Source organism: Curtobacterium sp. PhB146, from assembly GCF_004342995.1.
GTDB lineage: Bacteria > Actinomycetota > Actinomycetes > Actinomycetales > Microbacteriaceae > Curtobacterium.
On sequence record NZ_SMBN01000003.1, the window covers coordinates 1 to 57,671 of the forward strand.

Here is a 57,671-nt window from a genome sequence, read left to right on the forward strand (position 1 = left end):
CGGTCACATTCCGAACCCGGAAGCTAAGCCTCTCAGCGCCGATGGTACTGCAAGGGGGACCTTGTGGGAGAGTAGGACGCCGCCGGACTTAACGTAGTAACACCAGGGAACCCCTGACCAGCACTGGTCAGGGGTTTTCTGCGTTCACGGGTCTGCCGAGCAGGGCGTGACGGTAGCATTGGCGGGTCATGACTGCGCCATTCACCACTGCTTCCGGGTCCGAGATCCGCGTCCGTTTCTGCCCGAGCCCGACGGGGACCCCGCACGTGGGGCTCATCCGCACGGCGCTCTTCAACTGGGCGTACGCACGCCACACCGGCGGCAAGCTGGTGTTCCGCATCGAGGACACCGACGCCGCGCGGGACAGCGAAGAGTCCTACGCGCAGATCCTCGACGGCCTGCGCTGGCTCCGGCTGGACTGGGACGAGGGCGTCGACGCCGGCGGTGAGCACGGACCGTACCGGCAGTCGGAGCGGACCGCGATCTACGACGACGTCATCGCGAAGCTCAAGGCGTCCGGGCACATCTACGAGTCCTTCGTCACGCCCGAGGAGATGGAGGCCCGCAACAAGGCTGCCGGGCGCGATCCGAAGCAGGGCTACGACAACCACGAGCGGGACCTGTCCGACGACGAGCGTCAGGCGTTCCGCGACCAGGGCCGTGAGCCGGCGCTGCGACTCCGGGTCCCGGACCGTGACCTGAGCTTCGACGACCTCGTCCGTGGCGAGATCACCTTCAAGCAGGGGACGTTCCCGGACTTCGTGGTCGTCCGGCCGAACGGCAAGCCGCTGTACACGTTCACGAACCCGGTGGACGACGCCCTGATGGGCATCACGCACGTCCTGCGCGGCGAGGACCTGCTGTCGTCGACCCCGCGGCAGATCGCCCTGTACCAGGCGCTGTACGAGATCGGGCTCGCACCGGCGATCCCGGTGTTCGGTCACCTGCCGTACGTCATGGGCGAGGGCAACAAGAAGCTCTCGAAGCGCGACCCCGAGGCGAACCTGTTCCACCACCGCGACGCCGGCATGATCCCCGAGGGGCTCGTCAACTACCTGGCCCTGCTGGGGTGGTCGATCGGTGCCGACCGCGACGTCTTCTCGATCGACGAGATGGTGGCGGCGTTCGACGTCACCGACGTCAACCCGAACCCGGCGCGCTTCGACCACAAGAAGGCCGAGGCGATCAACGGCGACCACATCCGGTTGCTCGAGCCGTCGGACTTCCGCTCCCGGCTCCTGCCGTACCTGACCGACCTCGTCGCCGACCCGCCGACCGCGGAGCAGACCGAGGTCCTGACGAAGGCAGCGCCGCTCGTCCAGGAGCGCATGCAGCTGCTCGGTGAGGCCCCGGCGATGCTCGGGTTCCTGTTCACCGCCGACGCCGACCTGGTGGTCGAGGACGACGCACTGGCATCGCTCAAGGGCAACACCGGCGCCGTGCTCACGGCCGGCATCGCAGCGCTCGAGCAGCTCGACGACTGGCGCACCGAGGCGATCGAGGGTGCCCTCCGCACGGCGCTCATCGACGACCTCGGGCTGAAGCCCCGGGTCGCCTTCGGTCCGCTGCGCGTGGGGGTGTCCGGACGCCGGATCAGCCCGCCGCTCTTCGAGTCGATGGAGATCCTCGGCAAGGAGTCCACCCTGACGCGGCTCCGCGCCCTCGCGGCCCGCTGAACGGCGAACGATGAGCACCGCGGGAAGCGCTGCAGGACCCACGGACGCGCCGAGTACCCCGGTCGTCCACGACGTCGCGGTCATCGGCGCCGGGCCGGCCGGCTTGAGCGCTGCGCTCAACCTGGTGCGGGCGAAGCGCACGGTGCTCCTCGTCGACGCCAACCGGCCACGCAACGCCGCGACCCTGCGGTCGCACGGCTTCCTGACGCGGGACGGGATATCCCCGCTCGAGCTCCGGAAGCTCGGTCGCGCCGAGGTCGAGGGGTACCCCGAGGCGACGATCGTGCAGGCCGTGGTCGACCTGGTGGCCCCCGACGTCGACGGCTGGCGGCTGCACGGGACCTGGCGCGGTGCCGAGGTGGAAGCGCGGGCGCGGACCGTCGTCGTCGCCACGGGACTGCGCGAGGAGTTCCCGGCACTGCCGATGCTCCGTGCGTTCTACGGCACCGCGGTGCACAGCTGCGTCGAGTGCGATGCGTACGAGAAGGCGGGGGAGCCCCTCGCCTTCATCTGCGAGACCGACGACGTCGTGGACCGGGCACTGCTCATCGCGGCGTGGGCCGACGACCTCATCGTGTACACGAACGGTGTCGCCCCGCTCGACGACGCGGGGCGAGCCCGGCTGGCACGTGCCGGTGTCGTGGTCGACGAACGAGTGATCGAGGACCTCGAGGGCGACCGGACCGGCATGACCGGGGTCCGGTTGGTCGACGGCCACGTGGAGCCGCGGACCGGCGGGTTCGTCCGGCCGACGTGGCACGCCGACCTCGACTGGCTGCGCACCGACACGCCCGGTGCGCCGACGGCCCCGGAGCGCGATGCCCACGGACTCCTCGTCGTCGACCGGGTCGGTCGGACCACCGTTCCCGGGCTGTACGCAGTGGGGGACGTGACCCCTCCCGGGCCGGAGCAGCTCATCGTCGCCGCCGGGCACGGTGCCACGACGGCCGCGGCAGTGCACCGAGACCTCGTGGGTGGTCTCGTGGACCTCCGGGATGCTGTACAGTAGTTGATCGTGCCCCGGACAACGGGGACAGAAGGCCAGCAGGCCTTTTGGGGTATGGTGTAATTGGCAACACAGCGGTTTCTGGTACCGTCGTTCTTGGTTCGAGTCCAGGTACCCCAGCACTCGAAGAACAGCCCCCGGGATCCCCGGGGGCTGTTCTCGTCTCCGGACTCGTGCGCCGCCATCGCCTCCATCGGCGATCCACAGGCTCCGGACTGCGCATTCCGAGGTTGCGCGGAACCGCACGATGCTCCGCGCCCACCCGGGCCACCCGCGGCCCTGGACCGTCCCCGTGCGGGGGCCGAGCACGCTGGCGGAGGTGCGCCGGGCCTCCCGGTCGGGTTGCGTGACCCCGCACCCCGCGCGACACGGCTCGTGGGCCGTACCGCGTCGGACGTACCGTCGCAGGACCGGCGCGGGACCCGCGGCGGCCCGCCGACGAGCATCCGAGGTGTCATCGTGACCTCTGCCGACCCGCTGACGACGACCGAGCACTGGACCCACCGCGCCGCGATCCCGCTGGCCGACGACCACTCCGTCCTGGACCGCTGGGACCGTGTGGTCGCGCTCCACGGCGACGCCGCTGCTCTTGCCGGGGACGGCCGTCCCTACACGTTCAGCGAGGCGGACCGGGCGGCGCGCGACCTCGCGTCGGTGCTCGGGGCCGAGCTCCGACCCGACGACCACAGTGGTGCCGGCGTCGGCGCCGCGGCCGGTGGGGCATCGAAGCCGGTCGGCATCATGGCCGGCCAGACCACCGAGGCCGTCGTCGCGATCCTGGCGCTCGTCCGCGCGGGGCGCACCGTGGTGGTACTCGACGAGCACCTGCCAGCGGTCCGCCTGGGGCACGTCGCGCAGCTCGCCGGGGTCGACGAGATCGTGGCGGACGCCGCGCGCGCCGACCTGGCGGCGACCGTCGTCGCCGACCGTGACGGCCGGGTGCACGCACTCGACGAGCTGATCGAACGACGCGGCGAGACAGCGGGCAGCGAAACGCCGACGGACACAGCGGCCGACGTGCCCAGCACCCGCCCGGGCGGCCACGACGCGTTCGCGATCGTGTTCACCTCCGGCTCGACGGGTATGCCGAAGGGTGTCGTGCTGACGCACCGGCAGCAGCTCGCGAACGCCGAGCAGGACGCCGTCGCCCTCGGCACCGGACCCGGTGACCGCCTCGGCGTGGTCCTGCCGCTGTCGTTCGCCGCCGGTCTGCTGTTCTCGTTCGACACCCTGCTGAGCGGCGGCAGCGTCGTGCTCCTCGAACCCCGCGAGCTCGGGGTCGAACGCCTGCTCGCACGGTTCTCCGCCGACGGCGTGAACGTCCTCGTCTGCACCCCGCACCTGCTGCGGTCGATCGTCGGCTCGCAGACGGCACCCGGGGCGCAGGCGTCCGGGGCGGGCCCCGCGCTCGGCGGCCTCCGCTTCCTGATGACCACCGGCGAGGCGGTGACCGGCGCCGACATCGCCGCCGCCCGACCGCACCTCGACCCGACGACCCTGCTGCTGAACGCCTTCGGGTCGAGCGAGACCGGCTGCGTGGCCTACTGCCCCGTGGAGCCCGGTGCCCCGGTGCCCGAGGGCGTCGTGCCCGCTGGGTGGCCGCTGCCCGGCAAGCAGGTGCTCGTGCTGCGCGAGGACGGCAGCCCCGCCGACCCGGGGGAGACCGGCGAACTCGTCATCGTCTCCCAGGGCCTGACCGCCGGGTACTGGGGTGCCCCGGAGAAGACCGCCGAACGTGCCGGACACACCGACGACGGCACGCCGACGTGGCGGCAGGGCGACCTGGCCCGGATCGAGCCGGACGGCCGGCTCGTGCTGCTCGGACGCTCCGACGACGCCGTCAAGGTCCGCGGGTACCTCGTGGAACCGAGCGAGGTCGAGGCGGCGCTCCGCGCGATCCCCGAGGTGCACGACGCCGTCGTCACCGCGCAGGTCGACCCGCCCGCCGTCACCCGCCTCGTCGCGTACGTCGTCGGCCGTCCGGGCCAGCGCACACCGGCGCCCGCGGCCCTGCGCCTGGCCCTGCGGGACCGCCTGCCGGAGTACATGGTGCCGGCGTCGATCGTGCCGATGACCGAGCTGCCGCGGAACGAGCGCGGCAAGGTCGACCGGGCCGAGCTGCCGGGTGCGCCGAGCATCGAGACCGAGATGGTCGAGGGCGAGTACGACCAGTGGGAGCTCGTGGTCGGGCAGATCTGGGCCGAGGTGCTGGGCCTGCGCGGCGTCCACCTCGACGAGGACTTCTCGGCCCTCGGCGGCGACTCGTTGTCGGCGGAGGAGATGCTCGCGCTCGTGCAGAGCCGTCTCGGCATCGACCTGCGCTCGTCAGACGTCCTGCAGCACCCCACGCTCCGGGCGTTCGCCCGACGGGTGCGGAGCGGCACGACGGCGCTGCCGAGCCACCCCGACGTCGTCAAGGTGTCCGGCGCGCGCGAGTCCGGCCGTCCGCCGGTGTTCTGCTTCGCCGGCGGTGGAGCGCTCGCCCTGACGTTCCTGCCGTTGTCCCGCTACCTGCCCGAGCACGACGTGTACGCGTTCCAGCAGCACGGCCTCGAGCGTCGGGGCATGCCGGACTGGAGCATCCAGGCCAGCGCCCGCCGGTACGTCGCCCTGATGCGCATCGTGCAGCCGCGCGGACCGTACCTGCTGGTCGGCCACTCGCTCGGCGGGCTGATCGCGCTCGAGATCGCCCGGCTGCTCACCGAGAGCGGCGAGCAGGTCGAGCACGTCGCGCTGCTGGACACCTACCTGCCGCGGACCGGGGCCGAGGGGGTCCGGAAGCACTTCGGACGGCTCGAGCCCCGCGAACACCGCAACCCCGCCGTCCGTGTCGTCGGCCAGCGCCTCGCCGGGGCCGTCCGGCGGGTCATGCCGTCCGGCATGTCGTGGGGCGAGCACGTCGCGAAGCGCGCGCGGGCCTACAGCGCTGGTGTGCTGCGGCACGGCGGGCAGAAGGACTTCGACGCCTTCTTCGACCAGGCCGAGCTCGTCACCCGGCGGCACCACCCGACGCCGTTCCACGGACGGGCGACGTACGTGCTCGCCGATGCGAACCCGGACGCGACCGGCTGGTCCGCGCTGCTGCGCGGGCGGACCGAGACCGTGCGGATCGCGGCCGAGCACAGCTCGCTGCTGCGGGAACCGCACGTGGCCGACCTCGCGACGGCGCTGCGTGCGGCGTTCGCGACGGAGGGCGCGGCCCGGAACTGAGCCGGGTGACGGACGGGAGGCGCGGGGCCAGCTGGCACCGCGCCTCCCGTCCGCCTGTCGGTGCGTCCACGGCACGTGGCCGGCACGCGGTGTTGCGGGTTTCCGTATCCGCGGCCGAGTGTCCGCAATGGACCGCACCGCGCATTGACCGCCTGCCAGCCCACGACGATGGTTGGACACGCGGGGGAGAGTACCCACTCACCTGCGAAGCCGGCGGCGTCGTACCCGCGTCCCGCTGCTCGACCGACGACGGTCACCGTCGTCGATGCGTCATCCGAGGACGCGCCGCTCGTCACACGAGCCACAACCCGACAGCAACCCTGACCCGACAGGACCGCGCCCATGCCCGCACGTACCGTTCGCCCTGCAGACCCGAGGGTCTCCGTCGTCATCCCGGCGCGGAACGAGGCCCGAAACCTCGAGATCATCCTGCCGAAGCTCCCGCCGGTGTACGAGGTGATCCTGGTCGACGGCAACTCCGTCGACGACACCATCGCCACCGCGCAGCGCGTGATGCCCGACATCCGCGTCGTGCACCAGACCCGCAAGGGCAAGGGCAACGCCCTCGCCTGCGGGTTCGAGGCCGTCACCGGCGACGTCGTCGTCATGTTCGACGCCGACTGCTCCGCCGACCCGGACGAGATCCCGCGCTTCGTGCAGGCGCTCGTCGAGGGCGCCGACGTCGCGAAGGGCACCCGCTACTCGCTCGGCGGCGGCAGTGACGACATCACGATCGTCCGCAACCTGGGCAACCGTGGCCTGAACATGCTCTGCAACATCATCCTCGGCACCCGCTACAGCGACCTCTGCTACGGCTACAACGCCTTCTGGGCCGACGTCCTGCCGGAGATCGGCCTGCTGTCCTCCGAGCTGCCGAAGCCGTCCGACGGCTCGATGCTCTGGGGCGACGGGTTCGAGATCGAGACCGTGCTCACCTGCCGCTGGTCGGCCGCCGAGCTCGCGATCACCGAGGTCCCCAGCCACGAGAAGCTCCGCGTGCACGGCTCGAGCAACCTGAACGCCGTGACCGACGGCATCCGGGTGCTGAAGTCGATCATGCACGAGCGTCGTCGCGCAGCGATCGGCCGCTCCGAGGTCCGTCGCGCCGCGATGAGCGTCGTGCCGCCGGCCGAGCAGCTGGCCGCCGTACCGCACGCCGCCGCACCGCACGCTTCCGCACCGCACGCTCCGGTCCACGCCGCCGGGCACGCCCCGCTCGGCGCGCACGCCCCGCACGGCGCCCCCGTCGCGGCCGTCGCCAGCCTCGAGGAGGAAGTCGCGTGACGACCGTCGCGGTCGTCATCTGCGCCTACACCCAGCAGCGCTGGGGCGACCTGCAGGACAGTGTCGAGTCCGCCAAGCGCCAGCCCGAGGCCCCCGAGGTCGTCGTCGTGATCGACCACGAACCCGAGCTCCTCGCCCGCGCCGCGGCACGCTGGCCCGAGCTCCGCGTCGTCCCGAACACCGAGGACCGCGGCCTGTCCGGTGCCCGCAACACGGGCGTCGCCCTCACCGACGCCGACGTCGTCGCGTTCCTGGACGACGACGCGACCGCCGACCCGGACTGGCTCGGCCACATGCTCACCGCCCTCGAGGACCCGGACGTCGTCGGCGTCGGCGGCCGGGCCACACCGTCCTGGCCCACCGCCACCGGTGCCGGCCCGTACGCCGACGAACTCCTCTGGATCGTCGGCTGCTCCTACCGCGGCCTGCCCGAGACCCCCGGCGACGTGCGCAACGTCATCGGCTCGAGCATGGCGTTCCGCCGTGACGCGATCATGCTCGCCGGCGGCTTCCGCTCCGGCATCGGCCGCGTCGGCAACCAGCCGCTCGGCTGCGAGGAGACCGAACTCTGCATCCGCATCGCCCAGGCCCGTCCGGGTGCGCGCATCCGCCACGAACCGCGCTCGAACGTCTCGCACCGGGTCTCCCCGGACCGCGTGACGATGCGCTACCTGCGCCGTCGCAGCTACTACGAGGGCATCTCGAAGGCCGTCCTGAGCCGTCGCGTCGGCACGGGTGACTCGCTCGCCAGCGAGTCGACGTACCTGACGAAGGTCATCCCCGGAGCGGTGCTGCGCGAACTGCGCCACATCGGTCGTGGCGGTGCCCTGCGTGCCCTCGCGATCGTGCTCTCCGTCGCGTCGACCGTCACGGGCTACGCCGTCGGGCGTGTCCTCGGCGGCGTCGTCGTCCGCACCCCCGCGGCCGCCCCCGTCCCCCAGCCGGTGGGGACGCGGTGACCCGCGCGACCCTGGCGATGGTCATCTCGCCGATCGTGACCGGGCCGCTGTCCCCGACGTGGGACGGCGCCCTGTGGGTCGGCGAGGTCGACCGGGCCGACGTGCACGCGTCCAGCCACCGTGACGTGGTCGCACTCGAGGGCGCCGCGGGCTACCGGCGCGCTCGACTGCTCGTCCGCGACCACGGCGAGCCGCTCGGCTTCGTCGAGGCGGACATCACCGAGCGTCGCCGCATCGGTGGGACCATCGACGTCCGCACCCTCCAGCGCGCGATCCGGCCGATGCCGGTGCCCGAGCGTCGGCCGGCAGCAGGTCTGGTGCTGCCGTCCGTCACCGTGGTGCTCTGCACGGACGGGGCCGCTGGCACCACCATGCGGTCGGTGCTCGCCAACGAGTACCCCGACTTCGACGTCGTCGTCGTCTCGCACGGCGCCGACGACAGCGGCACCGCGACGGTCGAGATCGGCGGTCGGCGCGTCACCACGATCGCCGCGCCGACCGGTGGCCTCGCCGCCGCCCGCAACGCCGGACTCCTCGCCGCGAGCGGCGAGGTCGTCGCGTTCGTCGCCGAGGGCGCCGTCGTGGACGGTGACTGGGTCGCCGCGTTGGCCACCGCCTTCGCCGCGGACCCCGACGTCGCCTGCGTCACCGGGCTCGTCCCGAGCGCCGAACTGCGCACCCCCGCGCAGCGCTGGCACGACGACCGCACCGCAGCTGGCCGCACCGTCCGCCGTCGGGTGTTCCGCCTCGACGGCACCGACGACGCGCCCCCGCACCACCCCTTCGCCGCCGCTGCCTACGGCACCGGTGACAACCTCGCCGTGCACCGCGCGACCGCGCTCCGGATCGGCGGCTTCGACACCGCCTTCGGACCGGGCACCCGCGTCGGTGCCGGCGACGACCTCGACCTCTTCACACGACTGCTGTTCGCCGGATCCGCGATCGCCGTCGAACCGGCCGCCATCGCGTGGCAGCGATCGGCGGACGACGTCGCGTCGCTCCGCGCCGCTGCAGCCGCGCACGGCCACGGACTCGGAGCCTGGATGACCAAGAACGCCATCGACCGCGAGTCGCTCACCGCATCGGTGGACGCAGCGCCCGAGGCGCTCAGCGCCTTCGCACGACTCGGCCTCGAGCAGGGCGACCGTGCGACGGACATCGCCGGCGACCAGCCCGGGGACGCGGACCGCGTGCCCGACGCGGTCGACGCCGAGTTCGCCGCCACCCAGCGGCGGCTGCGCGGGGTCGAGCAGCGCTCGGTCCTGACGGCGCCGTTCCTGGCGCTCGTCGAACGACTGCGTGGTGGTGGCACGATCGACCGGAACGCCCGCGGTCGCCACGAGCTCCTGCACGGTCTGGCCTCGGCCGGTCCCGCCCGCCCGCTCGCGGTGGACGCGATGAGCCCGATCGCACGACTCACCGCAGCGGCGATCGTCGTCCTGACGCTCCTCGTCGCCGGGGTCGCCGCGATCGCCGGACTCCCGGTACTGCGGGGGAGTGCGATCGGCGTGTACCTGTTCGCGCTGCTCGGCGTCGCACCCCTGCTGCTCGTCCGCCCGATGCCGCTGGCACGCTTCAGCGTCTTCGCGGTCACGGCGTCGCTCGTCGGCACGATCGGCATCGGCTACACGATGGCGACGTTCCAGCTCTGGAACCCCACGGTGCCGTTCGTCGGGGTCGTCGTGCTCACCGCCGTCGCCCTCGCGATCGCCGTGCCGCGTGACGTCGCCGAACTGCAGCGCGCCCGCCTCGAGCCGGCCGCCGTGGGCGCCACGGCCCGTCGCTGGACCACCACCGACACCGTCACCGCCGGCTCGGTCGTCGGCCTGCTCGTCATCGTCGTCGCCGCGCTCACGCACATCGGCGACCCGGTGCCGGACGGGCTGTTCGGGTCGCTCGGCCCGGGCCTGGTCATCGGACTGGCGATCGTCGTCGCCGCTGCCGTCGTCGCCCTGGTGCGCGGTCGCGGACTCGCGATCCCGGTCGTCGTGCTCGGCGGGTCGATCCAGCTCGCACAGGCCATCACCTACGGCATGCCCACCGTGATGGCGGCCGCCCGTCACATCGGCGTGCTCGAGTACATCCGCCGCTGGGGTTCGACGAACCCGGCCGCCGACATCTTCCAGACGTGGTCCGGCCTGTTCGCCGGCGGCGCCTGGGTCGCGGACGTCGGCGGGATCGACAACGCGATGACCATCGCCGCGTGGGTCCCCGTCCTGCTGGCCTTCAGCACGACGATCGCCGTCGGGGTCCTGGCCGCCAACTGGCTGCCGGGCAACCGTCGCCCCTGGATCGCCGCGTTCCTGACCGCGATGACCGGCTCGCTCAACACGACGTACTTCTCGCCGCAGTCGGTGGGCATCCTGATGTCCCTGGTGATCCTCGTGCTGGCCGTCGGCCCGCTGCGACGCACCGCGGTGACCGCCGCCGACGGCGTCCGCTCGACGATCCTGCGGGCCCGCCGCGTCGGCCTGTCCCGGATCATCGCGATCACCCTGATCGGCATCGTGCTGGTCGTCACCCACCAGATCTCGCCGTACCTGACGGTCGCCGCCCTCGTGACACTCATCGTGTTCCGACTGCTCCGCCCCTGGTGGTTGCCCGTCGTGGTGCTCGTGCCGGCCGTCGGCTTCGCCCTGCTGAACGACGACATCCTCGGCAAGTTCCTGTCCCTGGGAGCCGTCGGCAAGGTGCTCGACAACGTGCAGCCGCCGTCGCACGACATGACGGTCCTGCCGAAGCCGCTCGTCACACGGCTCGCGTTCGACATCCCCGCGGCGGCCCTCGTGGTCCTCGGCCTCGTCGCCGTGATCACCGTGCTGATGCGCCGCGACCGCCTGCACTGGGGACTGCTGGCCACGGCAGCGAGCCCGATCTCGCTGCTCGTCGCGACGAACTACGGCCAGGAGGGCATCTTCCGCGTCGTGCTGTTCGCGACACCGTGGATCGCGATCCTGGCGGCGGGGCTCCCGATGCCCAGCGGCCGGCTGGCTCCCGTCGGTCGACTCGTCACCCGTGCGGTGCAGCCCACGGCGGTCAAGGTCGTCGTCGCTGCGGCCGCGGTCGCCGCGATGGTCGGCATCGGCGCGTTCGGTCAGACCGCCCTCGACTGGAACCGCGTCCCGACGCGCAGCCAGTCGGCGGCGACGCAGTTCTACGACGCGACCGCGCCGAAGGGCTCCATGATGCTGCTGACCGGTTCGGCGAACGCCGTCCCGAGCAACACCGGCGCACGCTACTTCGACGTCGGGGCGCTGTCCCGCGAGGTCCTCGGGGCGTACCCGGAGCCGGAGGGCTACGACGCCGAGGCCGACGTGTCCACGATGACCCGCCAGCTCGTCCTGGACTGGCCGGCGACGAAGTACTACGCACTGGTCGCCGAGCCCTTCGGCGCCTACGACGAGCGGTACGGGTACCAGACCGACGCCGACTACCAGGAGCTCGCGGCCGCGATGGCCGACTCGCCCTACTGGAAGCGCGTCTTCGGCTCCGGCACCACCGCCGTCTACGAACTGACCCCGGCTGGGCTGGCGCATGCGACGAACTGAGGAACGCACGGCCCGGGCCTCCCGGCGGACGTGGCGCACGCGCGCCGCGTCCGCCGCGGCGGTCCTGGGGGTCCTGGCGGTCGTCGTCGCCGTCATCGCCGGACCCGGCGGTGCGATGTCTGCCGACGCACGAGGTCGGAAGACACCGCCGCCGAGCACGCCGACCAGTACGCCGACGCCCACACCGACGCCGACGCCGACGCCCAGCAGCACACCGACGGGTGGCACGGCCGCCGCGAACGCCGACTGCAGCGCCGGCCGGGTCCTCACGATGGTGGCGCACGCCGACGACGACCTGCTGTTCTCCGGAACCGAGCTCCGCGCCGACATCGACGCCGGCAAGTGCGTCCGCTCGGTCATCGTCACCGCCGGTGACGCCGGCAAGCCCGCCTGGTACTGGCAGTCCCGCGAGAACGGGTTGATGGCGTCGTACGCGTCGATCGCCGGCGTCTCGTCGAACTGGACCGCCGGGCAGCTCTCGGTCGCCGGCCACACGCTCCGCACGGCGACCCTGGCGACGGCCCCGCGGCTCAGCCTGGTGTTCCTCGAGCTGCCGGACGGCAACATCGACGGCTCCGGCTTCGCGGCCACGGGCAGCGAGAGCCTGGAGAAGCTCTACGAGGGCCAGATCAGCACGATCCACACCGTCGCCGGGGCAGCCCAACCGACGTCCTTCTCGCTGACCGACCTGCGCGCGACGTTCTCCGGGCTCGTCACCGGGTACGCGCCGACCGAGATCCACACGCTCGACCACGGCGGCACGTACGGCGACGGCGACCACAGCGACCACCACACCGTCGCGTACCTCGCCGACCAGGCGCAGTCCGCCTACACTGCGGCGCACACGTTCACGGGCTACCTCGGGTACCCGATCGCGGACCGCCCGTCGAACCTGAGTTCCGCGCAGACGGCCGCGAAGGCCGCCGCCTTCTTCGCGTACGCCGCGTACGACGGTGAGACCTGCGGGTCCACCTCCGCCTGCGCGTCGCGCCCGGAGGGCTCCTGGCTGAGCCGGCAGTACGCCGTCGGCTCGTCGGCCCAGCCCCCGACGGACCCGCCGACCTCGCAGGGCACCGACGTCACCGCCGGCGCGACCGTCACCGCGAGCGCCGAGAACCCGGCCGACGGTCAGACCGCCGTGAAGGCCGTCGACGGCGTCGTGAGCGGCTACCCGGACGCTCCGACGGCCGAGTGGGCGGCGCCCGGCGGCCGGGCGGGCACGTGGATCCAGCTGAACTGGTCCGCGGGAACCACCCTGCACGAGATCGACCTGGCCGACCGGCCGAACAGCGACGACCAGGTGACCGGCGGCACGCTGACGTTCTCCGACGGCACCAGCGTCGCCGTCCCGTCGCTCGACAACGGGGGAGCCGTGCAGCGTGTCGCGTTCAGCGCCCGCCAGGTCACCTGGGTGCGGTTCACGGTCGGTTCCGTGAGCAGCACGACCCGGAACGTCGGCCTCGCCGAGATCCGGGCGTTCCGGCCGGCGGACACCACGCCGACGCCCACGCCGACGCCCACGCCGACGCCGACCCCCACGCCCACCCCGACGCCGACCCCCAGGCCCACCCCGACGCCGACGCTGTCGGACGTCACCGGGTCGGCCACCCCGACCGCCGCGTGGGACGACCAGTCCACCGGGCAGACCGTCGCGAAGGCCGTCGACGGCGTCGTGTCGGGCTACCCCGACAACCCGACGGCCGAGTGGGTCGCCCCGTGGGGCCGGACCGGGGTGTGGATCCAGCTGGACTGGGCCGCCTCGCAGCACCTCGGTCGGATCGTCCTGAACGACCGCCCGAACAGCTCGGACCAGGTCACCAGCGGCACCCTGACGTTCTCGGACGGCAGCCAGGTCGCGGTGGGCACACTGCCGAACGGCGGCGACGCCCTGACGGTCGACTTCACCCCGCGTGACGTCACCTGGGTGCGGTTCACGGTGACGGGCGTCTCGAACAGCACCGGCAACGTCGGTCTCTCCGAGATCCGCGCGTGGACGACCGGGTGACCGACGAGCAGGGCGACGGCCAGGAGGCCCGCCCCACCTGGTCGGAACACGTCGCCGACGACGCGGCATCCGCCCACGGCGCCCCACCGGCACACGGTCGCGGCCTGTCCCGGCACCGGCCGCCGCGGCGCCCCGGCACCCGCCGGACCGCGCTCGCGGCCGGCGCCCTGCTCGTGGTTGCCGGCATCGTCGCCGGCACCACGACCGCGACCACCACGGCGAACGGTGACGACGTGACCCTCGACGACCCGAGCGGCGTCTCGATGCCGAGCTCCGAGCCCGAGGGGTGGACCCGGGTGTTCGGCGAGGACTTCGCGGACGCCGCGACGAACCGGACCTTCGAGTCCCGGTACTCGGACCGGTTCGTCGCGTACCACGGGTTCGCCGACACCGCGGGGACGGGGCGCTACCAGGCGTCCACCCTGTCGGCGCACGACGGCGTGCTCGACGTGCGTCTGCGGACCACGCGCGCCGGGGTGCCGCTGGCGGGCGGTGTCGTGCCGCTCGTCGACGGCGAGTGGGGCGGGCAGACCGCCGGCCGGTACAGCATCCGGATGCGCAGCGACGAGGTCGACGGCTACGGCGTCGCCGTGCTGCTGTGGAGCGACGAGAACCTGTGGTCGGACGGTGAGATCGACTTCCCCGAGGGGGCGCTCGGTGCGCCCGCCTGGCTGAACGTGCACTGCCTGGCCGACCCCGCCGAGAAGTGCATCCACCAGCAGACCGAGGCGTCGCTGCAGGACTGGCACACCTACACGATCGAGTGGACCGCCGACCGGATGTCGTTCCTGGTCGACGACGAGGTCGTCGGCACGACCACGGAGAACATCCCGACCGCTCGGATGCACCTCGTGGTGCAGGCCGGGTCGAACGACGGGAACCCACCGGCGGACGCCGCCGGGTCGCTCCTCATCGACTGGATGACGATCGACGTGCCGGCGGACGGTGCCGCGCCGAGCGCGTCGCTGCCGGACGACACCGCGACGACGGACCCGAACGACTGAGCGGTGCCGACGTCGTCGTCGGCACCGCTCGGTCTTCGTCCATCAGTGCTTTGCGTGCGCCTCGAGCGCCCGGAGCAGCGCCGCGACGTGCCGCTCCCGGCCGTAGCGGTCCCGCACCCAGGCGCGGCACCGGTCCGCGAGTCCCGGTTCGGTCCCGGCCGCGTGCAGCGCCTCGAGGACCTTGTCGGCCAGCGCGGCGGTCTCGGTGGGGTCGACGGTGAAGCGCGTCCACTCGCCGCTGAGGATCTCGGCGGTGCCGCCCGACGCCGCCGCGACGACGGGGCGTCCGGTGGACATCGCCTCGACGACCACGCGGCCGAACCCCTCGGGCTCGATGGAGGGTGCCACCACGACGTCGGCGGCGTGCAGCAGGGGGACGACGTCGTCGCGCTCGGGCACCACGACCACGGATCCCTCGGGCAACGCGGCGATCGCGCGGTGCACGGCGGGGGCGTCCTGTGGGTACAGCGCACCCGCCAGGACGAGCACCGGAGCCGGGGCGGGCGGTGTGCCGGGCCCGACGAGGACGCGGGCCGACGCGTGGACGCGACCCCACGCCTCCAGGAGGGCCAGGACGCCCTTCGACCGCGTGAGCCGTCCGTAGTAGAGCACCACGGGGCGGTCCTGGTCGAGGCCGAGCGCAGCGCGTGCTCGGCGTGTGCTCGCCGGCGTGGCGGCGGGGAACGCCGCGGTGTCGACGCCGTTCGGGACCACGTCGACGCGGTCCGGCGGGGCACCGACGGCGGTCCACGCACGGGCCATCGCCGCCGAGACCGCGAGGTACCGGGTCCGGCCGCCGGCGAACGGGCCGAGCCGACGGTAGTTCGGGGCGTGGTGCAGGTGCACGGCCAGGGGGACGCCGGACACGAAGGACACGACGCGGCCCCACGGCAGGAACTCCGGACGGTTCAGCCACAGCACGTCCGGGCGTGACCGGCGGAGGCGCAGGCCCTCACGGACGAAGCGGAACACGTCCGTCGGGGCGGTCCGGATGCCGAAGCGGTAGTCGCGGGCGTGGCGCAGTCGGACACCGAGCCGGTCGAACACCGCGCGGCCCTCGTCCGGGTCGCCGTCCGGACCGGCGCGGTGCCACACCTCGACGTCGTGGCCGGCTGCGACGAGCTCGCCGACGTCCTCGACGACGCAGCGTTCGACACCGCCGGTGATGGCGAGTCCGTTGGTGGCGACGACGACACGCAGCGGACGGGGGGGTGGAACGGGTCATGCGGATCCTCCGCGAGCGAGTTTCAGGCGGCGGAAGAACCAGGGCAGGCACGCGGCGACGCCGACGATGCGCACGATGTTCCACGCCAGGTCCTGCGGCGGGAGGAGCGAGGCCGCAGCGACGACGATCGCGATCGCGATGGCGAGCAGCACCCGGCGTCGAGGGCCGCGCCACTCACGGCGGTCCGGCAGGGAGGCCTGCTGCAGCGCGGCGAGGATGGCGTAGGCGATGACCGTGGCGATGCCCGCGCCGACGATGCCCGTCAGGGGCACCAGCACCAGGTTCGCCGCGATGTTCACGACACCGGCGACGGCGCCGATGACGCCGACCGTCACGCCGCGGCGCTCGACCAGCAGGAGCCGGCCGGTCGCACCGCTCGCGACCACCGGGAACGCGGTCAGGGCGACCACGAAGACGACGACGGTGAGGGACTCGACCCGGTACGACGCCGGGGCCAGGATCGGCAGCGCCACCGGCGACACGAGGGTGACGGCGACGAGCACGGGGGCGAGGAGCATGTAGAGCTCGTCCCGGGCGTGCATGGCGAGCCGGCGGCGGGCCACGGCGTCGCGGAGGGCGGCGAAGTGCGGCGCCCAGGCCTGGTTCGTGAAGGTCAACAGCAGGATGACCGCGGAGCCGACGACGTAGGCGATCTGGTAGCGGGCGACCTCGTCGGCACCGAGCAGACGCTGCACGACGAGCCGGTCACCGGCGTTCAGGACGAAGTACGACAGGCTGCCGAGCGCGATCGGGACACCGAGCTTGAACGCCCGGACCGTGGTGCGGTGGTCGAACAGACCGCGGACGCGCGGCTTCGTGGCGATGATGCCGATGACCATCGCGGCACCCTGCGCCACGACCCCACCCCACGCGTACGTGGTCGCGTCAGCGTGCACGGCGGCGAGGAGCCCGAGACCGATGATCGACCCGCCGACGGACGACAGCAGGCTCGTCACGGCGAACACGCGGATGCGGTCCTGGGCGACGAGCAGCGCGAGGGACAGCTGCACGATCGCGGCGGGCCCGGTCCAGAGCACGGCGACCAGCAGCAGGGGGTGCTGGTCGACGAAGCCCGCGGCGTCGCCCCAGAGCGGGATCGACACCAGGGCGAACACGGTGACGGTGACCGCGGTGACCATGCCGACGAACATCAGGCCCCGGGCACGCCGGTCGTCGCCGTCCTCGGCGCGCTGCAGCACCGACGCCTGGTCGATGCCGCAGACGGCCACGACCACCAGGGCCTGGTACAGCGCGATCGCCGAGGCCAGCACGCCGAACTCTGCCGGTGGCATCAGGTGCGCGAGCACGGGGGAGATCAACGAGCTCACGACGAGCTGCATCGACCAGACGACCACGTAGAGCAGGCCCCGGCCGAACAGGACGGACGAGCCGCGTGCGACGGCGATCGAGTCCGTGTCGGTGGACAGCGCGCCGGGGGCCGCCGGCTGCACGGACGCCTCGAGCTCGTCGTCGTCGGGCTGTGCCGCCAGCGCAGCCGCCTCGGCCGCACGCGCCTCGCGTCGGGTCTGGGGGACGGTCACTGTGCCACCACCACCGGCTGGTCGTCGGCTGACGTGCGGAGCCCGAAGGTCGCGTCGACCACGTCGAGCAGGTCGGTGCTCCGGGACGTCGAGAACTTCCGGGCGAACACGTACGGGGTCGACTGGTCAGCCGCGGTACGACGCTCCAGCACCCGGCCGGCGTCCTCGATCCCGAGCCACGGCGGGCTCTTCTGCTTCGTGCCGTCCCACCCGATCCACCAGAGCGGCTGCACCGCGTGGGCGTCCGCGAAGTCCGGGGTGAACGCCGGGGTCAGCAGGACCGACGGCACGAAGGTCTCGTCGCCGATCCACACCCGCTCCCAGAACGCCACCAGGTCGGGGCGCCCGTCGAACACGTCGACGACCCCCTGCGCGTGGTGGCGGGCCAGGACCTTGAGCTGCGAGCCGCCGCCGAACACGACGTCCCGCGGGACCCGACGGGGGACCGGCAGGCGCAGCATGTGCTTCCGCCACGCCCAGTGCCGGAACCGCACGCGCGACCGACCGCCGTCGCGACCCCACGCGGGGTGCGGGAGCGGCTTCGCCTCGACGAACGACCGCCCGGGGTTCGCGGTCAGGAGCGCCGAGATCTCGTCGGCGTCGGCCAGCGGGTAGTCGCTGCCGGTCAGCAGCGCCACGTGCGTGGCGTCCGTCTGCGCCAGGGCAGCACGGTAGCCGGCGACCTCGGCCGCGACGTTCTCCCACTTCGCCCACCCGGTGCGCATCCGCGGCAGCACGTGCACCCGTTCGGGCAGGCCGGCGGTCATCGCCTCGAAGACGTCGTCGTCGGTGCTCGCGTCGCAGTGCAGGAACACCGGGAACGGGTCGAGCGCCGCCACGAGCCGACGGACGTGCGTCGGGTCCTCGTGGGCGAGGACGATGCACGCGAGTGGCGTGGGAGTGATGGCCATGTCCGCGACGCTAAGCGGGCCCGGCAGCACCGACAAGGGAGGTCGGGACCACCTGCGGGGGAACGGCGGTTTCCCGCAGGCGCCCCCCGATCGAGGGGGGTCGCGAGGGGGATCGCGTCAGGGGGATCTCGTCAGCGGGCGCGGCGGAACTTCGGGCAGTCGCAGAGCGCGCAGTCCGTGCCCGGACGGTAGTGCTCGTGTGCCGCCTGGGCGTGCCCGCACGTGCTGCACGCGGCGTCGTCGGCATCGAGGTGCACCACGACGAGGTCGGACGCTTCGGGGTCCGGAACCAGGTGCAACGTCGGGCGTGGACGCCTGGTCAGGCCGAGCCGGTCCATCGTTCGGGCCAGCGGCATGCGTCCTCCTCGTGTCCGGCGGGGACCGGGGTCGCACCGGCGGGTCGACCGGCGTCTCCCGCGAGTCTAGTGGCGGCAAACCGCAGCCTCCCCGCATCCTCCGAGCATCGCGGTTGACCCCCTGTCGACGCGCGCGGAGCATTGCCACGTCCACCCGACCAGACCGGCCCGACGGGACGAACATGACCGACCACACCACCACCGCGGAACGAGCCCTCACGCTCGACCCCGCGATGCCCTCGCCCGACGCCCCCACCTGGGTCGGAGCTGCCTGGGTCGGCGCCGTCGACCGGTCCGCAGCGCTCGCCGCCGACACCGTGCACCTCGCCGGCGCCGACGGCTTCCGCCGCGCCCGCCTCATGGTGCGCGACGGCCGCGACGTCGCCGGGTTCGTCGACGTGCGCGTCGACGACCGCGGGGCGGTGGACCCGGCCGAGCTGGGACCGGCCCTGCGCCGGTTGCCGGCCCCGGGCCTCCCGGTCGACGCCCCTGCGGACGGCGCACGCGTCTCCGTCGTCATCGGCACCCGCGAGCGCCCCGTGGCGCTCGCGCGCGCCGTGCGCTCCGTCCTCGACTCCGCCTACGACGACTTCGAGCTGTTCGTCGTCGACAACGCCCCCGTCACCAGCGGCACCCGCGACGTCGTGGCCGCCGTCGACGACCCGCGCGTGCACTACGTCCTCGAGGCACGTGCCGGCGTCTCCCGGGCCCGCAACGCCGGACTCGCACTGGCCACCGGCGGCATCGTCGCGTTCATCGACGACGACGTCGTCGTCGACCGCCACTGGATGGCCGCCATCGCCGCCGCCTACGACCGCGACGCCGACGTCTGGTGCGTCACCGGACTCGTCCCCAGCGGCGAACTCCGCACCCCCACGCAGCGCTTCTTCGACGAGCGGGTGACCTGGGCGCGGAACCTCGAGCGCCGGGTGTACCGCACGTCCGCCCCGCCCGTCGACGAGCCCCTGTTCCCCTTCACCGTCGGCGCGTTCGGCACGGGCGCGAACATGTCCGTGCGCCGCGACGCCGTCCGCCAGCTCGGCGGCTTCGACGTCGCCCTCGGCCCCGGTACCCGCGCCCGAGCCGGTGAGGACCCCGACCTGTTCACCCGCGTCCTGCTCGCCGGTGGGGCGCTCGCCGTGGAGCCCTCGGCCGTCGTCTGGCACGAGCACCGCAAGGACCGTGCCGCGTTGCGCTCGCAGGCGATCGGCTACGGCACCGGGCTCGGCGCCTGGGTGACGAAGCTCGTGCTGCGGCCCTCGACGGCGTTCGCGGTGCTGCGGCGTGCGGCCGGCGCGCTCCGCCGGCTCGGTGCGCTCGGGCAGGGTGCCGACGAGCGCCCCGTCGACGCGAGCGGCGGCTGGCCCGTCGACGCCGAGTTCACCGAGGCGACGCGCGGGCTCAAGCGCGCCGAGCTGACGGCCGCGCTGGGCGGGCCGTGGCGATACGTGGCCGGGCGGCTGACCGCGCGCTGAGGCGCCGGGCGCCGGGCGCGGCTGGGCGGGGTCGCCGCACCCGGTTTGCGACAAGACGGTCGTCGTACGACACGTGTCTTGTCGCTTGTTGCGTGCGCAACGGTTGCGTGCGCGTGGGGGCGACGTCCTCGACGTCGTGCGACATCGCGAGTGTCGTACCGCGTCGGTCGGACCCGACAACGAACGGACGGGAGGCCCGTGGCGACACTGCCACGGGCCTCCCGTCCGTCACGCTGCGCGACTACGGCCGGAAGCGGCCGGCCTCGACGTCGCGCCAGCGGCGTCGGCTGCGGAACCAGGCGGCCGGGCCGGCGGGGAACCCGCGCAGCTCGTGGTACGCCAGGGTCTTCGGGATGCGCGTGGTCGAGGCGTCGTTGGTGACCTCGGTCGCGGCGTCCCGGCGTCCGGCCAGGCGGGAGAGCATCTGCTTCGACTTGACCTTCGCCGCGAGCGGCATCAGGCGTGCGAGGACGGCGACGTGCCGCTTGTCCTTCGCGGCGAGCGCGAACATCAGCGCGGTGAAGCCGACGCCGTTGCCGTGCAGCTGCTTGTGCAGGTCCTCGATGGTCTGGCGGTGCCGGTGGTGCACGACCGCGCGGGGCTCGAAGCCGATCTTCCCGCCGCGCCACAGCGTCTCGATGAACATCGCCAGGTCCTCGCCACCACGGGCGGGGGAGCCGGCGCCGAGGGTGTGGTCGAAGCCGCCGACGGCCTCGATCAGGGTGCGACGGTAGGCCATGTTCGCGCCGGCGCCGTACGCGCCGATGCCGTAGACGGCGAAGTGCTTGAGGACCTCGCCGGACGGGGTGACCGCCGAGACGCGGGCGTGCCGCATGGTGCCCTGCACGTCGTCCGGGACGATCGTCACGGGCGAGAAGGTGCGCTCGGCGCTGAACCCGCCGTAGTACGCCTCGTACCAGATCTGGGCGGGGGTGGTGAGCTCGCTCGGCAGGATCACGCCGGTGACGGCGTCCAAGCCGGGCTCGCTGACGAACCGGGACCCGACGGCGCGGAGCCACTGCGGGTCGACGCGGACGTCGTCGTCGGTGAAGGCGATGACGTCGCCGGTCGCGGCGGCGACACCGGCGTTCCGTCCGGCGGACAGACCGGGGCGGCGTTCCTCGACGAGGCGGACGTTCCGCCCGGCGAGCATCGCGGGCAGCGCGTCGCCGGCGGGGACGCGGACGCGGTTGTCGACGAGGATGACCTCGTGCCGCGGGTAGTCGAGGTGCTCGAGGACGTCGAGCAGCTTGCCGAGGTCCTCGACGCGGTCGACGATCGTGGACACGACGACCGAGATGGTCGGCAGGTCGTCGTCGGACACCGCAGGGACGTCGGCCAGGACGGTCTCCTGCAGCGCCTCGAGGGCGCGGGCCGCGTCTGCGGGGTCGTCGGTGAGCAGTACGTCGAGGGTGCCGGTGGGGTGGCCGCCGCGGTAGCCGATCACCATGGCGGACTCGCCGGTCTCGTCGGCGACGAGACGGGGGAGCGGGGCGTCGAGGTCGACGCCGATGACACGGCGCGGTGCGGGCACGGTGTCGGCGGGGTGGAGGGTGGCCATGTCGTGGACGCTACGTGGGGCCGTGGGTGCGGACAACGGTGCGGGACACCGGTGGCGGTGTTCATGCGGAGTTCCGCAGTGGCGCGCAGGGGTCCCTCGAACGAGGGTGAGCGCTCACCCAGGAAGTCTCCGGGACTTCCAAGGTCACGCTCAGGTCACGGAACCGATGCAACCGGTTGCGGAACCCCTGCGGCGGGCGTAGCTTCCTCCACCAGCAGGCAGCGGCGCCTGCTCCAGGGCAGTGTCGTCGAACCCGATCGATGCCCCCTGGTGATCTCAATGAGGAGACAACGCTGTGAAGACAACACGCTCCAGGGTGCGGTTCGCATCCGTTGCCGGGGTCGCCGTCATCGGCCTCGTGCTCACCGGCTGCTCGAGCGGGAGCTCCGGCGCCGGTTCGGACGACGCCAAGAGCGGCCAGGACAGCCGCGGACCCATCACGTACGTGCAGGGCAAGGACAACTCGAACGTCGTCCGCCCGCTGATCGCGAAGTGGAACAAGGCCCACCCCGACGAGAAGGTCACCTTCAAGGAGCAGTCCGACCAGGCCGACCAGCAGCACGACGACCTCGTGCAGCACTTCCAGGCCAAGGACGCGAACTACGACGTCGTCGACGTCGACGTCGTCTGGACCGCCGAGTTCGCCGCGAAGAGCTGGCTGACGCCGCTGACCGGTGACATGAAGATCGACACCTCGAAGCTGCTGCCGGCCACGGTGAAGACCGCGACCTACAACGACACCCTCTACGCCGCCCCGCAGACCTCGGACGGCGCGCTGCTCTACTACCGCAAGGACCTCGTCAAGACGCCTCCGACCACGTGGAAGGAGATGATGGCCGACTGCCAGATCGCGAAGGACAAGGGCATCGGCTGCTACGCCGGGCAGTTCGCGAAGTACGAGGGCCTGACGGTGAACGCCTCCGAGGCGATCAACGGCTCCGGTGGTTCGGTGCTCAGCAAGAGCGGGGACCCGGACGTCGACACCTCGGACGCCAAGGCCGGCCTGCAGAACCTGGTCGACGCGTTCAAGGACGGGAACATCCCGGCCGAGGCGATCACGTACCAGGAGGAGCAGGGTCGCACGGCGTTCGAAGCCGGCAAGCTGCTGTTCCTGCGCAACTGGCCGTACGTCTACAACCTGGCGAAGACCGACGGGTCGAGCAAGGTCAAGGACACGTTCGGCATCGCGCCGATCCCGGGTGCGGACGGCACCGGTGCCTCGACGCTCGGCGGCCACAACGCCGCGATCAGCGTGTACTCGAAGCACAAGGCGACGGCGCACGACTTCCTCGAGTTCCTCATCTCGAACGACACGCAGAAGTTCTTCGCGACGCAGGGGTCGCTCGCCCCGGTCGTCGGTGACCTCTACACCGACTCCGAGCTGACGGGGAAGCTGCCGTACCTGCCGACGCTGCTCAAGTCGATCGAGTCGGCGGAGCCGCGCCCGGTCACGCCGTTCTACCCGGCGGTGACGAAGGCGATCCAGGACAACACCTACGCGGCGCTCAAGGGATCGAAGTCGGTCGACGAAGCCATGAAGGACATGCAGGACGCCCTCAAGGCGGCGACCAGCAGCTAGCGACACGCGGCTCACGCCGCATCGGACTGGAGGCACGGTGCCATCCCGGCACGTGCCTCCAGTCCGCCCCTACTTGCGTTCCGACACCCCCGGCAAGGAGGCCGACCCGTGTCAGCAGCAACCGAGATCCCCGCAGCCATCCCCAACCCGACGGGCATGGAACCGAAGCGCCAACGGCGCAAGGGCGGACTCAACGCCGAGCACGGCCGGTGGGCCGTGTACCTCATCGGCCCGACGATCTTGCTCCTCGCGATCGTCATCGGCTACCCGGTCATCAGTGCGATCATCCAGTCGTTCCAGCTCGACCAGGGCCTCGACAAGGCCACCGGCCTGTTCGTGCAGGGCGGGTTCGCCGGCATCACGAACTACGCGCACTGGCTCGGCCAGCAGTGCGGCAACGTCACCTGCCCGCCCGGCAGCCTCGGCTCCCAGTTCTGGGTGTCGATGGGCAACACGTTCTTCTTCACGGTCGTCACCGTGGCGTTCGAGACGGCCATCGGCGTGTGGATGGCGATCATCATGAACCGCAACTTCAAGGGCCGCGCGCTCGTCCGTGCCGCGATCCTGGTGCCGTGGGCGATCCCGACGGCCGTCACCGCGAAGCTCTGGTACTTCATCTTCGACGCGAACGGCGTCCTGAACCACGTCCTCGGGCAGCAGATCCTGTGGACGAGCGGCGAGTGGGCGTCCCGGTGGGCGGTCATCATCGCCGACACCTGGAAGACCACACCGTTCATGGCGCTGCTCATCCTGGCCGGGCTGCAGCTGATCCCGGAGGAGGTCTACGAGGCCGGCAAGATGGACGGCGCGTCGACGTTCCAGCGCTTCGTGCTCATCACCCTGCCGCTCATCAAGCCCGCGCTGATGGTCGCGATCCTGTTCCGCGTGCTCGACGCGCTGCGCATGTACGACCTGCCCGCGATCCTCACCGGCGGTGGCGGTGGTTCCGGCAACGCCACCACGACCCTGTCGATCCTGGTCGTCGAACAGATCCGGCAGGGCTTCAACTCCGCGTCGGCCCTGTCGACCATCACCTTCCTGGTGATCTTCATCGTGGCGTTCGTCTTCGTCCGGTTCCTCGGCGCCAACGTCGTGCAGACGCAGGCCGCCCAGCAGAAGGGTGAACTCAAGTGACCCTCGCAGCAGACCGCCCCCGGTCCACCGCAGCAGCACGCGACCGCGCCGTTGACCGCGCCGACGTCCGGGTCCGCCGCGACACCGGCCCCCGGATCCGCACGGCCGTGCAGGCGATCGTCATCGCCGTGTGGTGCCTCCTGCCGTTCTACTGGATGGTGGTGACGAGCTTCCGCGACGTCGGGTTCACGTTCGACGCCACCCCGTGGCCGACGCACGTCACGCTCGACAACTACGCGACGGCGTTCTCCACGTCGCTCGGCAACCACCTCGGGCGGGCGCTCGCCAACAGCCTGCTCATCGGCGGCGTCGTGACGATCATCGCCCTGCTCGTCGGCACCACGGCGGCGTACGCCCTCGCCCGCCTCGAGTTCGGCGGCAAGTCGCTCATCGCCGGCGCGATCCTGGCGGCCTCGATGTTCCCGGGGGTCGCGCTCATCTCCCCGCTGTTCCAGCTCTTCACGGACATCGGGTGGATGGGGACCTACCAGGCGCTCATCCTGCCGAGCATCTCGTTCGTGCTGCCGCTGACGGTCTACACGCTCGCGTCGTTCTTCCGCGAGATGCCGTGGGACCTCGAGGAAGCAGCGCGCATCGACGGCTGCACCCGCGTGCAGGCGTTCCGGCGGATCATCCTGCCGCTCGCCGCCCCCGCGGTGTTCACGACAGCGATCCTGGCGTTCATCTCCAGCTGGAACGAGTACCTGATCTCCTCGCAGCTCTCGAGCGACGCGACGCAGCCGGTGACCGTGGCGATCGCCTCGTTCGCCGGGTCGCAGCCGCACCAGGAGCCGTACACGGCGGTCATGGCCGCGGGCACGATCGTCACGATCCCGCTCGTCATCCTGGTCCTCATCTTCCAGCGACGCATCGTGGCCGGCCTCACCGCCGGTGGCGTGAAGGGTTGACGACCATGGCACAGCGCGGACCCACCCGGCCCACGGCCCGGATCGAAGAGGCGATCGGCTTCGTCGGCATGTTCGGCATCCTGTTCCTCGGCGCCACGGTGTTCTGCGAGGTCACCGGTCGACCGGCACTCGGCTGGGCACTCACCCTGCTGGTGTGCGTGCTCGGGGTCGTGGCGCTCGACCGGTGGCGGGTGCGGGTACTCCGCCGCCACGCGGTCGCCGACGGGGCCACCGACGGCATCGGTGCCGCTCCTGCCGTCGCCCCCGTCCGCACCGCTCGCGGCGACGACACCCGTCGTCAGCCACGGCCCTCGGCGGACGGGCGGGTGCACCAGCACAGCGGGTGGGACGAGCTCGCACCAGCGGGTCGTCGTGCACCGCACCGAGCGCACCGGACCGCAGCGGCCGTCGCGCAAGCAGTCCCCGGCACTGCAGCCGACCGTCCGGCGGGCGTGACACACGGTACGGACGGCTGACGGGCCTCCCGGGTCGCATCGATGGGGATCCAGGAGATCGCGACCGTCACGGGACTGTCGAAGTCCACGGTGTCGCGAGCGCTGCGCGGCATGGAGAACGTGGCGGAGACCACGATCGACGAGGTCCGACGGGTCGCCGACGAGCTCGGGTACGTCCCGAGCTCGGCGGCGGCCGGCCTCGCCACCGGGCGGCAGCGCGCCGTCGGCGTCGTCGTCCCGGTGATCGACCGGTGGTTCTACGTCAAGGCACTCGGCGGCGTCGACGCAGAACTCCGGCGGGCCGGGTACGACCTCGTGCTCTACAACCTGGGCGGGCCGGGCGGCGACCGCGACCGGGCGTTCCGGCGTTCGATGCTGCGGCACCGTGTGGACGCTCTGGTCCTGCTGTCCCTGGTGCTGGACGCGACCGAGCGTGCCGAGCTCGAACTCACCCGGCACCCGATGATCGTCATCGGCGGACCCGCACCGGGTCTGCGGAACATCGGGGTCGACGACCGAGCCGTCACCCGGATCGCGGTCGACCACCTGTGCGGACTCGGACACCGACGGGTCGCCTACGTCGGCGGGCAGGACGAGGCCGGCATGAACGTGGCGGTGCCGCACCTGCGGCGGGACGGGTTCGTCGACGCGATGCGGGCCGCCGGACACGCGGTGCCGGACCGGTGGCTGCTCGACGGGCGGTTCTCGTTCGCCGGTGGGCTGGCGGCGGGGAACGCGCTGTTCGGCGGGCGCGCTGGTGCCGGTGCCGGCGCCGGTGCCGGCGCCGGTGCCGGCGCCGGGCCCGATCGCCCCACTGCCGTGTTGTGCGCATCGGACGAGATGGCGCTCGGGGTGCTCCTCGCCGCTGGGCAGGCCGGGCTGTCGGTGCCGGGGGACGTCTCCGTCATCGGGATCGACGGCCACGAGTACGGCGCCACCGTGGGCTTGACGACCGTGGCACAGGACCCGGAGGCGCAGGGGCGGGCAGCGGCGCGGGCAGTGCTCGCCGAGGTCGACGGCGGCGCTGCCGGAACGATCGTCGCGGCGCCGGCGCACCTGGTGGTGCGGGGGACGACGGGGCCGCCGCCGGGGTGAGGGTGTGTGGGGCGTGGCGGCGTGGCGGCGTGGCGGACTCGACTCGGAACGACGATCCCGATGTCGCACGACAACAGGAACGTCGTTCCGAGTCGGCCCCCGCCCGAGCCCGCCCGGCCCGCCGCGGGTAGCGTCGCCCGCATGGAGGTCACGAAGCTCGAACACGCCTGCCAGATCCTGTCGGACGGCGACGCACGCCTGGTGCTCGACCCGGGCGACTTCACCCGCCCCGTCGACGCGACCGGGGTCGTCGCGGTCGTCGTCACCCACGAACACCCCGACCACGTCACGCTCGAGCAGCTGCACCGGATCCTCGCCGCCAACCCCGACGCCGTGGTGTTCGGCCCCGAGGGCGTCCGCGCGGCGCTCGCCGACTCCGGCATCGCGGTCGAGGTCGTCACCGACGGCGACCACCGCACCGTCGGCCCGTTCGAGCTCGACTTCCACGGCACGCGGCACCAGCTCATCCACTCCTCGGTGCCGATCGTCGACAACACCGGCGTGCTCGTGAACCGCACGCTCTTCCACCCCGGCGACTCGTACACCGACCCGGGCGTGCCCGTCGAGGTCCTCGCCGCACCCGTCGGTGCCCCGTGGCTCAAGGTCGCCGAGATGATGGACTACGTCGCCGCGCTCGCCCCGGCCCGGGCCTACCCGATCCACGAGGCCACGCTCTCCGACATCGGCTACGGCATGCACACCGGTCGGCTCCGCGAGGCGCTCGCGCCGAGCGGCGTGCTCGAGATCCTGCGGCCGGGGGAGTCGCTCACGATCTGACCGCGCGGGACCGCGCCGTGGTCGCTTCGTGAGCAGAAATGGTCGGGTGGGACCGACCGACGCGACCATTCCTGCTCACGAAGTGCGGCTCCGGACGTGCGCGCGGTCGGACGGGAGGCCCGTGGCGGGCCCGCCACGGGCCTCCCGTCCGATGGGCGGTCGCGTCCACGGCCGCGCAACGGATGCGTGTGCATGTTGCGACAGAGCGCGCGTCGTTCAACCGGTGTTCTGTCGGAATCTGCACGTGCAACGAGCGCCGTATGCCGGGCGCGGCATGGCGGCACACCCGGGCGACACGCCTCGTTTTGGCGCGATGCGCGGCTTGTGCAATACTTGTCGAGTTGTCGGAACGGCCCCATCGTATAGCGGCCTAGTACGCTGCCCTCTCACGGCGGTAACGCGGGTTCGAATCCCGCTGGGGTCACCACAGGTGACATGCTCCGAGTCCGACAACAGCCGCGGCCCCATCGTATAGCGGCCTAGTACGCTGCCCTCTCACGGCGGTAACGCGGGTTCGAATCCCGCTGGGGTCACCAGCACCACGAAACCCCCGACGAGCTCCGGCTCGCCGGGGGTTTCGTCGTCGTGTGCCAGGCTGCTTCCGTGTCCAGTGCCGTCCAGCTCATCCGGTCCGCAGCGCTCAGTGACGTCGCGGAGTACGCCTACGCGTCCACCGTGGCGGCCGGGACACGGCTCGTGTTCCTCGCGGGGGCGTGTCCGCTCGACGAGCACGGCGCGACGGTCGCCGTCGGTGACGTGGCCGGGCAAGCCGCGCAGTGCATCGCGAACCTGCGGACGGCGCTCGCAGCCGCCGGCGCGGGGGTCGACGACCTGGTCCAGACGCGGGTGCTCGTCGCGACGACCGAGCAGCAGGACCTCGTCTCCGCCTGGGACGTCGTCCGCGCCGCGATGGGAGACCACGACGTGCCGAGCACGCTGCTCGGCGTGACCGTCCTCGGCTACGACGACCAGCTCGTCGAGGTCGAGGCGATCGCCGCCGTCGCCGACTGAGCAGTACGCTGGACGGGTCGTCAGACCCGGCAGTGGGGCCTGCCGGACCCAACCGCGCACGAAGCGCCAACGGTCCCTATCCCGAGAACACCGCACGCGCGGAGACGATCCGGCGTGCTCGGCGATAGGAGTACCGATGACCGATGCGCGACCGCCGCACCTCCGCTGGCGCTTCCTGGCCCTCGTCGCACTCGGCGGCGCGATCGGGACCGCGATGCGCGCACTGCTCGCCGAGGCGTTCCCCGGCCACGACGGCATCAGCTGGGTGATCCTCGCGATCAACGTCGTCGGAGCCTTCTGTCTCGGGCTCCTGCTCGAGGCGCTCGCGCTGCGTGGCCCCGACGTCGGAGGCCGCCGCACGCTGCGGCTGCTCGTCGGCACCGGCGTGCTCGGCGGCTTCACGACGTACAGCACGCTCGCCGACGACACCGCGCAGTTGCTCGACGTCGGCCGGTGGGGTGCGGGCAGCGGGTACGCGCTGCTGTCCGTCGTCCTCGGGCTCGGCGCCGTCGTGCTCGGGGTGTTGATCGCCGGGCGGCTCCGGCCGCGTCCGACCGGCCCGGACGGAGGCGCGTCGTGAACCCGCTCGAACTGCTGCTCGTCGCCGTCGGCGGGGGAGTCGGAGCCGCGCTCCGGTTCCTGCTCGACGGCCTCGTCAAGGCGCGCACGTCCCGCTCGCGGACTGCCGGGTTCCCGCTCGGGACCGTGCTGATCAACGTGTCCGGATCGCTCGTCCTCGGGCTGCTCACCGGCCTCGGGCAGGCCGGGACGATCCCGCTCCCGGCGGTCGCGGTGCTCGGGACGGGCATGATGGGTGGGTACACGACGTTCTCGACGGCGAGCGTCGAGACCGTCCAGCTCCTCCGATCCGGCAAGCCCCGGCTCGCCGTCCTGCACGGCCTCGGGATGCTCGTCGTCTCGGTCGGCGCAGCTGCGCTCGGCCTCTGGATCGGAAGGAACTCATGACCTCGGAACGCCCCGGCGAACTCGTCCTCGTCCGTCACGGAGAGACGGAGTGGTCGAAGAGCGGGCAGCACACCGGCCGCACCGACATCCCACTGACGGACAACGGTGTCGAGCAGGCGAAGCGCGCCGGCCGGTACCTGGCCGACCGCTCGTTCGCGTTGGCCCTGTCGAGTCCGCTGCAGCGTGCCCGCGACACCGCGCACCTGATCGGCGTCGACCCGGAGCTCGACGAGGACCTGTACGAGTGGGACTACGGCGCGTACGAAGGGCTCACCACCCCGCAGATCAAGGTGCTGCGCCACGGGCCGTGGGACCTCTGGACCGACGGAGTGCCCGCCGGCGACACCCCCGGTGAGAACGCCGCCGAAGTCCGGGTCCGTGTCGAGCGCATCCTGAACCGCGCTCGTCCGGTGCTCGCCGAGGGCCAGGACGCTGTGTTCGTCGCGCACGGCCACGTGCTGCGTGCCCTCGGCGCCGCGTGGATCCGGCTCGCGCCGCAGGACGGTGCCGTACTGAAGCTCGGTACCGCATCGGTCAGCGTCCTCGGCTACGAGCACGGCCGCCCGGTCATCGACGCCTGGAACATCCAGCCCCGCGACTGACGCGCCCGTTCTTTCCCCGAACGCGCGCGATGGTCGGTGGAATCGGGCACACCTGGTCAGAAGAAACGACCAGGTGTGCCCGGAACGACCAGGTATGCCCGGAACGACCAGGTACTCAGACCGTACGGATCGCGCTCGTGGCACCCAGGGCTCGCCCGCGCCGCCGCTCGATCGCGCGCCCCACGAACAACAGCCCAACGCTGACGAGCGCACCGAGGGTGGTCTGCGCGACCCGGTCGAGCGCGAGGAGCTCCGGGGCCTCGGGCAGGCTCAGCCACGACACTGCGAGGGCGAGCGGCGTCAGGAACAGCAGGCAGACGGCGTAGTTCCGGGCGACGAAGATCTCCGCGAAGAACTGCCCCACGACGGCGATGACGACGATCCACCACGCCGACGGCTCGAGCAGCAGGATCCCGACGGCGATCACGGTGCCGCCGATCGTGCCGATGAAGCGCTGGAACGCCCGGATCACGGTGTGCCGCTGGCGGAGCGCGGGCAGGGTCGAAACCACCGCGATGACGGCCCAGTACGGGTGCCCGAGCCAGGGGATGGTCGACGCCACCCCGCCGGCGACGAGCGACCCCACGACGTTGAGCGCCACGGTCTCCCACAGCGCGGCCGTGCGGAGGATGCCGAAGCCGCGCTCCTTGAGCGGCGCCAGCGGCCGGAACCGGTGCGGGGCGCGCGGGTGCCACACGTGCCGGATGACGAACCCGGACATCGCGACGAGCCACGCCCAGACGACCGAGCAGACGATGATCGTCGCGACGAGCGGGACGTCCGCGGGCTGCAGCGGCACGAGGGCGGAGACCACGAACGCGAACACGGGGAAGATCGGCTGCGCGGGGATCGTCCGCAGGGTCGACAGGGTGCAGACCGCGACGACGAGCACGACGACGAGCCCGGTCGCCTGCAGCCAGAGCGGGGAGCCGAGCAGGGCGACACCGATGCCCGCGAACATGCACAGGGTCTGCAGCGCACCCGCGATGCCGGTGGTGACGGCGCGCTGCCGGTAGGGCTCGGTCGCCCCGAAGATCGCGGTGAAGCCGGCGAACATCGCGAACGCGGCGTAGCCCGGCATCCCGAGGGCGATGAGCAGCGCCAGTGGTGCACCGCCCGCGATCGCTGCGCGTGCCGCGCCCTCGAGGTTGATCGTCCGGGTCGAGTGCGCAGGTGTCGTCATGTCCCGACCATCTTCCCACCGCGACGGGTGTCGTCGAGTCGCCACGGGCCTCCCGGTCGACCGCCGCACCGCGTGGAGAACGCGACGACGCGTTGGTATACCAATGGTAGAGTCGCCTGATCGTGCCGCGGTCGCGGCGCAACGACGAGAACGAGGGAGTCGAGCTCATGGGTAGGACGCTCGCCGAGAAGGTGTGGGACGACCACGTCGTGGTCAAGGGTGAGGACGGGAACCCGGACCTCCTCTACATCGACCTCCACCTCGTGCACGAGGTCACGAGCCCGCAGGCGTTCGACGGTCTGCGCCAGGCCGGGCGCCCGGTGCGCCGGCTCGACCTGACGATCGCGACCGAGGACCACAACACCCCGACGCTCGCCATCGACCGCCCCATCGCGGACCCGACGAGCCGGATCCAGATCGAGACCCTGCGCCGCAACTGCGAGGAGTTCGGGGTCCGCCTGCACTCGCTCGGCGACAAGGAGCAGGGGATCGTGCACGTCGTCGGCCCGCAGCTCGGCCTGACGATGCCCGGCATCACCGTCGTCTGCGGCGACTCGCACACCAGCACCCACGGGGCGTTCGGGGCCATGGCGTTCGGCATCGGCACCTCCGAGGTCGAGCACGTGCTGGCGACGCAGACCCTGCCGCTGAAGCCCTTCAAGACGATGGCGATCACGGTCGAGGGCACGTTGCGTCCGGGCGTGACCGCGAAGGACATCATCCTGGCGGTCATCGCCAAGATCGGCACCGGCGGCGGACAGGGCTACGTGCTCGAGTACCGCGGTTCCGCGATCCGCGCCCTCTCCATGGAGGGCCGGATGACGATCTGCAACATGTCGATCGAGGCCGGAGCCCGCGCCGGCATGGTCGCCCCCGACCAGATCACCTACGACTACGTCCAGGGCCGCGACCACGCCCCGACCGGTTCCGACTGGGACGACGCCGTCGCGTACTGGGACACCCTGGCGACCGACGACGACGCCGTGTTCGACGCCGAGGTCTTCATCGACGCCGACGACCTCGAGCCCTTCGTCACCTGGGGCACCAACCCCGGCCAGGGCGTCTCGCTGTCGGAGAACGTGCCTTCGCCTCTCGACTTCGAGGACCCGAACGACCAGGCCGCTGCGCAGCGGGCCCTCGACTACATGGACATCGCCGCCGGCACCCCGATGAAGGACATCGCCGTCGACGCGGTCTTCATGGGCTCGTGCACGAACTCGCGCATCGAGGACCTGCGGGCCTTCGCGTCGATCATCCAGGGCCGCAAGAAGGCCGACGGCGTCCGGGTCATGGTCGTGCCGGGGTCCGCTCGGGTGCGGCTCGAGGCCGAGGCCGAGGGGCTCGACGTCGTGATCAAGGAGTTCGGCGCCGAGTGGCGGTTCGCCGGGTGCTCGATGTGCCTCGGCATGAACCCCGACCAGCTCGCACCGGGGGAGCGCTGCGCGAGCACGTCGAACCGCAACTTCGAGGGGCGCCAGGGCAAGGGCGGGCGCACCCACCTGGTGTCGCCGCTCGTCGCCGCCGCCACCGCGATCCGCGGCACGCTGTCCAGCCCGTGGGACCTGGCGACGGACGACGCACTGGCGAACGTGACCGACACAGCGAACACCACCGAGGGGACCTTCTGATGGACAAGATCACCACCGTCACCGGCATCGCCGCCCCGCTCAAGCGGTCGAACGTCGACACCGACCAGATCATCCCCGCGGTCTACCTCAAGCGCGTCACGAAGACCGGCTTCGAGGACGCCCTGTTCTCCGGCTGGCGCCAGGACCCCGACTTCGTGCTGAACCAGCCCGAGTACCAGGGCGCGAAGGTCCTGGTGGCCGGCCCGGACTTCGGCACCGGCTCGTCTCGCGAGCACGCGGTCTGGGCACTGCGTGACTTCGGCTTCGCGGTCGTCATCTCACCCCGGTTCGCCGACATCTTCAAGGGCAACGCGGGCAAGCAGGGCCTCGTCACCGCGATCGTGACCGAATCGGAAGTCGAGCGGCTCTGGGCCGAGATCGAGCGGAACCCGGGGGTGTCGGCGACCGTGGACCTGGTGGCGCAGCGCGTGTCGCTCGGGGATGTGGACGTCCCCTTCGAGATCGACGCTTACACTCGTTGGCGGTTGATGGAAGGGCTCGACGACATCGGGCTCACCCTCCGTGACGAGACCTCGATCACGGAGTTCGAATCCCGCCGCTCCAGTTGGCGGCCGAAGACATTGCCGGTGAAGTAGTGAACTCTCTCGTACAGGACGCAGCGGCCGCAGGGGCGCGCGTGGGCCTCAAGTCGGACGAGATCGTCATCCGCGGGGGCAAGCCGCTCGTGGGGCGCATCGAGGTCCGCGGGGCGAAGAACCTCGCGACCAAGGCCATGGTGGCGTCGCTGCTCGGTGACACCCCGTCGATCCTCAAGGACGTCCCGGACATCTCCGACGTCAAGGTCGTCCGTGGGCTGCTCGAGGTGCACGGCGTGCGCATCACCGATCCTGCACGAGGCGAGCTCATCCTCGACCCGGCCAACGTCGAGTCGGCGCACTTCGCCGAGATCGACGCCCACGCCGGCTCGAGCCGCATCCCGATCCTGTTCTGCGGCCCGCTGCTGCACAAGCTCGGCGAGGCGTTCATCCCCGACCTCGGTGGCTGCCGCATCGGCGACCGCCCGATCGACTTCCACCTCGACGCGCTCCGGGCAATGGGGGCCGTCGTCGACAAGCAGGTCAACGGCATCCACCTGACGGCCCCGAACGGGCTGAAGGGCGCGTCCATCGAGCTGCCGTACCCGAGCGTCGGCGCGACCGAGCAGGTCCTGCTGTCGTCCGTGCTGGCGACCGGCGTCACGGAGCTGCGGAACGCGGCGATCGAGCCCGAGATCATGGACCTCATCGCGATCCTGCAGAAGATGGGCGCGATCGTGTCCGTCGAGCCGAACCGCGTGATCTTCATCGAAGGCGTCGAGTCGCTGCGCGGCTACACGCACCGTGCGATCAACGACCGCAACGAGGCCGCCAGCTGGGCCTCCGCCGCGCTCGCCACCGACGGCGACATCTTCGTCGAGGGGGCGAACCAGCAGGAGCTCATGACGTTCCTCAACGTCTTCCGCAAGGTCGGCGGCGGTTTCGACGTGCAAGAGGACGGCATCCGGTTCTACCGCGAGCGCGACACCCTCAAGCCCGTCGTCATCGAGACCGACGTGCACCCCGGCTTCATGACCGACTGGCAGCAGCCGCTCGTCGTGGCGCTGACCCAGGCCGAGGGGCAGAGCATCGTGCACGAGACCGTGTACGAGAACCGCTTCGGCTTCACCGATGCGCTGAACGAGATGGGCGCCGACATCGTCGTCCACAAGGAGGGGCTGCCCGGGCACGACCGCCGTGTCGCCCGTCGCCCGTTCGAGCAGGCCGCGGTCATCACCGGTCCGACGACGCTGCACGCGGCGAACGTCCGGGTCCCCGACCTGCGCGGTGGCTTCAGCCACCTCATCGCGGCCCTGACCGCCGACGGCGAGTCCCACATCACCAACGTCGGCATCATCAGCCGCGGCTACGAGCACTTCATCCCGAAGCTGCGGAAGCTGGGCGCCGACTTCGACTTCGCGGGTTAGTCGCGGTGTCGGTTCCGCAGCCGGGTGACGGTCCGTCGCGTCCGGGTGACGGCCCGTCGGGCCAGGGCGATGGCCGGGAGGCCCGTGGTGCGTCCGCCGTGCAGGTTGCGACCGGGCTGCCGGTGCGTGGACGGCGGTGGAAGCGTGGGGAGCTCAACCCCGCGTTCCGCATCGTGGCGTCGATCGTGATCCCGACGTTCCGGTTCTCGTCGAACTACCACTGGTACGGCCCGAACCGCCTGCCGGCGGACGGTGCCTTCGTGCTCGCGCCGAACCACTTCACGAACATCGACCCGCTGGTCGTCGGCACCGCCGTCTACATCAGCCGGCGGGCCCCGCGGTTCCTGGCCAAGGCCTCGCTGTTCAAGGTGCCCGTCTTCGGCAAGCTCATGTCCGGCATGGGGCAGATCCCGGTCGAGCGCTCCGGCCGCACCCGGTTGAGCGACCCACTCGGCGGCGGGCGGTCGCTCATCGAGCAGGGTGGGGCGATCATCGTCTACCCCGAGGGCACGCTCACCCGCGACCCCGACCTGTGGCCGATGCGCGGCAAGACCGGGGCCGTCCGCATCGCGCTCGAGAACGACGTGCCGCTGATCCCGATGGCCCACTGGGGCACGCAGGGCATCATGGCGCGCTACTCGAACAAGCTCCGCCTGTTCCCGCGGTCGCGCGTGGACGTCATCGTCGGCGACCCCGTCGACCTGTCCGCCTACCGTGGCCGGCCGATCGACCAGCAGATGCTGACCGAGGCCACCGAGCTGCTCATGCAGTGCATCACGGAGCTGCTCGAGCAGCTCCGTGGCGAGCAGGCCCCGAAGACCCGCTGGGACCCGGCGGCGAACAACCAGAAGGAGACCGGCCGGTTTGAGTGACCTCCGCCCGCACGACGATCGTCCCGACCCCGTCGCAGCAGCGCCGGGTGCCTTCGACACCGCCGCGATCCGGGTGGTGATGCAGTCGACCGACAAGCCCCGCGTGGCGGTCATCGGTGCCGGCAGCTGGGGCACCACGTTCGCGAAGGTGCTCGCCGAGGGCGGTGCCTCCACGGTCGTGTGGGCCCGGCGTCCCGAGGTCGCCCGCGAGATCACCGAGACGAAGCGGAACTCCGACTACCTGCCCGGCATCAACCTGCCCCGCACCCTCACGGCGTCGACGTCGCTCGAGCAGGTGCTCGACGGCGCCACCCAGGTGTACGTGTCGGTGCCGTCGCAGACCCTGCGGTCGAACCTCGACGCGATCCGCGAGCTCCTGCCCGCCGGTGTCCCCGTCGTCAGCCTGATGAAGGGCGTCGAGAAGAGCACCGGCCTGCGGATGAGCGAGGTCCTGCTCCAGGGACTCGGCATCGACCAGGACCGCATCGCCGTCGCGAGCGGACCGAACCTGGCGCTCGAGATCGCCCGTCGGCAGCCGACCGCCGCCGTGGTGTCGTCGTCGAGCGTGGAGACCGCGACCGCTGTCGCCGCCGTCGCGACGAACCCGTACTTCCGGTCGTTCATCAACACCGACGTCATCGGCACCGAGTTCGGCGGCGTGCTGAAGAACCTCATCGCCGTGGCGATCGGCATCGTCGACGGTGTCGGCTACGGCGAGAACACCAAGGCGTCGATCATCACCCGCGGCCTCGCCGAGATGACCGAGTTCGCGGTGTCGCTCGGCGCGCAGCCGTCCACCCTGTCGGGCCTCGCGGGCCTCGGCGACCTCATCGCGACCTGCCAGTCGCCGTTGTCCCGGAACAACACCGCCGGGCGCCTGCTCGGGCAGGGGTACCGGTTCGACGAGGTCGTGCGGCAGATGAACCAGACCGCCGAGGGCCTGGCGTCCGTCGCACCGATCCTCGAGCTCGCCGCCGCGAACGGCGTCGACATGCCCATCGTCAGCCAGGTCGGCGAGGTCCTCGCCGGTAAGCTCGATCCGCGCAACATCGCGCCGCACCTCACCGAGACCGACGAGCCCCAGGGCGAGTGACCGGTCCCGCACCGAGTCACGAAGGGACTCCCGTGCCCACGATCCCCGAGGGAACCGACGTTCCCACGACCACCGTCGCCGTCCTGTTCGGCGGGCGCTCGAGCGAGCACGAGATCAGCTGCGTGACCGCCGGCGGCATCATGGACGTCGTCGACCGCACCGAGTACCAGATCGTCCCGATCGGCATCACGAAGGACGGCGCGTTCACGCTGCAGTCCGACGACCCCTCGCAGTGGGCGATCCGCGACGGCTCCCTGCCGACCGTGCCCGACAACGGCACGCGTGTGGCGTTCCCGACCTCGCCGGCGACGAACGAACTCGTCGTCTCGCACCCGGACGGCTCGGTCACGACCGTCGCCGTCGACGTGGTGTTCCCGATCCTGCACGGTCCGTTCGGCGAGGACGGCACGATCCAGGGCCTGCTCGAGATCGCCGGTCTGCCGTACGTCGGTGACGGCGTGCTCGCCAGCGCCCTGGCGATGGACAAGCACGTCGCGAAGGCCGTCCTCGAGCACGCCGGTCTGCGGGTCGCTCCCTGGACGACCGTGCTCCGCCGCGAGTGGGCGTCCGACCCGGTCGACGTCGCCGAGACGATCGCGGCGCACGGCTGGCCGCTGTTCGTGAAGCCGGCACGCGCGGGGTCGAGCATGGGCGTCTCGCGCGTCGACGGGCCCGACGAGCTCGGCGCCGCGATGGACCTGGCGTTCGAGCACGACTCCAAGGTGATCGTCGAACCGCGGGTCGTCGGCCGCGAGGTCGAGGTCGCCGTGCTCGAGGGCCGTGACGGTGCGCCGCGCACGAGCCTGCCCGGCGAGATCGTCGTGGCGGAGGACGGCTTCTACGACTTCGCGTCGAAGTACCTCGGTGGCGATGAGTCGCTGCTGTGCCCGGCGCCGCTCACCGAGGCGCAGACCGACGAGATCCGGTCGATCGGTGCCCGTGCGTTCGAGGCCATCGGTGGCTCGGGGCTCGCCCGCGTCGACTGCTTCCTGACCGACGACGGCTTCGTCGTGAACGAGGTCAACACGATGCCCGGGTTCACCCCGCTGTCGATGTACCCGCGCTGCTGGGCGGCATCCGGTGTGTCCTACGGCGAGCTGGTCACCGAGCTCATCGAGCTGGGGCGCGCCGCCGTCCGGTGACGCTGGGCGGGGCGACGGGGTCGGCCCGCGTCAGCCCTGCACGTCGGACGGGTCCAGGCACTTGTGCCCGTCCTCCGGCAGCGTCGACACCGCCGTCGCGATGTCCTGCAGCACCGCGCTGCCGGTCTTCGACGTGTCGACGACGACCTGCACCGCGGGGGACCGTCCGAACGTCGTGTAGACGATCTGCTTGCCGCGGTCGTCGCGGATCCAGTCGACCGACCCGAGCGTGAAGCACGGCAGGTCGGACACGGTCGGCACGGCGACGCCGCAGTGGTACAGCGCGGCCTCGGGGTCGCCCCAGGCCGCGGTGGACTGTGCGTTGGTGTTCCGCAGGTCGTACGTCGAGTCGACGGTCGCGGGCAACCGCACCTGTGCGGCCGCGCACGCCGCTGCGTTCGCAGAGGGTGCCGCGCTCATGCCGACGGAGTTCGTGCACCCGGTCAGCCCTGCCGCGAGGGCGATCACGACCCCCGCGATCGCGAGGGTGCGAGGGGTGCGGCGCGCGGTGTCCATCGCGGTCCAGGCTACCGTTCTCGTGTGGACGCGACGTACGACGCCTGGGCCGGACCGACCGTGGGGGAGCTCGGTGAGCTGGTCGTCCTCGACCGGATCACGAGCCGGCTGCCGACGGGCTCGCCGCTCGTGGGGCCCGGGGACGACTGCGCCGTCGTCGCCGCTCCCGACGGCCGGTTCGTCGTGACGACGGACATGATGGTGCACGGCCCGGACTTCCGGTGGGCGTGGTCCTCGCCCGAGGACGTCGGCTGGAAGGCCGCCGCGACGAACCTGTCGGACGTCGCGGCGATGGGTGCGGTGCCGAGTGGCCTCGTCATCGCCCTCGCTGCACCGCAGGACACCCCCGTGGCGGTGCTCGAGGGCATCGCGGACGGGTTCCGCCTCGCTGTCGACGCCCTCGCGCCCGGCTGCGGTGTGGTCGGCGGCGACCTCTCCACCTCGGCGACCTTCACGGTGGCGGTGACGGCGTTCGGCGACCTCGGTGGTCGCGCCCCGGTGCTCCGGTCAGGCGCTCGTGTGGGCGACGTCGTGGCGGTCTCCGGCGAACTCGGTCGTGCTGCCCGCGGGCTCGCACGGCTCTTCCGTGACGGCGTGGACGCGCAGGGCGAGCCGGGCCGTGCAGCGACGGTGGCGAGCGGTGCGGACGCCGATCCGGACGTCGACCGCCAGCGCCGACCCGTGCCGCCGATCGGCGACGGGCCCCTCGCCGCCGCGGCCGGGGCGACGGCGATGCTCGACCTGTCCGACGGCCTGGCGATCGACGCCGGACGGCTGGCCCGTGCGAGCCAGGTGACGCTCGACCTCGATGCAGACGCCCCGCTCGACGAGGTCGCGCTGCACGGTGGCGAGGACCACGGCCTGATCGCGACCTTCCCCGCCGAGGCCCTGCTGCCGGGTGGCTTCCGCCGCATCGGTGTCGTGCGCGACCGTGGCGACGCGGACCTGCTGCGCGCCGGGTCTCCGGTGCCGACGACCGGCTGGGACCCCTACGCCGACTGGGACGGCGCCGCCGGCTGACCCACCCAGCCCGACGTCGGACGGAGGCGACGTGGCGGAGCCGAGCCGGGCCTCCCGGTCAGTGCGCACGCATCTGTCGACGGAACACGCGTCCATCACCCGGTGTCCTGTCGGAAGATGCGCACGCATCCGATGCATGCGCATCTTGCGACACGGCACGCGTCGATCGACTCGTGGATCGTCGCGAAACGCGCCCACGCCCCGATACCCGCGCGGCTCAGGACGCGGCGGCCACGGCCTCCCACGCCACGGTCTCGCCGTAGCTGCGCTTGCTGAACGGCTCGAGCCCCGCGGGCCACGTCGGTTCGGCGGAGCGCTTGCTCCGCTCGACGACCACCACGGCACCGGCGGTCAACCGCGGCACGAGCGTCTCGAGCACCTCGGCGATCTCGTGCTCGGTCACGTCGTAGGGCGGGTCGATGAAGACCAGGTCGAACGTGCGCACCGTCCCGCGCAGGTACCCGAGCACCGGCTGCGGCTGCACGTCGATCCGCACCCCGGGGATCCGCTGCTGCACGGCCTTCGCGTTCGCCCGGCACGCCTGCGCTGCGGCCGACGCGCGGTCGACCAGCACGACCTCGACCGCACCGCGCGACGCCGCTTCGAGCCCGAGGGCACCGGTGCCGGCGTAGAGGTCCGCGACGGAGGTGTCGTCGACGAGCCCACGGGCCTCGAGCGACGAGAACAGCGCCTCGCGCACCCGGTCGCTCGTCGGCCGGGTGCCGGACTTCGGCACACGGAGCGTCGTGTTGCCGGCGGCGCCGGCGATGATGCGGGTCATGCAGCCACCGTATCGGCCGGCGGCATCGTCCACAGGCCGGACGGGAGGCACGTGGCACGTCGGTCGTGCCCGGTACCGTGGTGTCCGTGGTCACCACCGGAACCCCCGCTGCGCCGGCCGCGCCCGACCTCGGTCCGGCGCCCCTCGACGCGCGGCTCGCGAACGTGCTCGGTGGTCGGACCGCGTCCGCGATCCAGAAGGCGTTCGGTCACCGCACGGTGGGTGAGTTCCTCGAGCACGCACCCCGGCGCTACGCCGAGCGCGGCGCCCTGACGGCACTCGACTCCCTGGCGATCGGCGAGCCGGTCACCATCGTGGCCGAGGTGGTCGACGTCCGCGAGCGCACGATGCGTGCCCGCCGCGGATCGATCCTCGAAGCCAAGATCGGCGACGGCAAGGGGCTGCTCACCCTGACGTTCTTCAACCAGGGCTGGCGCACCAAGGACCTGGTGCCCGGTGCCCGCGGCATCTTCTCCGGCAAGGTCAGCGACTACCGCGGTGCCCGCCAGCTCGCCCACCCGGACTACGAGCTCTTCGACCCCGACGACCCCCGCGCCACGGCCGACCCCGGTTCGGACGAAGCGATCCGGTGGTCGCGGCAGCCGATCCCGATCTACCCGGCGACGGCCTCGCTCACCTCGTGGCAGATCGCGAAGTCGATGGGGATCGTGCTCGACACCCTGCCGGACCTGCCCGACCCGGTGCCGGCCTCGGCGCGCAGCCGGCTCGACCTCGTCCCGTTCCGCCGGGCGCTCGAGCTGCTCCACCGCCCCGAGAAGGTCGCGGACTTCAAGCGCGCGCAGGACGCCCTGCGCTACCGCGAGGCGTTCGTGCTGCAGACCGCCCTGGTGCAGCGCCGGATCCGAGCCCGACGCACCGCGGCGACCCCGCGGGTGGCGGCTCCCGGTGGCATCCTCGAGCGCTTCGACGCCACCCTGCCGTTCACCCTGACCGACGACCAGCGTGCCGTCGGTGCCGAGATCGACACCGACATCGCCCGCACCTGGCCGATGCACCGGCTGGTGCAGGGCGAGGTCGGCTCCGGCAAGACCCTCGTGGCCATCCGCGCCATGCTCACGGTGGCCGAGTCCGGCGGGCAGTCCGCCCTCATCGCCCCGACCGAGGTGCTGGCCGCGCAGCACCTGCGGTCCATCGTGAAGTTCCTCGGACCGGACCTGGCGGCCGAGCTCCGTCCGGTGATCCTGACCGGGTCGCAGTCCACCGACGAACGCCGACGGGCGCTGCTCGCCGCGGCGTCGGGCAGCTCGAGGCTCGTGGTCGGCACCCACGCCCTGCTCGGCGACCGCGTCGACTTCGCCGAGCTCGGGCTCGTGGTCGTCGACGAGCAGCACCGCTTCGGCGTCGAGCAACGTGAAGCGCTCCGGACCAAGGGCGCCACTCCGCCGCACGTCCTGGTGCTCACCGCCACGCCGATCCCACGCACCGTCGCGATGACGGTGTTCGGCGACCTCGACGTCTCGACGATCACCGGGCTGCCCTCCGGCCGTGCCGGCGTCGAGACCTTCACGGTCCCGCTGGCGGAGCACCCCGGGTGGGAGTCCCGCATCTGGTCCCGGATGGCGGAGGAGCTCGACAAGGGGCGTCAGGCCTTCGTGGTCTGCCCCGCGATCGACGACGCCCACGCCGAGGACGACGGCGAACCGGCGCCCGCCGAGTCCGACGACGACGCCCCCAAGCGCGCGCCGGCGACCGTGCTCGCCACCGCCGAGCGGATGCGCACGATGCCCGTGCTCGACGGCCGGCGGATCGCGGTGCTGCACGGCCGGATGACGGCGGACGAGAAGGACCGCGTGATGACGTCCTTCGCCGCCGGCGACCTGGACGTCCTCGTCGCGACGACCGTGATCGAGGTCGGTGTCGACGTGCCGAACGCCGCGATGATGGCCGTGCTCGACGCCGATCGCTTCGGCGTCTCGCAGCTGCACCAGCTGCGCGGACGCATCGGCCGTGGGCAGTGGGCGGGCGTCTGCCTGCTCGTCACCACCGCCGAGCTCGAGACCACCTCGCGGGAGCGCGTCGACGCGGTGTCCGCCTCGGACGACGGCTTCGAACTCGCCCGGGTCGACCTCGAGCTCCGGCGCGAGGGCGACGTGCTCGGCGAGCGGCAGTCGGGCGGCCGGTCGTCGCTCAACCTGCTGCGCGTGGTCGAGCACGCCGATCTCATCGTGGACGCCCGTGGCGAAGCCGAGCGGGTCCTCGAACCCGATCCCGAGCTCGACGGGTCCCCGGCCCTGCGCGAGGCACTGGCACGCCGCCTCGACGAGTCCGACGCGGCGTTCCTCGGCAAGAACTGACCCGGAGCCGGACGCCCCGGCACGGACCGGTATCGTCGCTGCCATGGCGCAGATCGCGGTGGTCCCCGGTTCCTTCGACCCCGTCACGCTCGGGCACCTCGACGTCATCGGTCGGGCAGCCGGGCTGTTCGACGAGGTGCACGTGCTCGTGGTGCACAACCCGGACAAGAAGCCCGCGATGTTCGAGGCGGTCGACCGCGTCCGGCTCATCGAGGAGTCCTTGGCCGAGGTCGGCACGCCGGGAACGGTCCGGGTCGGGGAGTGGACCTCCGGGCTCCTCGTCGACTACTGCCGGCAGGTCGGGGCGAAGGTGCTCGTCAAGGGCGTGCGGTCGGGCGAGGACGTCGCCTACGAGACCCCGATGGCGATCATGAACCGGCACCTCGCCGACGTCGAGACCGTGTTCCTGCTGCCCGACGCCTCGCGCTCCCACGTGTCGAGCTCGCTCATCCGCCAGGTGTCGACGCTCGGCGGCGACGTCACCCCCTACGTGCCGAAGGCCGTGGCGGCAGCCCTCGCCGCACGCTGAGCCGCACGCCGAGCCGCGCGCCGAGCCGGAGGCACGGCCGGCCGACGCGCGGACACACCCCCGCCTGCCTCGACTCTCGGCTGCGTTCACGCTAGGGTTGACGATCGTGTCTTCCCACGTGAACAGCCCCTACGCCCTGCGCGTGCGCGACCTGGCGCACCGTCCGGGCGAGATGCGCGAGCACTCGCTCGACATCGTGGTGCCGGACGCGCTGGGAGCCGGTGTGATCGCGGTGCGCGAAGGTGCTCCGCTGCGCATCGACCTGCGGCTCGAGGGCCTGCACGAGGGTGTCCTCGTGTCCGGTCACGCCTCGGCCGACGCGACGGGGGAGTGCTCGCGCTGCCTCATCGACATCAGCGAACCCGTCGAGGTCGATTTCGCCGAGCTGTTCGCGTATGATGCCTCGGAGGATTTCGACTTCTTCGTTCGCGATGACCACGTGGACTGCGAACAGGTCGTTCGAGATGCGGTGGTGCTGGCGCTGCCGTTCCAGCCGGTCTGCCGACCGGACTGCCCAGGCCTCGACCCGGTGACGGGCGAGCGACTGGCCGACCTCGATGAGCAGCCCGTTCACGAGACCCTGGACCCGCGCTGGGCAGCCCTGACCGGCATCCAGCTCGAAGCAGCCGAGCGTGCCGCCCACGGCGACACCACCGACACGAAGACCACCGAGGGCGAGGAGCGGGCCGAGGCCGAGTAGGCCCCGACACCGCCAGCCCCCGTACCGACCACCGACCAACCGAAAGAGATTCACCATGGCCGTTCCCAAGCGCAAGCAGTCCCGTGCGAACACGCACGCCCGTCGTTCGCAGTGGAAGGCCACGCCGATCCAGCTCGTCAAGACGATCGAGAACGGTCAGGTCACCTACAGCCTCCCGCACCGCGCGAAGGTCGTCGAGGACTCGGCCGGCACCCCCCTGTACATGGAGTACAAGGGCCGCAAGGTCGCTGACGTCTGATCGGACCGAACGCATGACGACGACGTCCGGCGCCACGGGGTCCCGCCCCGTTGGGCCGGACGTCGTTCGTCTGCAGGGCCAGCTCGGGGTCGACATCGACCTCGAGCTGCTCCAGCTCGCCCTGACACACCGCTCCTACGCCTACGAGCACGGGGGCATCAAGCACAACGAGCGCCTCGAGTTCCTCGGCGACTCGATCCTCGGCCAGGCCGTGACCGTGAAGCTCTACCGGTCCTTCCCCGACCTCGACGAGGGTGACCTCGCGAAGCGTCGCGCCAGCCTGGTGTCGACGGTCGCGCTGGCCGAGATCGCCCGGATGATCGGGCTCGGCCAGTACCTGCGCCTCGGCAAGGGCGAGGAACAGACCGGCGGCCGCGACAAGTCGTCGATCCTCGCCGACACCGTCGAAGCCGTCATCGGTGCCACCTACCTGTCCGCGGGCCCCGACCCGGCGACCGACCTGGTGCTCCGCCTGGTCGAGCCGCTGATGATCGACCCCGACCGCTTCGGCGCTGCGATGGACCCGAAGACGAGCCTGCAGGAGCTCGCGGCGAGCCTGTCGCTCGGCAACCCGGCCTACCGCGTCACCGAGACCGGCCCGGACCACGACAAGACCTTCAGCGCGACCGTCGTCCTGCAGGGCGAGGACATCGCCGTCGGCACCGGCTCGAGCAAGAAGGCCGCCGAGATGTCCGCGGCGCTCGACGCCTGGACCCGGCTGTCCGGCCGAGCGGCCTGACCGCGTGCCCGAACTCCCCGAGGTCGAGGTCGTCCGCGCCGGCCTCGAACCCGCGGTCAGCGGCGCTCGGGTGCTGCACGTCGACGTCGTGGACGAGCGGGCGCTCACCCGGCACGACGGCCCGGCCGAGGACTTCGCCGACCGCCTGACCGGTCGCACGATCGCCGCAGCGGTCCGTCGGGGCAAGTTCCTCTGGATGCCGTTGCAGCCCGAGCACGAGGGCGACCGGCCCGAAGCGCTCGTCGCCCACCTCGGCATGAGCGGCCAGATCCTGCTCGGCCGCGGTCGACCGGCGGCGAAGCACCGCCGCATCCTCATCGGCGTGCAACCCGCCGGCACCGACCGCGACGGCACCGCCGAACCCGCGGTCGAGCTCGAGTTCGTCGACCAGCGCACCTTCGGCTCGATGGCGATCGACGCGATGGTGCCGACGGTGGACGGCGCCCCCGCGGGGTTCGCCGGGCACGTCGACGCATCGGACCCAGACGCCGTGTGGCGCCGGAGCGTGCCGCAGCAGGTGTCGCACATCGCCCGCGACCCGCTCGACCCCGCGTTCGACGACGACCGCTTCACCGCCATCGCCCGGAAGCGTTCGAGCGGCATCAAGCGGATCCTGCTCGACCAGGGCGTCGTGAGCGGCATCGGGAACATCTACGCCGACGAGTCCCTCTGGGCTGCGAAGCTGCACTACGATCGACCGGCCGAGCGGCTGACCCGTGCTGACCTCGCACGCCTGCTGCACGAGGTGCGCAGTGTCCTCCGGCGTGCGCTCGAGGACGGCGGGACGAGCTTCGACGCCCAGTACGTCAACGTCAACGGGCAGTCCGGGTACTTCTCGCAGCGGCTGAACGTGTACGGACAGCAGGGGAAGCCCTGCCCCCGCTGCGGCACGACGATCGTGCGCGAGGCCTTCATGAACCGGTCGAGCCACATCTGCCCCGTGTGCCAACCGCGTCCCCGCGCCCACACGCGTTAGCCTGACGCCCAGCAGCACAGCCCAGCAGCGGCCCCGCCGCAGCACGCGTGAGCACACCCGGAGACCGCATGTACTTGAAGAGCCTGACCATCAAGGGGTTCAAGTCCTTCGCGCAGCCGACGACGTTCGCGTTCGAGCCGGGCGTCACGTGCATCGTCGGCCCGAACGGCTCGGGCAAGTCCAACGTCGTCGACGCCCTGGCCTGGGTGATGGGGGAGCAGGGGGCGAAGACCCTGCGCGGCGGCAAGATGGAGGACGTCATCTTCGCGGGCACCTCGACCCGCGGGCCGCTCGGCCGTGCCCAGGTGCTGCTGACGATCGACAACACCGACGGGCTGCTGCCGATCGACTACTCCGAGGTGACGATCGCGCGCACGCTGTTCCGCAACGGCGGCAGCGAGTACGCCATCAACGGCGAGAACTGTCGGCTGCTCGACGTGCAGGAGCTCCTGAGCGACACCGGCCTCGGGCGCGAGATGCACGTCATCGTCGGGCAGGGGCAGCTCGACAAGGTCCTGCACGCCACCCCGGAGGACCGCCGCGGCTTCATCGAGGAAGCCGCCGGCATCCTGAAGCACCGTCGCCGCAAGGAGAAGACCCTCCGGAAGCTCGACGCGATGCAGACGAACCTGACCCGCCTGTCCGACCTCGCGGGCGAGATCCGACGCCAGCTGAAGCCGCTCGGCCGCCAGGCCGAGGTCGCCCGCAAGGCCCAGTCCGTCGCCGCCGTCGCGCGGGACGCCAAGGCCCGCATCCTCGCCGACGACGTCGTCCGGCTGCGCCGCGAACTGCACGACCACCAAGAGGTCGAGGCAGGCCGCAAGTCCGAGCGAATCGTCCTGACCGAGCGACTCGACCAGACCCGGGTCCGCCAGCAGCACGTCGAGCAGAGCATGGTCGGCGACGACGTCGATCGCGCCCGGACCGTGGTGCACCGCCTGGAGAGCGTGCAGGAGCGCCTGCGCGGGCTGTCCAGCCTGGCGAACCAGCGGCTGATGTTCCTGGCGCAGCAGGCCGACGCCCCGCAGCAGGGCCCCTCGATCACCCCGGAGCGGGTGGCCGGTGTCCGTGCCGAGGCCGATCGGCTCGCCGCCCGCGCCGACGAGATGCAGGGCGGCTCCGCCGAGACCGCCCGTGCGGTGCAGGCCGCCCGTGACGCCCTCGACGCCCTCGACGAACGCATCGCCGCGCAGGCCGCCCGCGTCTCGCAGCACGACCTCGAGGCGCAGCGGCTGGCGAACGCCGTCGACGTGGCCCGGTCGAAGCGCGGGTCCACGGTGGCGGACCGTGAACGCCGCGGGCGGGCCCTCGCCGAGGCGGGCGAACGCGCCGAGCGTGCGACCGCGGCCCTCGCCGAGCTCGGTGCCGACCCGTCCGAGGGCGTCGACGACGAGGCCCTCGCCGCCACGCTCCAGGCGGCTCGTGCGCAGCTGGAGACCGCCCAGGCCACCCGCGACGAGCAGCGCGACCGGCTGCACGCCCTCGAGCGCGAGCGGGACGCCCTCGACGCGCGGGTCGCGGCGCTCGGCATGTCGATCGACGTCCGCGACGGTTCGCAGGCGCTCATCGACGCCGGACGTGCGGGCATCGTCGGCCGCCTGGCCGACGCGCTCACGGTGACGCCCGGGTTCGAGGGCGCCGTCGCCGTCGCGCTCGACGGGCTCGCGGATGCCGTCCTCGCTGATGACCGCGCGGTCGCGCTCGACGCCGTCGACCACGCCCGCTCCGCGGACATCGGTCGCATCGACGTCGTCGTCGCGGACGCCGAGGTCGCCCCCACGGACCTGCCGGACACGCTGCCGGCCGGCGTCCGCCGTGCCCTCGATCTCGTGCAGGGCCCGCCGGCGATCGCCGCGATCCTGCGGAACACCCTGATCGCAGAGACTGCCGACGACCAAGGCGCGAACGCGGACACGCTCGACCTGGAGGCCGTGCTCGCCGCCGCCCCGCACGCGACGGTCGTCACCCGGTCCGGTGACCTCGTGCGCGCCGTCCGCGTCACCGGCGGCGGGGAACGCGTGACCTCGCGGATCGAGCTCGTCGCGGAGCGCGACGACGCCGTGACGCGACGCGACGCCATCAGTGCGGACGCCGAGGACGCAGCCACGGGCCTCCAGGCAGCACGCACCGCCGTCGAGGACGCACGCCGCCGTGCGGACGAGGCCGACGCGGCATCCCGCGCGCACGCGAAGGCGACGGCCGAGTACGACCGGGCCAGCGCCTCGACGCGGGCGAAGGCCGAGAACGCGGCGGCCGAGGTGGAGCGCCTGCGTGCCGCCCTCGCCGAGACCGACGGCGCCGTCGAGGTCGTCGACGCCGCCCTGGCAGAGGCCGAGACGGCACACCGCGCGTTCACCGAGCAGGAGCGACCCGTCGTCGACGCCTCCGAGCGTCCGGGCCTGCAGGACGCACTCGAGGCCGCACGCGCCGCCGAGGTCGAGCAGCGCATCCAGGTGCAGACCGTGCGCGAGCGCGTCCGCGCCGAACGGCACCGCGCCGACCAGCTCGAACGCCAGCTCGAGGCCGAGCGCGCGGCGGCGGAGGAAGCAGCGCGTCGTGCGGTGATCCGCCGCGGGCAGATCGAGACCGCCGAAGCCGTCCTCGCCGACCTGCCGGGCGTGCTGGGCGCCGTCGACCGGTCGCTGGCCGAGGCACGCGTGCAGCTCGCGACCGAGGAGTCCGAACGGTCGAAGCGCAACACCGAACTGCAGGCGATCCGGAACGAGGAGCGCGAGCTCCGCGACCGGCTGCAGACCATCACCGACGGCGTCCACTCGCTCGAGATGGAGATCTACGAGAAGAAGCTGCACGTGTCGGGCGTGCTCGACCGGGCGCTGAGCGACCTCGGGCTGACCGAGGCCGTGCTCGTCACCGAGTACGGGCCGACCGTGCCGGTGCCGGTCGACGTGCTGGTGGACCCGCGGGTGCTGGCTCGGAAGCACCGCGACGCCGAGCGCGCCGCGGCTGCCGCGGCGGGCCTCGACGAGCCGGCGGATGCTGGCACGGTGCCGGTCGACAGCGACACGGTGCCGGTCGACGGCGACACGGCGCCGGTCGGCGATGCCGACACCGACATCGCCCCCGACGACGGCACGGCGGATCTCGACACCAGCCCCGGCGACGACACGGTGGCGCTCGTGGACGCCGAATCGACCCTGCCCGGCGGCCCCGCCCTGCCCGAGTTCGACGTCACCGACGAGGTCGACCCCGACGACGTTGAGACCGTGCCGTACGTCCGCGCCGAGCAGGAACGCCGCCTGCAGGCCGCCGAACGCGACCTCGGCCGGCTCGGCAAGGTGAACCCGCTCGCGCTCGAGGAGTTCCAGGCGCTCGAGCAGCGGCACGCGTTCCTCGCCGAGCAGCTCGAGGACCTGCAGAAGACCCGCACCGACCTGATGACGATCATCGACGAGCTCGACACGAAGATGCAGACGATCTTCGAGTCCGCGTTCAACGACACGAAGGACGCCTTCGACGTCATCTTCCCGATCCTGTTCCCGGGCGGCTCCGGCTCGATCAACCTCACCGACCCCACCGACCTGCTCGGCACCGGGATCGACGTGCAGGTGAAGCCCGCCGGCAAGAAGATCGATCGCCTGACGCTGCTGTCCGGTGGCGAGCGGTCCCTGGCCGCAGTGGCGCTGCTCGTCGCGATCTTCACCGCCAGGCCGTCGCCGTTCTACATCATGGACGAGGTCGAGGCCGCCCTCGACGACGCCAACCTCGGTCGCCTGCTGACGGTGTTCGAGCGGCTCCGCGAGTCCTCGCAGCTCATCGTCATCACGCACCAGAAGCGCACGATGGAGATCGCCGACGCCCTGTACGGGGTGTCGATGCGGCAGGACGGCGTGTCCGCCGTCGTCGGGCAGCGGGTGCAGAAGCGCGAGCCCGCCGACGCGGTCGCGTAGCCGGCCGGCTGGTCGCAGTCGCACGCCGCGAAAGCGACAGATCTCCGCCAACAGTTCGCGGCAATCTGTCGCTTTCGCGGAGAGGATCGTGGGCCCGCGACGAGAGCTGTCGCTTTCGCGGCTCTGGCCGCGACCACGGACAGACGGGAGGCACGGTGCCAGCTCGCACCGTGCCTCCCGTCCGTGTTGCCGCCCGTCCAGGGCGTGACGCTTACTCCGCGTCGGCCGCGACCGACTCCTTCGGCTCGCCCGTCGGGGTGAGCCCGCGCTCCTGGCGCTTCTTCGAGACGACCAGCGAGGCGGTCGTCGCGACCGCGATGGTCAGCAGGATGAAGCCCAGCGAGAACCAGATCGGGATCTCCGGCGCCCACTCGATGTGCTCGCCACCGTTGATGAACGGCAGCTCGTTGACGTGCATGGCGTGGAAGACGAGCTTCACACCGATGAAGCCGAGGATGACCGCGAGGCCCTGGCCGAGGTAGATCAGGCGCTCGAGCAGTCCGGCGATCAGGAAGTACAGCTGCCGCAGCCCGAGCAGCGAGAACGCGTTCGCGGTGAACACGATGAAGGCGTCCTGGGTGAGCCCGAAGATCGCGGGGATCGAGTCGAGCGCGAACAGCACGTCGGTCAGACCGATCGCGACCATGACGAGCAGCATCGGGGTGAACAGGCGCTTGCCGTCGACCTTGGTGGTCAGGCGGTCGCCGTCGTAGTGGTCCGACGTCGGGATGATGCGCTTCAGGATGCGGATCAGGCGGGAGTCGCCCTCGTCGCCGCCGTGGTCGTTGCCGCTGCGGGCCTGCGACCACGCGAGCCAGAACAGCAGCGCACCGAACAGGTAGAACACCCACGAGAAGTTCTCGATGATCGTGACGCCGAGGGCGATGAAGATGCCTCGGGCGACGAGCGCGATCGCGACGCCGACCAGCAGGACCTTCTGCTGGAACTCCTTCGGTACGGCGAAGCTCGTCATGATGATGAGGAAGACGAACAGGTTGTCGACCGACAACGCCTTCTCGGTGAGCCACCCGGCGAAGTACTCACCGCCGGCTTGTCCGCCGCCGAAGACCAGGATGCCGAAGCCGAACAGGATCGCGAGTCCGATGTAGAACACGGACCAGAACGCGGATTCGCGGATGTGTGGCACGTGCGGGGTGCGCACGTGCGAGTAGAAGTCGAACACCAGCAGGGCGAGGATGCCTGCGATGGTGAGGAGCCAGACGAAGAGTGGGACGTCCACGGTTTCCTTCAGGTAGGGCGCGCCGCTGATGTGCGGGTACGCCGAGGCCTGAAGGTCTCTTCCGCCGTGTCGCACCGGAACCGGTGCTGCACGACCGGCGCCCCGGGTCCGGATCGTTCCGGGCCGTACTGACGGGGTCACCGAGAGGGAATACTCCCCTTCGTGAGACCGAGCATACCGGGCACAGCGGACATGCGCCGCGCTCTAAGCTGGGAGCATGGCGAGTTCCTGGTCACTGTCCTCACGGCTGCGCGGCCTCTTCCAGCGCAAGACGATCGACGAGACCACGTGGGAGGACCTCGAGACCGCGCTGATCGGCGCCGACTTCGGTCCGGACATCTCCGAGGCGATCATCGAGGACCTGCACGCGCGCGTCGACCGTTACGGCACGACCGACCCGGCCGACCTGCAGCGCATGCTGCGCGAGGTGCTCGAGGAACGGCTGTCGAAGCTCGACACCACGCTCAAGCTCAGCGCGCGGCCCGCCGTCGTGCTCGTCGTCGGGGTGAACGGCGTCGGTAAGACCACGACGATCGGCAAGTTCGCGAAGTTCCTGAAGACCTACGACCGCACGGTCCTCGTCGGAGCGGCCGACACCTTCCGTGCTGCCGCGGTCGAGCAGGTCGCGACCTGGGCCGAGCGCGCCGGCGTCGACGTCGTCCGCCCCTCGCAGCCCGGGCAGGACCCGGCCTCGGTGGCGTACCAGACCGTCGAGAAGGCGATCCGCGACAACACCGAGATCGTCGTCATCGACACCGCCGGCCGCCTGCACACCAAGGCAGGCCTGATGGACGAGCTGACGAAGATCAAGCGCGTCGTCGAGAAGCAGACCGAGATCAGCGAGGTGCTCCTCGTCCTCGACGCGACCACCGGGCAGAACGGCCTGGCCCAGGCGCAGGCGTTCATCGAGGGCGCCGGGGTCACCGGTCTCGTCATCACCAAGCTCGACGGCTCCGCGAAGGCCGGGTTCGTGCTCAGCGTGCAGGAGAAGACGGGCATCCCGATCAAGCTGATCGGGCAGGGCGAGGGCATCAACGACCTGACCGGTTTCACCCCGCACGTGTTCGTGCAGAACCTCGTCGGCTGATTCCGGGTACTGTCTCCGCAGTACAGGGATCGTCCAGGTACACCGGAAGGAGCCCTTTCAATGCCAGCACTCCTGATCATCGCGATCATCGTCGGCCTCGTCCTGCTCTTCAGCGGCATCTTCGTCGGTGCGCTGAAGTTCCTGCTGTGGGTCGGGATCGTCCTCATCATCCTGGCCGTCATCGGCTGGCTCCTCAGGAGCATCCGCGGTCGCGCATAGCGCTCGCGTCGCCCTGAACGGGCGGATGGACGAACGGGAGGCACGGTGCCAGCTGGCACCGTGCCTCCCGTCTGTCCGTGGTCGCGACCAGTGCCGCCAAAGCGACAGACTGCCGCGAACTGTCGGCGGAGATCTGTCGCTTTCGCGGACCGGTGGACGGCTTCAGACCGCCTGGCGACCCGGCGCCGCGTCGAGCAGGTGCGACAGGTGCTCGGGAACCGAGCCGCCGCGCGCGACCGTGGCGCGCGCCCACAGGCGTCCGGCGCGGTACGACGACCGGACGAGCGGGCCGGCGAGGACCCCGGCGAAGCCCATCTCCTCGGCGACCTCACGCAGCGCGACGAACTCCTCCGGCTTGACCCAGCGCGCCACCGGCAGGTGCCGCGGCGACGGGCGGAGGTACTGCGTCAACGTGATGATGTCCGTGCCGGCGTCGAACAGGCGCCGCAGGGCGTCCTCGATCTCGATGCGCTCCTCGCCCATGCCGAGGATCAGGTTCGACTTCGTGACGAGCCCGGCGTCGCGGCCCTGCGTGATGACGTCGAGGGAGCGCTCGAACGTGAACGCCGGTCGGATCCGCTTGAAGATCCGCGGCACGGTCTCGACGTTGTGGGCGAAGACCTCGGGGCGGGCGTCGAACACCTGGCCGAGCTGGTCCGGGCGGCCGTTGAAGTCCGGCACCAGGATCTCGACGCCGGTGCCGGGGGAGTGCTCGTGGATCTGGCGGATGGTCTCGGCGTAGAGCCAGGAGCCGCCGTCGGGCAGGTCGTCGCGGGCGACGCCGGTCACGGTGGCGTACTTGAGTCCCATGGACACGACCGAGTCGGCGACCCGGCGGGGTTCGTCGCGGTCGAGCGGCTCGGGCTTGCCGGTGTCGATCTGGCAGAAGTCGCACCGACGGGTGCACTGCGAGCCGCCGATCAGGAACGTGGCCTCGCGGTCCTCCCAGCACTCGAAGATGTTCGGGCAGCCGGCCTCCTGGCAGACGGTGTGCAGCTGCTTGTCCTTGACCAGGGCGGACAGCTCGCGGAACTCCGGGCCCTGGGTGGCACGGGTCTTGATCCACCCGGGCTTCGTCTCGATCGGGGTCTCGGCGTTGCGGGCCTCGACGCGGAGCATCCGGCGGCCTTCGGGGGCGAGGGTCATACGAGGGTCTCCTGTCGTGCGGGCGCGGTGCTGGGGGACGTGGTGTCGGCGGTCGTGATGGGGGCCGTCGTGGTGCTCTGGGCGGCGCTGCCGATCCGCTGGCCGGTCCGCATGCCGTGCTCGGCGGCGCGGATGCGGTCGACCACGACGTCGGCGAGGTCGACGACCGTGACGGGGCGCCCGGCGGCGGCGCTCAGCGTCGTCACGCCGGCGTCGGCGATGCCGCACGGCACGATCGCGGCGTAGGCGTCGAGTGCGTTGTCGCAGTTGATCGCGATGCCGTGGGTCGTCACGCCCTCGGCGACGTGCAGGCCGATGGCGCCGACCTTGGCGGGCGGCGTGCCGGTCGTCGGCGCGGACCCGGGCGTCGGTACGGCCGTGGTCGTCGGCGCCGACCCGGACGTCCACGCGCCGCTCCGGCCGTCGATGCGCCGCGCTTCCACCCCGACGGTCGCCGCCGCGTCGATGATGACCTGCTCGAGGTCACGCACCCACGCCACGACGTCGAACGGAACGGCCAGTCGGACGATCGGGTAGGCCACGAGCTGCCCGGGGCCGTGCCAGGTGATGCGTCCGCCGCGGTCGACCTCGACCACCGGCGCGCCGTTCGTCGGCAGGTCGGACGGCTCGGTGCGGCGGCCAGCGGTGTACACGGACGGGTGCTCGCACAGCACGAGCGCCCCGGGGGAGCGGCCGGCGACGACGTCGGCGTGGAGGTCCCGCTGCAGCGCGAGTCCCTCGGCGTAGTCGAGCAGCCCGGCAGGCCGCACGATCTCGAGTTCCGGCATGCGAGCGAGCCTACGACGGTTTCTGGACGGAGTACAACAACTGACCGGCTTGACCTCAACCATTGTTGAGGGCTTCGGATGGCGGACATGGACATCCGCCAGGCACAGCTCGCCACCCGCTCGCTCGACGACACCGCCCGGTTCTGGGAACGGCTCGGGTGCCCGGTCGACCGCGCCGACGGAGTGGTCGAGGTCGTGGTGGGGTCGACGCGGCTCCTGTTCCAGGAGCTGCCGGGGATGACCGGTGCGCTGCACCTCGCGATCACGATCCCGGCGGGCACGTTCGACGTGGCTGCCGCGTGGATCGCCGAGATCGCGACGGTGCTGGTCGACGCCGACGGCCGTGACGAGTTCGAGGGCCCGCCGAACTGGAACTCGCGATCGGTGTACTTCGAGGGTCCGGACCAGCAGCTGCTCGAGCTGATCGAGCGGCGGGACCTCGCCGCGCCCACACCCGCGTCCGGGCCCGCGTCCGCCACACCCGCGTCCGGGCCCGCGTCCGCCGCACCCGCGTCCGCGTCCGCCGTCCCGCTCCTGTCGGTCAGCGAGGTCGGCATCGCCGTGCCCGACGTCCTCGGCGCCGTCGAGACACTGCGCCGCGCCGGACTCGAGCCCTACGCCAACCCAGCAGGCGAGGGCTTCGCCGCGGTCGGCGACGTCGACGGCCTCGTCATCCTGGTGTCGCCGGAGCGGCGCTGGTTCCCGACCGCTGACCGCCTGCCGTCGACCGCGCCGGTGGTCCTCGACGTCGGGCTGGACACCCCGGTCGAGCTCACCGAGGGGGTCGTGCTCCGCTGAGCCGTTCTGCGCCGCACCGCGCCAACCGCCCCGCTCCGCGCCGTCCGGTCGTGGTCAGCGCAGGCGGTCGAGTTCGCCGAGGAAGTACGCATCCGCTCGGGCGTGCGCCTCGACCGAGGTGTTCTCGGGCGGCAGGTCGTCGAACGGCCGCGCCAGGTCGAGTTCCGCGTCGACGAAGCGGACGAGGACCTCGGGCGGGGTACCGGTGCCGAGCTCGCGCGTGCGTGCCTTCACCGCGATGAGTTCCGTCGTCGCCTCCGTCACCGCACGCTCGACCGTCGACTCGGCGAGCAGCGTCGGCAGGTCCATCGGCGGCATGGCGCTCTCCGGGTGGTCCCGCAGCCACCGGAGCGAGGCCGCGGTCCGGAGCACGTAGAAGAACCGCTTCAGTGTGATCTCGCGCTCGTACTGCCGCGCGGCGACGTGCAGGTAGTGCCGGCCGATGCGCCCCCGGTCGGCCACGCTCGCGACGAACGCCAGGAGCCGGTCGCGGAAGGCCTCGTCACCCGCGTACACGATCGGTGACCGAAGCCACTCGCCGACCGTCGCGTTCCCGTTCACGGCGAGGCGGACCGTCTTCGCGAGGTCCCACCCGTTGACGTCGAACACCTTGTCCAGCGGCGTCTCGATGACGTCGCGGCTGGGCCAGAGCGACAAGTAGTCGTCGCGCCGTCGCACGTACAGGAACCGGCAGTCGTAGTCGCTGTCGGGCGACGGGAAGCCCCAGGCGCGACTGCCGCTCTCGATCGCCCACGGGATCGTCACACCGAGGTCGGACTGCAGACGCGCGAGCCGCCCGTCGATCTCGGCGACCACCGCTGGGTCGAGGTCCTCGGGAACGGCGCGCATGCCTCGACGATACCGAGCGTCGGACACCGGATCAGGGAACCTGCTCGTGAACCAGTAGAATCGACGGATCATGGCGCAATTCGGTTCACTCTCCGATCGGCTGACCGAGACCTTCCGCAATCTGCGGAGCAAGGGTCGGCTGACTCCGTCCGACGTCGACGGCACCGTCCGCGAGATCCGGCGGGCGCTCCTCGACGCCGACGTCGCGCTCGAGGTCGTCAAGGCGTTCACCGCAGCAGTGCGCGAGCGCGCCCTCTCCGACGAGGTCAACCGCGCGCTGAACCCGGCGCAGCAGGTCGTCCAGATCGTCAACGAGGAACTCGTCGGCATCCTGGGCGGGCAGCAGCGTCGCCTCGAGTTCGCGAAGAAGCCGCCGACGGTCATCATGCTCGCGGGTCTGCAGGGTGCCGGCAAGACCACCCTCGCCGGCAAGCTCGGCAAGTGGCTCAAGAAGGGGGGCCACACCCCGATGCTCGTCGCGGCGGACCTCCAGCGTCCGAACGCCGTGCAGCAGCTGCAGGTCGTCGGCGAGCAGGCCGGCGTGCACGTCTTCGCTCCGGAGCCCGGCAACGGCGTCGGTGACCCGGTCAAGGTCGCCAAGAACGCCATCAAGGCCGCGGTCGACCAGCAGTACGACACCGTCATCGTGGACACCGCCGGTCGCCTCGGTGTGGACGCCGAGCTGATGAAGCAGGCCGCGAACATCCGCAAGGCCGTCGACCCCGACGAGGTCCTGTTCGTCATCGACGCGATGATCGGTCAGGACGCCGTCGTCACCGCCCGTGCCTTCCAAGAGGGCGTCGACTTCACCGGAGTCGTGCTGTCGAAGCTCGACGGCGACGCCCGCGGTGGTGCGGCCCTGTCGGTCGCCAGCGTCACCGGTCGCCCGATCATGTTCGCCTCCACGGGTGAGGGCCTCGACGACTTCGAGCCGTTCCACCCGGACCGCATGGCGAGCCGCATCCTCGACCTCGGCGACATCATGTCGCTCATCGAGCAGGCCCAGTCGGCCTTCGACGAGGACGAAGCCCGCGCGGTCGCCGAGAAGATCGCGTCCGACTCGTTCACGCTGAACGACTTCCTGCAGCAGATGCAGCAGCTCCGCAAGGCCGGCTCGATCAAGGGCATGCTCGGCATGCTCCCGGGCGCCAAGGGCATGCGCGAGGCACTCGACAACTTCGACGAACGCGAGATCGTGCGCACCGAGGCGATCATCCAGTCGATGACGCCGAAGGAGCGCGAACTCCCGAAGCTCCTCAACGGCTCGCGCCGACTCCGCATCGCCAAGGGTGCCGGCTCCACGGTCACCGAGGTCAACGCCCTCGTGAACCGGTTCGAGCAGGCCGCGAAGATGATGAAGACCGTCGCCCGAGGTGGCGTGCCGCAGATGCCGGGAATGGGTCCGATCCCGGGCATGCACGGCGGCAAGAAGCAGCAGGGCGGCAAGAAGAAGTCGAAGGTCGGCAACCCGGCCAAGCGTGCGGCGATCACCGCCGGGACGGCTGCCGCTCCGCAGCAGGCGCCGAAGGGCTCCGGCCTCGGCCTCGGCGGTGCCGCCAAGGGCGGCAAGGCGCCGACCGAGGAAGAGCTCGCGAGCCTGCAGAAGTTCCTGGGTCGCTAGTCGCGACCCCC

Annotated in this window: 49 protein-coding genes, 3 tRNA genes and 1 rRNA gene; 41 read left to right on the plus strand and 12 right to left on the minus strand. The window is 71.8% G+C overall.

What is annotated here, in order from left to right; all coding sequences use genetic code 11:
• The 10 genes from rrf to EDF33_RS12240 all read left to right on the plus strand — a co-directional run.
• A 5S ribosomal RNA gene (rrf, locus tag EDF33_RS12185) occupies positions 1 to 88 on the plus strand; the annotation flags it as partial.
• Between the two features lie 100 nt (positions 89 to 188).
• On the plus strand, positions 189 to 1,676 hold the full coding sequence (gene gltX / locus EDF33_RS12190; protein WP_132100180.1) for a glutamate--tRNA ligase: 1,488 nt from the start codon (positions 189 to 191) through the stop codon (positions 1,674 to 1,676).
• Positions 1,677 to 1,686: 10 nt separating this feature from the next.
• Positions 1,687 to 2,685: an NAD(P)/FAD-dependent oxidoreductase gene (locus EDF33_RS12195; RefSeq protein ID WP_132100181.1), complete on the plus strand. Its 999-nt coding sequence runs from the start codon at positions 1,687 to 1,689 to the stop codon at positions 2,683 to 2,685.
• 45 nt (positions 2,686 to 2,730) lie between these two features.
• Positions 2,731 to 2,802: transfer RNA gene (locus EDF33_RS12200), tRNA-Gln, on the plus strand.
• A gap of 339 nt (positions 2,803 to 3,141) precedes the next feature.
• Entirely contained in the window at positions 3,142 to 5,892 is a 2,751-nt protein-coding gene (locus EDF33_RS20195) for an alpha/beta fold hydrolase (RefSeq protein ID WP_165918813.1), read from the plus strand.
• A gap of 342 nt (positions 5,893 to 6,234) precedes the next feature.
• Positions 6,235 to 7,176: a glycosyltransferase family 2 protein gene (locus tag EDF33_RS12220; RefSeq protein WP_123937655.1), complete on the plus strand. Its 942-nt coding sequence runs from the start codon at positions 6,235 to 6,237 to the stop codon at positions 7,174 to 7,176.
• Positions 7,173 to 8,135 (plus strand): glycosyltransferase family 2 protein, encoded by a 963-nt coding sequence (locus EDF33_RS12225; protein ID WP_132100183.1) that lies wholly within the window; start codon positions 7,173 to 7,175, stop codon positions 8,133 to 8,135. Before EDF33_RS12220 ends, EDF33_RS12225 begins: the two co-directional genes overlap by 4 nt.
• Positions 8,132 to 11,683, plus strand: a complete 3,552-nt coding sequence (locus EDF33_RS12230; protein WP_132100184.1) for a glycosyltransferase — start codon at positions 8,132 to 8,134, stop codon at positions 11,681 to 11,683. The genes EDF33_RS12225 and EDF33_RS12230 overlap by 4 nt, the downstream gene beginning before the upstream one ends.
• The gene (locus EDF33_RS12235) at positions 11,670 to 13,688 is read left to right on the plus strand and encodes a PIG-L family deacetylase (protein ID WP_132100185.1); all 2,019 of its coding nucleotides are present in this window, start codon (positions 11,670 to 11,672) and stop codon (positions 13,686 to 13,688) included. The genes EDF33_RS12230 and EDF33_RS12235 overlap by 14 nt, the downstream gene beginning before the upstream one ends.
• Entirely contained in the window at positions 13,685 to 14,692 is a 1,008-nt protein-coding gene (locus tag EDF33_RS12240) for a glycoside hydrolase family 16 protein (protein ID WP_123937658.1), read from the plus strand. Before EDF33_RS12235 ends, EDF33_RS12240 begins: the two co-directional genes overlap by 4 nt.
• Before the next feature lie 42 nt (positions 14,693 to 14,734).
• Here the strand turns inward: EDF33_RS12240 and EDF33_RS12245 are convergent, their stop codons facing one another.
• The 4 genes from EDF33_RS12245 to EDF33_RS12260 form a co-directional block, all read right to left on the minus strand.
• A complete protein-coding gene (locus tag EDF33_RS12245; protein WP_347812768.1) occupies positions 14,735 to 15,892 on the minus strand; it encodes a glycosyltransferase family 4 protein in 1,158 nt (385 codons plus the stop codon).
• A gap of 21 nt (positions 15,893 to 15,913) precedes the next feature.
• Positions 15,914 to 17,458: an oligosaccharide flippase family protein gene (locus tag EDF33_RS12250; RefSeq protein ID WP_123294825.1), complete on the minus strand. Its 1,545-nt coding sequence runs from the start codon at positions 17,456 to 17,458 to the stop codon at positions 15,914 to 15,916.
• On the minus strand, positions 17,455 to 18,369 hold the full coding sequence (locus EDF33_RS12255; RefSeq protein WP_111086034.1) for a beta-1,6-N-acetylglucosaminyltransferase: 915 nt from the start codon (positions 18,367 to 18,369) through the stop codon (positions 17,455 to 17,457). Before EDF33_RS12255 ends, EDF33_RS12250 begins: the two co-directional genes overlap by 4 nt.
• Before the next feature lie 131 nt (positions 18,370 to 18,500).
• Complete coding sequence (locus tag EDF33_RS12260) at positions 18,501 to 18,725, minus strand: hypothetical protein (protein ID WP_123937660.1); 225 nt, start codon at positions 18,723 to 18,725, stop codon at positions 18,501 to 18,503.
• A 182-nt stretch (positions 18,726 to 18,907) separates the two neighbouring features.
• On the opposite strand from EDF33_RS12260, the gene EDF33_RS12265 reads away from it, so the two are divergent.
• The gene (locus tag EDF33_RS12265) at positions 18,908 to 20,200 is read left to right on the plus strand and encodes a glycosyltransferase family 2 protein (RefSeq protein WP_132100187.1); all 1,293 of its coding nucleotides are present in this window, start codon (positions 18,908 to 18,910) and stop codon (positions 20,198 to 20,200) included.
• A 241-nt stretch (positions 20,201 to 20,441) separates the two neighbouring features.
• Here the strand turns inward: EDF33_RS12265 and EDF33_RS12270 are convergent, their stop codons facing one another.
• Positions 20,442 to 21,761, minus strand: a complete 1,320-nt coding sequence (locus EDF33_RS12270) for a glycosyltransferase (RefSeq protein WP_132100188.1) — start codon at positions 21,759 to 21,761, stop codon at positions 20,442 to 20,444.
• 295 nt (positions 21,762 to 22,056) lie between these two features.
• Between EDF33_RS12270 and EDF33_RS12275 the strand changes: the two genes are divergently transcribed.
• From EDF33_RS12275 to EDF33_RS12330, 12 genes are all read left to right on the plus strand, one after another.
• Complete coding sequence (locus EDF33_RS12275) at positions 22,057 to 23,340, plus strand: ABC transporter substrate-binding protein (protein WP_132100189.1); 1,284 nt, start codon at positions 22,057 to 22,059, stop codon at positions 23,338 to 23,340.
• A gap of 156 nt (positions 23,341 to 23,496) precedes the next feature.
• Complete coding sequence (locus tag EDF33_RS12280; RefSeq protein WP_131879923.1) at positions 23,497 to 24,474, plus strand: sugar ABC transporter permease; 978 nt, start codon at positions 23,497 to 23,499, stop codon at positions 24,472 to 24,474.
• Between the two features lie 95 nt (positions 24,475 to 24,569).
• The gene (locus EDF33_RS12285) at positions 24,570 to 25,382 is read left to right on the plus strand and encodes a carbohydrate ABC transporter permease (RefSeq protein WP_243650055.1); all 813 of its coding nucleotides are present in this window, start codon (positions 24,570 to 24,572) and stop codon (positions 25,380 to 25,382) included.
• A 5-nt stretch (positions 25,383 to 25,387) separates the two neighbouring features.
• A complete protein-coding gene (locus EDF33_RS20415; protein WP_207906688.1) occupies positions 25,388 to 25,858 on the plus strand; it encodes a hypothetical protein in 471 nt (156 codons plus the stop codon).
• A 21-nt stretch (positions 25,859 to 25,879) separates the two neighbouring features.
• Positions 25,880 to 26,932, plus strand: a complete 1,053-nt coding sequence (locus EDF33_RS12295) for a LacI family DNA-binding transcriptional regulator (RefSeq protein ID WP_132100190.1) — start codon at positions 25,880 to 25,882, stop codon at positions 26,930 to 26,932.
• A gap of 141 nt (positions 26,933 to 27,073) precedes the next feature.
• Positions 27,074 to 27,709, plus strand: a complete 636-nt coding sequence (locus EDF33_RS12300; RefSeq protein ID WP_132100191.1) for an MBL fold metallo-hydrolase — start codon at positions 27,074 to 27,076, stop codon at positions 27,707 to 27,709.
• A gap of 351 nt (positions 27,710 to 28,060) precedes the next feature.
• Positions 28,061 to 28,136 (plus strand) — tRNA-Glu (locus tag EDF33_RS12305).
• A 33-nt stretch (positions 28,137 to 28,169) separates the two neighbouring features.
• Positions 28,170 to 28,245: transfer RNA gene (locus EDF33_RS12310), tRNA-Glu, on the plus strand.
• Positions 28,246 to 28,312: 67 nt separating this feature from the next.
• Positions 28,313 to 28,720, plus strand: a complete 408-nt coding sequence (locus EDF33_RS12315; protein ID WP_123937667.1) for a RidA family protein — start codon at positions 28,313 to 28,315, stop codon at positions 28,718 to 28,720.
• 136 nt (positions 28,721 to 28,856) lie between these two features.
• Positions 28,857 to 29,300 (plus strand): CrcB family protein, encoded by a 444-nt coding sequence (locus tag EDF33_RS12320; protein ID WP_131879853.1) that lies wholly within the window; start codon positions 28,857 to 28,859, stop codon positions 29,298 to 29,300.
• Positions 29,297 to 29,686 (plus strand): fluoride efflux transporter CrcB, encoded by a 390-nt coding sequence (gene crcB / locus EDF33_RS12325; protein ID WP_131879851.1) that lies wholly within the window; start codon positions 29,297 to 29,299, stop codon positions 29,684 to 29,686. The genes EDF33_RS12320 and crcB overlap by 4 nt, the downstream gene beginning before the upstream one ends.
• A complete protein-coding gene (locus EDF33_RS12330) occupies positions 29,683 to 30,288 on the plus strand; it encodes a histidine phosphatase family protein (RefSeq protein ID WP_123937670.1) in 606 nt (201 codons plus the stop codon). The genes crcB and EDF33_RS12330 overlap by 4 nt, the downstream gene beginning before the upstream one ends.
• Positions 30,289 to 30,403: 115 nt before the next feature.
• Here the strand turns inward: EDF33_RS12330 and EDF33_RS12335 are convergent, their stop codons facing one another.
• Positions 30,404 to 31,471, minus strand: a complete 1,068-nt coding sequence (locus tag EDF33_RS12335; RefSeq protein ID WP_132100192.1) for an FUSC family protein — start codon at positions 31,469 to 31,471, stop codon at positions 30,404 to 30,406.
• A 167-nt stretch (positions 31,472 to 31,638) separates the two neighbouring features.
• Between EDF33_RS12335 and leuC the strand changes: the two genes are divergently transcribed.
• The 6 genes from leuC (at position 31,639) to EDF33_RS12365 (ending at position 38,169) form a co-directional block, all read left to right on the plus strand.
• On the plus strand, positions 31,639 to 33,099 hold the full coding sequence (leuC, locus tag EDF33_RS12340) for a 3-isopropylmalate dehydratase large subunit (protein WP_111086048.1): 1,461 nt from the start codon (positions 31,639 to 31,641) through the stop codon (positions 33,097 to 33,099).
• Positions 33,099 to 33,695 carry a 3-isopropylmalate dehydratase small subunit gene (leuD, locus tag EDF33_RS12345; protein ID WP_111086049.1) on the plus strand — a complete coding sequence of 199 codons (597 nt, stop codon included), beginning with the start codon at positions 33,099 to 33,101 and terminating at the stop codon, positions 33,693 to 33,695. The genes leuC and leuD overlap by 1 nt, the downstream gene beginning before the upstream one ends.
• Positions 33,695 to 35,062: a UDP-N-acetylglucosamine 1-carboxyvinyltransferase gene (gene murA / locus EDF33_RS12350; RefSeq protein WP_123294811.1), complete on the plus strand. Its 1,368-nt coding sequence runs from the start codon at positions 33,695 to 33,697 to the stop codon at positions 35,060 to 35,062. The genes leuD and murA overlap by 1 nt, the downstream gene beginning before the upstream one ends.
• A 98-nt stretch (positions 35,063 to 35,160) precedes the next feature.
• A complete protein-coding gene (locus EDF33_RS12355) occupies positions 35,161 to 35,934 on the plus strand; it encodes a lysophospholipid acyltransferase family protein (protein ID WP_132100193.1) in 774 nt (257 codons plus the stop codon).
• Positions 35,935 to 36,013: 79 nt separating this feature from the next.
• Positions 36,014 to 37,027 (plus strand): NAD(P)H-dependent glycerol-3-phosphate dehydrogenase, encoded by a 1,014-nt coding sequence (locus EDF33_RS12360; RefSeq protein ID WP_132100425.1) that lies wholly within the window; start codon positions 36,014 to 36,016, stop codon positions 37,025 to 37,027.
• A 32-nt stretch (positions 37,028 to 37,059) separates the two neighbouring features.
• Positions 37,060 to 38,169: a D-alanine--D-alanine ligase family protein gene (locus EDF33_RS12365; RefSeq protein WP_279388055.1), complete on the plus strand. Its 1,110-nt coding sequence runs from the start codon at positions 37,060 to 37,062 to the stop codon at positions 38,167 to 38,169.
• Positions 38,170 to 38,199: 30 nt separating this feature from the next.
• Here EDF33_RS12365 and EDF33_RS12370 read toward each other — a convergent pair whose 3' ends face one another.
• Complete coding sequence (locus tag EDF33_RS12370) at positions 38,200 to 38,685, minus strand: DUF3515 family protein (protein WP_123937673.1); 486 nt, start codon at positions 38,683 to 38,685, stop codon at positions 38,200 to 38,202.
• A gap of 24 nt (positions 38,686 to 38,709) precedes the next feature.
• On the opposite strand from EDF33_RS12370, the gene thiL reads away from it, so the two are divergent.
• Positions 38,710 to 39,705, plus strand: coding sequence for a thiamine-phosphate kinase (thiL, locus tag EDF33_RS12375; RefSeq protein ID WP_132100194.1), 996 nt, complete (start codon positions 38,710 to 38,712; stop codon positions 39,703 to 39,705).
• A gap of 217 nt (positions 39,706 to 39,922) precedes the next feature.
• On the opposite strand, the gene EDF33_RS12380 is transcribed toward thiL, so the two are convergent.
• Positions 39,923 to 40,486, minus strand: a complete 564-nt coding sequence (locus EDF33_RS12380) for an RsmD family RNA methyltransferase (protein WP_123937675.1) — start codon at positions 40,484 to 40,486, stop codon at positions 39,923 to 39,925.
• Positions 40,487 to 40,572: 86 nt separating this feature from the next.
• On the opposite strand from EDF33_RS12380, the gene EDF33_RS12385 reads away from it, so the two are divergent.
• From EDF33_RS12385 to EDF33_RS12415, 7 genes are all read left to right on the plus strand, one after another.
• Positions 40,573 to 42,801, plus strand: coding sequence for an ATP-dependent DNA helicase RecG (locus tag EDF33_RS12385; protein WP_132100195.1), 2,229 nt, complete (start codon positions 40,573 to 40,575; stop codon positions 42,799 to 42,801).
• A 43-nt stretch (positions 42,802 to 42,844) separates the two neighbouring features.
• Positions 42,845 to 43,330 (plus strand): pantetheine-phosphate adenylyltransferase, encoded by a 486-nt coding sequence (coaD, locus tag EDF33_RS12390; RefSeq protein ID WP_111086053.1) that lies wholly within the window; start codon positions 42,845 to 42,847, stop codon positions 43,328 to 43,330.
• A 106-nt stretch (positions 43,331 to 43,436) separates the two neighbouring features.
• A complete protein-coding gene (locus EDF33_RS12395) occupies positions 43,437 to 44,030 on the plus strand; it encodes a DUF177 domain-containing protein (RefSeq protein WP_307860992.1) in 594 nt (197 codons plus the stop codon).
• Positions 44,031 to 44,085: 55 nt separating this feature from the next.
• Positions 44,086 to 44,289 (plus strand): 50S ribosomal protein L32, encoded by a 204-nt coding sequence (gene rpmF / locus EDF33_RS12400; protein ID WP_017888273.1) that lies wholly within the window; start codon positions 44,086 to 44,088, stop codon positions 44,287 to 44,289.
• 13 nt (positions 44,290 to 44,302) lie between these two features.
• Complete coding sequence (rnc, locus tag EDF33_RS12405) at positions 44,303 to 45,028, plus strand: ribonuclease III (RefSeq protein WP_228506018.1); 726 nt, start codon at positions 44,303 to 44,305, stop codon at positions 45,026 to 45,028.
• A gap of 4 nt (positions 45,029 to 45,032) precedes the next feature.
• The gene (gene mutM / locus EDF33_RS12410) at positions 45,033 to 46,004 is read left to right on the plus strand and encodes a bifunctional DNA-formamidopyrimidine glycosylase/DNA-(apurinic or apyrimidinic site) lyase (protein ID WP_132100196.1); all 972 of its coding nucleotides are present in this window, start codon (positions 45,033 to 45,035) and stop codon (positions 46,002 to 46,004) included.
• Positions 46,005 to 46,072: 68 nt separating this feature from the next.
• Positions 46,073 to 49,912, plus strand: a complete 3,840-nt coding sequence (locus EDF33_RS12415; RefSeq protein WP_132100197.1) for an AAA family ATPase — start codon at positions 46,073 to 46,075, stop codon at positions 49,910 to 49,912.
• A gap of 211 nt (positions 49,913 to 50,123) precedes the next feature.
• Here the strand turns inward: EDF33_RS12415 and EDF33_RS12420 are convergent, their stop codons facing one another.
• Positions 50,124 to 51,152 (minus strand): TerC family protein, encoded by a 1,029-nt coding sequence (locus EDF33_RS12420; RefSeq protein WP_111086101.1) that lies wholly within the window; start codon positions 51,150 to 51,152, stop codon positions 50,124 to 50,126.
• A gap of 217 nt (positions 51,153 to 51,369) precedes the next feature.
• Between EDF33_RS12420 and ftsY the strand changes: the two genes are divergently transcribed.
• Both ftsY and EDF33_RS20200 read left to right on the plus strand, forming a co-directional pair.
• Positions 51,370 to 52,239 (plus strand): signal recognition particle-docking protein FtsY, encoded by an 870-nt coding sequence (gene ftsY, locus EDF33_RS12425; protein ID WP_111086057.1) that lies wholly within the window; start codon positions 51,370 to 51,372, stop codon positions 52,237 to 52,239.
• Between the two features lie 60 nt (positions 52,240 to 52,299).
• On the plus strand, positions 52,300 to 52,458 hold the full coding sequence (locus EDF33_RS20200; RefSeq protein ID WP_139199230.1) for a DUF4175 domain-containing protein: 159 nt from the start codon (positions 52,300 to 52,302) through the stop codon (positions 52,456 to 52,458).
• A 162-nt stretch (positions 52,459 to 52,620) separates the two neighbouring features.
• Here the strand turns inward: EDF33_RS20200 and lipA are convergent, their stop codons facing one another.
• Both lipA and lipB read right to left on the minus strand, forming a co-directional pair.
• Positions 52,621 to 53,604, minus strand: a complete 984-nt coding sequence (gene lipA, locus EDF33_RS12430; protein ID WP_132100198.1) for a lipoyl synthase — start codon at positions 53,602 to 53,604, stop codon at positions 52,621 to 52,623.
• The gene (gene lipB, locus EDF33_RS12435; protein WP_132100199.1) at positions 53,601 to 54,392 is read right to left on the minus strand and encodes a lipoyl(octanoyl) transferase LipB; all 792 of its coding nucleotides are present in this window, start codon (positions 54,390 to 54,392) and stop codon (positions 53,601 to 53,603) included. Before lipB ends, lipA begins: the two co-directional genes overlap by 4 nt.
• An 87-nt stretch (positions 54,393 to 54,479) precedes the next feature.
• Here lipB and EDF33_RS12440 point away from each other — a divergent pair, with 87 nt between their 5' ends.
• Entirely contained in the window at positions 54,480 to 55,190 is a 711-nt protein-coding gene (locus tag EDF33_RS12440; RefSeq protein WP_132100200.1) for a hypothetical protein, read from the plus strand.
• 54 nt (positions 55,191 to 55,244) lie between these two features.
• Here the strand turns inward: EDF33_RS12440 and EDF33_RS12445 are convergent, their stop codons facing one another.
• Complete coding sequence (locus EDF33_RS12445) at positions 55,245 to 56,039, minus strand: nucleotidyltransferase domain-containing protein (protein ID WP_131919887.1); 795 nt, start codon at positions 56,037 to 56,039, stop codon at positions 55,245 to 55,247.
• A 70-nt stretch (positions 56,040 to 56,109) separates the two neighbouring features.
• On the opposite strand from EDF33_RS12445, the gene ffh reads away from it, so the two are divergent.
• The gene (gene ffh / locus EDF33_RS12450) at positions 56,110 to 57,660 is read left to right on the plus strand and encodes a signal recognition particle protein (protein WP_132100201.1); all 1,551 of its coding nucleotides are present in this window, start codon (positions 56,110 to 56,112) and stop codon (positions 57,658 to 57,660) included.
• Positions 57,661 to 57,671: the final 11 nt, after the last annotated feature.

Bases quoted from the DNA above. Each gene is read 5' to 3' on its own strand.
- gltX (WP_132100180.1), top strand. From the start codon at position 189: ATGACTGCGCCATTCACCACTGCTTCCGGGTCCGAGATCCGCGTCCGT.
- EDF33_RS12195 (WP_132100181.1), top strand. From the start codon at position 1,687: ATGAGCACCGCGGGAAGCGCTGCAGGACCCACGGACGCGCCGAGTACC.
- EDF33_RS12220 (WP_123937655.1), top strand. From the start codon at position 6,235: ATGCCCGCACGTACCGTTCGCCCTGCAGACCCGAGGGTCTCCGTCGTC.
- EDF33_RS12235 (WP_132100185.1), top strand. From the start codon at position 11,670: ATGCGACGAACTGAGGAACGCACGGCCCGGGCCTCCCGGCGGACGTGG.
- EDF33_RS12255 (WP_111086034.1), bottom strand. From the start codon at position 18,369: ATGGCCATCACTCCCACGCCACTCGCGTGCATCGTCCTCGCCCACGAG.
- EDF33_RS12260 (WP_123937660.1), bottom strand. From the start codon at position 18,725: ATGCCGCTGGCCCGAACGATGGACCGGCTCGGCCTGACCAGGCGTCCA.
- EDF33_RS12265 (WP_132100187.1), top strand. From the start codon at position 18,908: ATGACCGACCACACCACCACCGCGGAACGAGCCCTCACGCTCGACCCC.
- EDF33_RS12270 (WP_132100188.1), bottom strand. From the start codon at position 21,761: ATGGCCACCCTCCACCCCGCCGACACCGTGCCCGCACCGCGCCGTGTC.
- EDF33_RS12280 (WP_131879923.1), top strand. From the start codon at position 23,497: ATGGAACCGAAGCGCCAACGGCGCAAGGGCGGACTCAACGCCGAGCAC.
- EDF33_RS20415 (WP_207906688.1), top strand. From the start codon at position 25,388: ATGGCACAGCGCGGACCCACCCGGCCCACGGCCCGGATCGAAGAGGCG.
- EDF33_RS12295 (WP_132100190.1), top strand. From the start codon at position 25,880: ATGGGGATCCAGGAGATCGCGACCGTCACGGGACTGTCGAAGTCCACG.
- EDF33_RS12300 (WP_132100191.1), top strand. From the start codon at position 27,074: ATGGAGGTCACGAAGCTCGAACACGCCTGCCAGATCCTGTCGGACGGC.
- EDF33_RS12320 (WP_131879853.1), top strand. From the start codon at position 28,857: ATGACCGATGCGCGACCGCCGCACCTCCGCTGGCGCTTCCTGGCCCTC.
- EDF33_RS12330 (WP_123937670.1), top strand. From the start codon at position 29,683: ATGACCTCGGAACGCCCCGGCGAACTCGTCCTCGTCCGTCACGGAGAG.
- EDF33_RS12335 (WP_132100192.1), bottom strand. From the start codon at position 31,471: ATGACGACACCTGCGCACTCGACCCGGACGATCAACCTCGAGGGCGCG.
- leuC (WP_111086048.1), top strand. From the start codon at position 31,639: ATGGGTAGGACGCTCGCCGAGAAGGTGTGGGACGACCACGTCGTGGTC.
- leuD (WP_111086049.1), top strand. From the start codon at position 33,099: ATGGACAAGATCACCACCGTCACCGGCATCGCCGCCCCGCTCAAGCGG.
- EDF33_RS12360 (WP_132100425.1), top strand. From the start codon at position 36,014: ATGCAGTCGACCGACAAGCCCCGCGTGGCGGTCATCGGTGCCGGCAGC.
- EDF33_RS12370 (WP_123937673.1), bottom strand. From the start codon at position 38,685: ATGGACACCGCGCGCCGCACCCCTCGCACCCTCGCGATCGCGGGGGTC.
- EDF33_RS12380 (WP_123937675.1), bottom strand. From the start codon at position 40,486: ATGACCCGCATCATCGCCGGCGCCGCCGGCAACACGACGCTCCGTGTG.
- coaD (WP_111086053.1), top strand. From the start codon at position 42,845: ATGGCGCAGATCGCGGTGGTCCCCGGTTCCTTCGACCCCGTCACGCTC.
- rpmF (WP_017888273.1), top strand. From the start codon at position 44,086: ATGGCCGTTCCCAAGCGCAAGCAGTCCCGTGCGAACACGCACGCCCGT.
- rnc (WP_228506018.1), top strand. From the start codon at position 44,303: ATGACGACGACGTCCGGCGCCACGGGGTCCCGCCCCGTTGGGCCGGAC.
- EDF33_RS12415 (WP_132100197.1), top strand. From the start codon at position 46,073: ATGTACTTGAAGAGCCTGACCATCAAGGGGTTCAAGTCCTTCGCGCAG.
- ftsY (WP_111086057.1), top strand. From the start codon at position 51,370: ATGGCGAGTTCCTGGTCACTGTCCTCACGGCTGCGCGGCCTCTTCCAG.
- EDF33_RS20200 (WP_139199230.1), top strand. From the start codon at position 52,300: ATGCCAGCACTCCTGATCATCGCGATCATCGTCGGCCTCGTCCTGCTC.
- lipA (WP_132100198.1), bottom strand. From the start codon at position 53,604: ATGACCCTCGCCCCCGAAGGCCGCCGGATGCTCCGCGTCGAGGCCCGC.
- lipB (WP_132100199.1), bottom strand. From the start codon at position 54,392: ATGCCGGAACTCGAGATCGTGCGGCCTGCCGGGCTGCTCGACTACGCC.
- EDF33_RS12440 (WP_132100200.1), top strand. From the start codon at position 54,480: ATGGACATCCGCCAGGCACAGCTCGCCACCCGCTCGCTCGACGACACC.
- EDF33_RS12445 (WP_131919887.1), bottom strand. From the start codon at position 56,039: ATGCGCGCCGTTCCCGAGGACCTCGACCCAGCGGTGGTCGCCGAGATC.
- ffh (WP_132100201.1), top strand. From the start codon at position 56,110: ATGGCGCAATTCGGTTCACTCTCCGATCGGCTGACCGAGACCTTCCGC.